Annotated in this window: 48 protein-coding genes and 2 pseudogenes; 10 read left to right on the top strand and 40 right to left on the bottom strand. The window is 35.0% G+C overall.

Annotation, left to right across the window (positions count from 1 at the left end; translation table 11 throughout):
- Positions 1-116: 116 nt before the first annotated feature.
- The 5 genes from H8B04_RS11705 to tnpA (H8B04_RS11685) all read right to left on the bottom strand — a co-directional run bounded on the left by H8B04_RS11705 (position 117) and on the right by tnpA (H8B04_RS11685) (position 8,741).
- Positions 117-1,796 carry a DUF4998 domain-containing protein gene (locus H8B04_RS11705; protein ID WP_223815401.1) on the bottom strand — a complete coding sequence of 560 codons (1,680 nt, stop codon included), beginning with the start codon at positions 1,794-1,796 and terminating at the stop codon, positions 117-119.
- Positions 1,797-1,805: 9 nt separating this feature from the next.
- Entirely contained in the window at positions 1,806-3,080 is a 1,275-nt protein-coding gene (locus tag H8B04_RS11700; protein ID WP_190302470.1) for a DUF4959 domain-containing protein, read from the bottom strand.
- Positions 3,081-3,109: 29 nt separating this feature from the next.
- Positions 3,110-5,065, bottom strand: coding sequence for a RagB/SusD family nutrient uptake outer membrane protein (locus H8B04_RS11695; protein WP_190302469.1), 1,956 nt, complete (start codon positions 5,063-5,065; stop codon positions 3,110-3,112).
- Positions 5,066-5,082: 17 nt separating this feature from the next.
- Positions 5,083-8,205, bottom strand: coding sequence for a SusC/RagA family TonB-linked outer membrane protein (locus tag H8B04_RS11690; protein WP_190302468.1), 3,123 nt, complete (start codon positions 8,203-8,205; stop codon positions 5,083-5,085).
- A 155-nt stretch (positions 8,206-8,360) separates the two neighbouring features.
- Positions 8,361-8,741 (bottom strand): IS200/IS605 family transposase, encoded by a 381-nt coding sequence (tnpA, locus tag H8B04_RS11685; RefSeq protein ID WP_317170658.1) that lies wholly within the window; start codon positions 8,739-8,741, stop codon positions 8,361-8,363.
- Positions 8,742-8,894: 153 nt separating this feature from the next.
- Here tnpA (H8B04_RS11685) and H8B04_RS11680 point away from each other — a divergent pair, with 153 nt between their 5' ends.
- On the top strand, positions 8,895-9,056 hold the full coding sequence (locus tag H8B04_RS11680; RefSeq protein ID WP_190302467.1) for a hypothetical protein: 162 nt from the start codon (positions 8,895-8,897) through the stop codon (positions 9,054-9,056).
- A gap of 221 nt (positions 9,057-9,277) precedes the next feature.
- Positions 9,278-10,876 carry a M20/M25/M40 family metallo-hydrolase gene (locus H8B04_RS11675; RefSeq protein ID WP_190302466.1) on the top strand — a complete coding sequence of 533 codons (1,599 nt, stop codon included), beginning with the start codon at positions 9,278-9,280 and terminating at the stop codon, positions 10,874-10,876.
- Positions 10,877-10,955: 79 nt separating this feature from the next.
- Here the strand turns inward: H8B04_RS11675 and H8B04_RS11670 are convergent, their stop codons facing one another.
- From H8B04_RS11670 to H8B04_RS11560, 23 genes are all read right to left on the bottom strand, one after another.
- Positions 10,956-11,765: a DUF4099 domain-containing protein gene (locus H8B04_RS11670; RefSeq protein WP_190302465.1), complete on the bottom strand. Its 810-nt coding sequence runs from the start codon at positions 11,763-11,765 to the stop codon at positions 10,956-10,958.
- 21 nt (positions 11,766-11,786) lie between these two features.
- A complete protein-coding gene (locus H8B04_RS11665; protein WP_165291320.1) occupies positions 11,787-13,007 on the bottom strand; it encodes an ArdC family protein in 1,221 nt (406 codons plus the stop codon).
- Positions 12,997-13,155: a hypothetical protein gene (locus H8B04_RS11660; RefSeq protein ID WP_165291321.1), complete on the bottom strand. Its 159-nt coding sequence runs from the start codon at positions 13,153-13,155 to the stop codon at positions 12,997-12,999. Before H8B04_RS11660 ends, H8B04_RS11665 begins: the two co-directional genes overlap by 11 nt.
- 23 nt (positions 13,156-13,178) lie before the next feature.
- Positions 13,179-13,688, bottom strand: a complete 510-nt coding sequence (locus H8B04_RS11655; protein ID WP_190302464.1) for a M23 family metallopeptidase — start codon at positions 13,686-13,688, stop codon at positions 13,179-13,181.
- Positions 13,689-13,722: 34 nt separating this feature from the next.
- Positions 13,723-15,693, bottom strand: coding sequence for a type IV secretory system conjugative DNA transfer family protein (locus tag H8B04_RS11650; protein ID WP_190302463.1), 1,971 nt, complete (start codon positions 15,691-15,693; stop codon positions 13,723-13,725).
- A gap of 46 nt (positions 15,694-15,739) precedes the next feature.
- Complete coding sequence (traN, locus tag H8B04_RS11645) at positions 15,740-16,591, bottom strand: conjugative transposon protein TraN (RefSeq protein WP_190302462.1); 852 nt, start codon at positions 16,589-16,591, stop codon at positions 15,740-15,742.
- Positions 16,592-16,689: 98 nt separating this feature from the next.
- Entirely contained in the window at positions 16,690-17,853 is a 1,164-nt protein-coding gene (locus tag H8B04_RS11640) for a conjugative transposon protein TraM (protein WP_190302461.1), read from the bottom strand.
- Between the two features lie 6 nt (positions 17,854-17,859).
- Entirely contained in the window at positions 17,860-18,309 is a 450-nt protein-coding gene (locus tag H8B04_RS11635; protein ID WP_190302460.1) for a hypothetical protein, read from the bottom strand.
- The gene (gene traK / locus H8B04_RS11630) at positions 18,287-18,907 is read right to left on the bottom strand and encodes a conjugative transposon protein TraK (RefSeq protein ID WP_190302459.1); all 621 of its coding nucleotides are present in this window, start codon (positions 18,905-18,907) and stop codon (positions 18,287-18,289) included. The genes H8B04_RS11635 and traK overlap by 23 nt, the downstream gene beginning before the upstream one ends.
- Before the next feature lie 19 nt (positions 18,908-18,926).
- Positions 18,927-20,066: a plasmid transfer protein gene (locus H8B04_RS11625; RefSeq protein ID WP_223815400.1), complete on the bottom strand. Its 1,140-nt coding sequence runs from the start codon at positions 20,064-20,066 to the stop codon at positions 18,927-18,929.
- A gap of 12 nt (positions 20,067-20,078) precedes the next feature.
- Positions 20,079-20,879 (bottom strand): hypothetical protein, encoded by an 801-nt coding sequence (locus H8B04_RS11620; protein WP_190302458.1) that lies wholly within the window; start codon positions 20,877-20,879, stop codon positions 20,079-20,081.
- 41 nt (positions 20,880-20,920) lie between these two features.
- Complete coding sequence (locus H8B04_RS11615) at positions 20,921-21,592, bottom strand: hypothetical protein (protein WP_190302457.1); 672 nt, start codon at positions 21,590-21,592, stop codon at positions 20,921-20,923.
- Entirely contained in the window at positions 21,589-22,248 is a 660-nt protein-coding gene (locus H8B04_RS11610) for a hypothetical protein (protein WP_190302456.1), read from the bottom strand. Before H8B04_RS11610 ends, H8B04_RS11615 begins: the two co-directional genes overlap by 4 nt.
- Positions 22,245-22,904, bottom strand: a complete 660-nt coding sequence (locus tag H8B04_RS11605) for a hypothetical protein (protein WP_165291330.1) — start codon at positions 22,902-22,904, stop codon at positions 22,245-22,247. Before H8B04_RS11605 ends, H8B04_RS11610 begins: the two co-directional genes overlap by 4 nt.
- 17 nt (positions 22,905-22,921) lie before the next feature.
- Positions 22,922-25,387, bottom strand: a complete 2,466-nt coding sequence (locus tag H8B04_RS11600; protein WP_190302455.1) for a TraG family conjugative transposon ATPase — start codon at positions 25,385-25,387, stop codon at positions 22,922-22,924.
- A complete protein-coding gene (locus tag H8B04_RS11595; protein WP_190302454.1) occupies positions 25,359-25,670 on the bottom strand; it encodes a DUF4133 domain-containing protein in 312 nt (103 codons plus the stop codon). The genes H8B04_RS11600 and H8B04_RS11595 overlap by 29 nt, the downstream gene beginning before the upstream one ends.
- On the bottom strand, positions 25,667-25,978 hold the full coding sequence (locus tag H8B04_RS11590) for a DUF4134 domain-containing protein (protein ID WP_165291333.1): 312 nt from the start codon (positions 25,976-25,978) through the stop codon (positions 25,667-25,669). Before H8B04_RS11590 ends, H8B04_RS11595 begins: the two co-directional genes overlap by 4 nt.
- A gap of 32 nt (positions 25,979-26,010) precedes the next feature.
- Positions 26,011-26,313, bottom strand: coding sequence for a DUF4134 domain-containing protein (locus tag H8B04_RS11585; protein WP_165291334.1), 303 nt, complete (start codon positions 26,311-26,313; stop codon positions 26,011-26,013).
- Between the two features lie 11 nt (positions 26,314-26,324).
- On the bottom strand, positions 26,325-26,666 hold the full coding sequence (locus tag H8B04_RS11580) for a hypothetical protein (protein ID WP_190302453.1): 342 nt from the start codon (positions 26,664-26,666) through the stop codon (positions 26,325-26,327).
- 32 nt (positions 26,667-26,698) lie between these two features.
- Positions 26,699-27,322 carry a ParA family protein gene (locus H8B04_RS11575; RefSeq protein WP_165291336.1) on the bottom strand — a complete coding sequence of 208 codons (624 nt, stop codon included), beginning with the start codon at positions 27,320-27,322 and terminating at the stop codon, positions 26,699-26,701.
- Between the two features lie 14 nt (positions 27,323-27,336).
- Positions 27,337-28,449 (bottom strand): relaxase/mobilization nuclease domain-containing protein, encoded by a 1,113-nt coding sequence (locus tag H8B04_RS11570; protein WP_190302452.1) that lies wholly within the window; start codon positions 28,447-28,449, stop codon positions 27,337-27,339.
- Positions 28,450-28,451: 2 nt separating this feature from the next.
- On the bottom strand, positions 28,452-28,862 hold the full coding sequence (locus H8B04_RS11565) for a hypothetical protein (protein ID WP_190302451.1): 411 nt from the start codon (positions 28,860-28,862) through the stop codon (positions 28,452-28,454).
- 12 nt (positions 28,863-28,874) lie between these two features.
- Positions 28,875-29,831, bottom strand: coding sequence for a toprim domain-containing protein (locus tag H8B04_RS11560; protein WP_190302450.1), 957 nt, complete (start codon positions 29,829-29,831; stop codon positions 28,875-28,877).
- A 1,053-nt stretch (positions 29,832-30,884) separates the two neighbouring features.
- On the opposite strand from H8B04_RS11560, the gene H8B04_RS11555 reads away from it, so the two are divergent.
- Complete coding sequence (locus tag H8B04_RS11555) at positions 30,885-32,342, top strand: glyceraldehyde-3-phosphate dehydrogenase (protein ID WP_190302449.1); 1,458 nt, start codon at positions 30,885-30,887, stop codon at positions 32,340-32,342.
- 3 nt (positions 32,343-32,345) lie between these two features.
- Positions 32,346-33,359 (top strand): class 1 fructose-bisphosphatase, encoded by a 1,014-nt coding sequence (locus H8B04_RS11550; protein ID WP_190302448.1) that lies wholly within the window; start codon positions 32,346-32,348, stop codon positions 33,357-33,359.
- An 849-nt stretch (positions 33,360-34,208) separates the two neighbouring features.
- Here H8B04_RS11550 and H8B04_RS11545 read toward each other — a convergent pair.
- Positions 34,209-34,400 (bottom strand): hypothetical protein, encoded by a 192-nt coding sequence (locus H8B04_RS11545; protein ID WP_165291342.1) that lies wholly within the window; start codon positions 34,398-34,400, stop codon positions 34,209-34,211.
- Between the two features lie 300 nt (positions 34,401-34,700).
- Between H8B04_RS11545 and H8B04_RS11540 the strand changes: the two genes are divergently transcribed.
- Positions 34,701-34,982: a helix-turn-helix domain-containing protein gene (locus H8B04_RS11540; protein WP_190302447.1), complete on the top strand. Its 282-nt coding sequence runs from the start codon at positions 34,701-34,703 to the stop codon at positions 34,980-34,982.
- 259 nt (positions 34,983-35,241) lie between these two features.
- Here H8B04_RS11540 and H8B04_RS11535 read toward each other — a convergent pair whose 3' ends face one another.
- The 9 genes from H8B04_RS11535 to H8B04_RS11495 form a co-directional block, all read right to left on the bottom strand.
- A complete protein-coding gene (locus H8B04_RS11535) occupies positions 35,242-38,331 on the bottom strand; it encodes an efflux RND transporter permease subunit (protein WP_190302446.1) in 3,090 nt (1,029 codons plus the stop codon).
- Positions 38,332-38,335: 4 nt separating this feature from the next.
- Positions 38,336-39,433: an efflux RND transporter periplasmic adaptor subunit gene (locus H8B04_RS11530; RefSeq protein WP_149913430.1), complete on the bottom strand. Its 1,098-nt coding sequence runs from the start codon at positions 39,431-39,433 to the stop codon at positions 38,336-38,338.
- Between the two features lie 4 nt (positions 39,434-39,437).
- Complete coding sequence (locus tag H8B04_RS11525; protein ID WP_190302445.1) at positions 39,438-40,691, bottom strand: TolC family protein; 1,254 nt, start codon at positions 40,689-40,691, stop codon at positions 39,438-39,440.
- Positions 40,692-40,772: 81 nt separating this feature from the next.
- Complete coding sequence (locus H8B04_RS11520) at positions 40,773-42,011, bottom strand: sensor histidine kinase (RefSeq protein WP_223815398.1); 1,239 nt, start codon at positions 42,009-42,011, stop codon at positions 40,773-40,775.
- Between the two features lie 102 nt (positions 42,012-42,113).
- A complete protein-coding gene (locus H8B04_RS11515; protein WP_190302443.1) occupies positions 42,114-42,791 on the bottom strand; it encodes a response regulator transcription factor in 678 nt (225 codons plus the stop codon).
- 276 nt (positions 42,792-43,067) lie between these two features.
- Positions 43,068-43,964, bottom strand: coding sequence for a BT_3044 domain-containing protein (locus tag H8B04_RS11510; protein WP_190302442.1), 897 nt, complete (start codon positions 43,962-43,964; stop codon positions 43,068-43,070).
- 24 nt (positions 43,965-43,988) lie between these two features.
- Positions 43,989-46,010, bottom strand: a complete 2,022-nt coding sequence (locus H8B04_RS11505; RefSeq protein ID WP_190302441.1) for a RagB/SusD family nutrient uptake outer membrane protein — start codon at positions 46,008-46,010, stop codon at positions 43,989-43,991.
- Between the two features lie 23 nt (positions 46,011-46,033).
- Positions 46,034-49,141, bottom strand: a complete 3,108-nt coding sequence (locus tag H8B04_RS11500) for a SusC/RagA family TonB-linked outer membrane protein (protein WP_190302440.1) — start codon at positions 49,139-49,141, stop codon at positions 46,034-46,036.
- Between the two features lie 19 nt (positions 49,142-49,160).
- Positions 49,161-50,513: an IPT/TIG domain-containing protein gene (locus H8B04_RS11495; RefSeq protein ID WP_165290957.1), complete on the bottom strand. Its 1,353-nt coding sequence runs from the start codon at positions 50,511-50,513 to the stop codon at positions 49,161-49,163.
- Between the two features lie 525 nt (positions 50,514-51,038).
- Between H8B04_RS11495 and H8B04_RS17515 the strand changes: the two genes are divergently transcribed.
- Positions 51,039-51,134, top strand: coding sequence for a hypothetical protein (locus tag H8B04_RS17515; protein ID WP_449449428.1), 96 nt, complete (start codon positions 51,039-51,041; stop codon positions 51,132-51,134).
- 765 nt (positions 51,135-51,899) lie between these two features.
- Here H8B04_RS17515 and H8B04_RS11490 read toward each other — a convergent pair.
- A complete protein-coding gene (locus tag H8B04_RS11490) occupies positions 51,900-53,465 on the bottom strand; it encodes a calcineurin-like phosphoesterase C-terminal domain-containing protein (RefSeq protein ID WP_190302439.1) in 1,566 nt (521 codons plus the stop codon).
- A gap of 168 nt (positions 53,466-53,633) precedes the next feature.
- Here H8B04_RS11490 and tnpA (H8B04_RS11485) point away from each other — a divergent pair, with 168 nt between their 5' ends.
- On the top strand, positions 53,634-53,918 hold the full coding sequence (tnpA, locus tag H8B04_RS11485) for an IS66 family insertion sequence element accessory protein TnpA (RefSeq protein WP_190302438.1): 285 nt from the start codon (positions 53,634-53,636) through the stop codon (positions 53,916-53,918).
- 82 nt (positions 53,919-54,000) lie between these two features.
- Positions 54,001-54,156, top strand: a pseudogene (gene tnpB / locus H8B04_RS17510) (IS66 family insertion sequence element accessory protein TnpB); the annotation flags it as partial.
- Positions 54,157-54,189: 33 nt separating this feature from the next.
- Here the strand turns inward: tnpB and H8B04_RS11475 are convergent.
- Positions 54,190-54,710 (bottom strand): annotated as a pseudogene (locus H8B04_RS11475) (IS1634 family transposase); the annotation flags it as partial.
- Positions 54,711-55,004: 294 nt separating this feature from the next.
- On the opposite strand from H8B04_RS11475, the gene H8B04_RS11470 reads away from it, so the two are divergent.
- Both H8B04_RS11470 and H8B04_RS11465 read left to right on the top strand, forming a co-directional pair.
- Positions 55,005-55,772, top strand: a complete 768-nt coding sequence (locus H8B04_RS11470) for a DUF3050 domain-containing protein (RefSeq protein WP_165290953.1) — start codon at positions 55,005-55,007, stop codon at positions 55,770-55,772.
- A 557-nt stretch (positions 55,773-56,329) separates the two neighbouring features.
- The gene (locus H8B04_RS11465) at positions 56,330-57,136 is read left to right on the top strand and encodes a TerC family protein (RefSeq protein ID WP_190302435.1); all 807 of its coding nucleotides are present in this window, start codon (positions 56,330-56,332) and stop codon (positions 57,134-57,136) included.
- Positions 57,137-57,671 lie beyond the last annotated feature (535 nt).

The raw sequence follows: 57,671 nt of genomic DNA, 5'->3' as shown, positions 1-57,671 counted from the left end.
TGTCTTTAGCAAATGGGTAGTTCACACCCGAAAGCTAATAAACACTTATTTCATAGGACGGATATATACAAGCAGGTTGGAATTAGCTCAAACCTGCTTGTACTATTATTTATCTTTTATTTTGAAAATCTGAAATTAGCAAAATAATATACCATATCTACAGTAGGAGCAAATGTCAGACTTGGTTCGCCACCAATATTTATAGCAATAACTCTATTGTGAGTATTCACTCTAGACTGCAAATCAACAGTTACATCTGTCCATTGCTGTAATTGATTATCTGGTATTCTATAATCATTTGCATTAAATGAAGAACCCTCCTGGCCAAATGTACTTTCTGATGAAAATGCCCAAAGGTAATTCATTATCCTTGGCCAAAGTCTTTGATAGGGCTCATAGGTGCCGCTAATAACAGATTTAGCCGGCATGTAAACTTTGAATTTAAGGTATCTGTACTCTGGAATATTAAATCTGTATTCCTTTGGGATTACAAATACAAATGTTCCATTTTTACCTCTCATAGTTGCTTTAAAAACATTTTGTAAGGTGATTCCAGCAGGAGCTGCAGGTGGAGATGTAGCAAGGATTTGTAGATCCAATGCCCAGGCTGTCGCATCTTGTATTTTTCCGTCTAAGAAGAAATTCATAGGAATTAAGGACTCATTTGGGGTGGTCACATATTCAATGACACCTGAGTTTTCAAAGGGCTTCAATAGATGATCAATACCTAATGAATTCGGTATATATTTTATCTTTTTAATGATACCTAATCTCAGCAGGTCTACCATAGTTTGTGCATTGGCATCTGTAATAGGAGATACCTTACGAATGAATGGTAAATAGCTTCCCCCACCTATGGTTTTGACTACACCATTTCTATTGTAATCTAATGTTTTGAGTTGGAATAAATTGCCCCCAGTTAAATCCAATTCTTCAACATTCGCAAAGTAAAATAAATCTTGTAATGTATTGGTATGTACTGGATAGGTTAGCTTTTTGTAACTAGCCACAGCATCTGCTGTGAATGTAGTAATACCATTTGCTTCAAGTATTTCTCGCTCAGCAGGATTAAATGTACTAGATCCCGTTGGCATATTTATAGCTAATGGTGTATTTAACTCTACAGAATCCAATATTGGTACGCCATTGACCTTTGGTACAACATTGTATTTAAGAAGGAGGTTGAATGGCTGTCCAGCATTTAAGTTCGCTGCAAATATTCGAGGACTATTCGTTTGTTTTCCTGTTATCTTCGTACCATTCTTGTCTGTGTATTGGTATTCTAAGCTTTTATAGTTTAGCAGAATATTGGTTAGTGAAGTAGGCCAATCTAATACAGCTGCACTAGGAGAGGTTAATACACGAGGAGAAGAGACTACCAGATTATCCACATCGGCTTGTGTATATGGTATTACAGCAATCACTTGTGGTACTGATTTGTTATCAAACTCATCAATTGTATATACTCGAATTCTGTAAAGTTTAGATTGTTTAAGATTTGTGACATTGACCCATGAGACTAAGGAGTCTATCACAATCTTTTCACTATCGTATTCAATAATAGTTTTTTTTGATTTACCCATTGATATTTGACTCGAAGGAATGCGACCTACTTTCATCAAATCTATTTCTACACGCTCAAATCCTACTTTACTTACAATAGTGTCGTATTTTGCAGGGTATACCACTTCGTTAGAATAGGGTTGTACATTGTCATACATTCCCTTACAAGAATATATCATTGCTAATACCCATATTAAAAATAGGTATTTGCTGTTTCTTTTAATAACTTTCATATTTCAAGATTAGTTACTTTTTCTACCATAAAGAGTAATCTCCGAAAGACAATTGGCATCTTCCAGGGTATAGTTTCCATTAAAACTTTTGACAGCTTCATATCTAAACCAGCGTGTTTTCTTTGTGTAGGCCGGTTCATCAGGATACATATATGCCATATCACCCGCTTCACCTTTTTTCACAAACTCTAATTCACTCAATCCTAAAGGAACTTCTATTTTGCTTTGAGAAACAAATTCCCAAGAATTAGTAGCATCATCCCAGATGTACATATTATACACACCAACATTTTCATTTCTATAGTATTGGCCTCGTGATATATTAGCTAAGCCACCGGAGTGACGCTGTACAGTGACTATGCGGCTAAGTTCGTAATATCCACCTAAGTCGATTATAAAATTCCAAGGCATATTCCCATCAGCTGAACGCCCCGTCTTTCCGCGTCCACTGGTATGCATAAAATTCAAATTATCACCTCTATCAATGATATCATCAATTACGTATCTATTTCTACCCTCTAGACCATTACCGAATACCATAGGAACTCCGCCAACTGAATCGTTTGGGTTGGGTAAAATCCATGATTGTTTTGGGATTTTAATATCTTCATACAGTGATATTTGTCCTTTGGATATAGGTTCTGTGATATTACCATATATGTCTTCTACTCTGATTTTTACGTCCACTTTTTCCGAGGGAGAAAGTACAAGGTCATTGATAAAGCGTCTATCCTTTTCAAGATTTGACGAAAAAACAGAAGTTATAGATCTAGTTTCCCCATTTTGATTGAAGGAGAAATCAACATATACATTGATGTTTTGCTTTAATTCATTTGACCAATCTATAAAGAAAGAGCTAAATCCTGGTTTTACCACCATCGAGTTTGCTACTCTACTAAATGCAGGTTCTAAAGGTCTAACTTTTACATTTAATGGTTCTGATTTATTACCTGCTCTATCTACAGCATACAATTGAATAGTATATTCTTCGGTGTCTGGTAAACCGTATACGTCCAAAGAGTCCACAAAGTAAGAAGCTGCGAAAGTGAATTTTTTACCATTTTTATTCGTGTAAATAGCCTCCACACTCATCAAATCCTCATCGTCTGGAAATGAATAGAAAAATCTAGCCCCACCGTATAATGCCTCATAACTTTTTAAAGTGATTTTTCCTGGAGCTTGGGTGTCATCACTATTGGGTTTGAATCTATCTTTCTCTTTACAAGCGGATATAATGCATAAACTTACCAGACAGTAAATGAATCCTAAATATATTGTTTTCATAATAATTGCAATTTAAAATCTTCAAATAATTACCATCCTGGGTTCTGAATCAATTGTCCATTGGTATTCATCTCATTAAGACTAATAGGCCATAAACAGTCTGTGATAGTAAATCTTCGCTGTTGTTTTACCTCTAATACAAAGAAAGTGTTACCTGTTGTCCCTGTGTGGGTCCATCCCCATACCGGTGATGAGAAGGCAGAAGTCGCTCTTTTGTGACGCCACATATCCCAAAAATGAATACCTTCAAACGCAAATTCAATCGCGCGTTCTTGAAGTATTATATCCCTTAGCCCTTCTTTGGTTTTGTGTTTATTTACTGTTTTTGCTAGTGTAGGATCAGCCCAAACAACTTCTATTTTAGGTACACCAGCACGGTCTCTTACTTTGTTGATTTCATCGTAAACAGATTGTGAAGGTCCAAGATGTTCGTTCATCGCTTCTGCTTTCATCAAATATAAATCTGCCATACGTACTATTGGGTATGGAAATTTTATAGTACGTTGCCAAGCGTTGGATTGCGATTCAGGATGTATCATTTTTTGAGTGCCAATACCTGTTGCTAAAAAGTCGGTAGTATGTTGAGAGGAATTATACCCTCCATGTGAGTTACCGTACATCATGGTGTTAATGCGTACCGCATGTGCTCTCCAATAGCCGGCGGTAATACCCAAATTTGCATAGAATCTAGGTTCTCTATTCATGTAAAGCTTAATGGTCTCCGCTCCTGGTTGCATATAGCCATTCCAATGCGTGTATGCTGGATCTGCAGCGCCAGGGGTTCTGATGATCTCATGTCTATTATTATAATCATAAGTAAGATCCTCTTCAATTGGTAAACCATTTTCAGTATAATAGCGTTCGGCCATTGCATAGGTAGCTGCCATCCATTGCCAAGAGTACGCCGCTGTATTTACTACCCCGTCGCCATAGCCTTCTGGTAATCTGATGTTTGTCGAGTGTGCTAGCTCACCTTGGTTATAGTAGTCAAGATTAGAATTTCCCCATACTAATTCTTTGTTCCAAGGATCTACAATTAGCATACGCAAATCATACAACTTTTTCATTCTTTCTGTGTTCTCTTGAAAGGCTGGTCTATCGTATATGAAAGGCTCTTTTTCGAATTTATATAATCCTAATCCATTTGCTTCCGCTGTAGCAATTGCATCATTTATTGCTACTAATGCTTCTTGCCATTTTTCGTTATTCGCTTGCATTGGGAAAAATGGTTGACCATCTCTATCCATAAAGTCACCGAAATACTCTTGGTTCCCGTTGAAAAATGGACTTGCTCTAAAAAATAGGACCCGCGCTTTAATTGCTTTTGCTGCTACCTGATCAATTTGACCCAGGTTGTTCGAAGTCGCTCTCTCATTCAGTTTTGGAATCGCTTGATTCATTAAATCCAAGATATAAGTAAAGCATTCTTCAACTTTTTTTCTAGGTAAGAATAACTCTTCTTTGGTAGATTCAGGCGAGGCTGTAGTTTCGGGAATAACAATGGGGCCATATTGCTGCACAAGTAAAAATGCGAAATATGCTTTTAAGAACATCACTTGTGCTTTCCAATCGGCAATCTCCATTTCCGACATGTCTTTTACTTTGTCAATGTTTGCTAAAAATACATCCGCTTGGCGAATAGCTATATATAATGGTTTTCCACCTTCAGATCCAGACCAGAAGCCCAATTGCGGGTTTGTCTGAGACTGTAAACCACGCATAATACGTATAGCTCTAAGATTGCTGGTTGTATTGTTCAAATCCAATCTACCTACGTATTCATCGCCTAATGTCCATGTGGTTACGTGGGTTCTCTCGTCGTTAGGCAAATAACTGTATACTTTAGCTAGTGCGTTGTATGCGTCTTCTTTAAGTGTGAATATATCTTCTAACTTTAAGGTGTTATCCGGAACTACATCTAGATACTTCGTACAAGAACCCAGACTTATGGCAGTTGCTACTACTAAATATTTTAATGATTTCATTTTATTAGTTCTTTAAATTAATACACTAACTGAATCCCAATGTTAAATCTCTTGTTTGGAGGATATCCCAATCCATTTCTTCCCATCTCTGGGTCCCAAAGTTTGAATGGACTAGTCACAAATAAATTTTCACCACTGAAATAGATTCGGCTGCCTTTATTTATTCCAAAACGTTTTAAACTTTTAGGGCTGTATCCAATCTCTACAGATTTTAAGCGCAAGAAAGATCCATCACGCATCCACCATGATGATTGTTGTAGATTATTGTTGACAGGTTCGGTAGATAACCGAGGCCAAAAGGCGTGAATATTTGGATTTGTTTCACTCCAATAATCTTCCGCAATGATGGCCAAGGCATTTCTTCTGTTAGCAAATGGAGCAATACCATAAGCTCCTGAGGAAAGATTAGATTCTGCCGAGGAATTGATAAAGAAAGATACATTGGCATTACCCTGTAAGAAAAAGGATAAGTCCACGGACTTGTATCCCATCGACATACCAAAACCATATTGTATTTCTGGTACTGTAGGGAAGCCCATAGCGATACGGTCATTACTGTTGACGATTCCATCACCGTTTATGTCTTTGTATTTGATATCTCCAGCCATATATTCGCCGAAATCTTGTTTTGGAGAGTTTTGTATTTCTTCCTCATCTACAAACAAGCGCTCAGCGAGTAAGCCCCATTGTTGGTTGATGTTTTGTCCTCTTCTTTTTAAATATGAATCGGGGTAATCTCTTTCATCCAATTCGTCTAATTTGTTAACAGCATATGTAAAATTTGCGCGTCCTGATAACCAAAAGTCTTGATTTATGTTTTTCATATAGTCCAATGAACCATCGAAACCTTGCGAGCTTACCTGTCCAACATTTCCACTTACACTAGCTTCAAGACCTGCTGAGGCTGGGAAGTTTTCACGATTCATGTAAATCTTGCTACGCACATCTCTGAAGAAATCAGCTGTAAATTTTAGGGATTCATTCATGAAATTAATTTCTGCTCCTAGATTCCATTTTTCGGATTGCTCCCAAGTAATGTCAGGGTTAGCATATCTGTTTACAGAATACCCATCATAAGCGTTCATGAATGAGGTTCCCCAGCGATATTCCCCACCACCCATAGCGATATCAGAAAGGTAAAAGAAACGACCGGATCTACTGGATATAGCATCGTTACCTACTAAACCCCAAGTACCACGCAGTTTCAAGGAGCTAACGATAGGTTTTAATGGTTCAAAAAAACTTTCGTTGGACATCAACCAACTTACCCCAAATGAAGGAAAAAATCCATAACGCTTTTCGCCAGTAAATTTCTCTGATCCATTGTAGCCATAACTCGCCTCAGCGAAATATTTATTATCATAATCGTAGGTTAGACGACCTGAATTACCCATGTTTTTTTCGGGTAATGTTTCGTAAATCGAAGTACTATTGCCCGCGGTCAATAGTTTTTCTTCCATCATACCAACAGTCATAGCACCAATATTGTGCAAACCAAATGAGCGATTCCAATTTAATCTGGCTTCGAAATAATAATGTCCATTGGCATCACGTCCTGGAATTACGTTTCCAAGGTATGATTGCCCCGAAGTAGGGTTGAGTGGGTACAGTTTGAACTCACCGGTGATTTGATTGTAGCTTTCTAAATCATAATAGAAAGGATTGTATGTTCGGCGACTAGAGTATTTTCCCCAAGTACTTACCGAGGCTTTTCCCTGAATCTTTAGCCCTTCTGTAAGGAAACCTAAGTCTTGGGATAATGTTGCTTGTGCGATGATGCTACTTTCATTGCGGTCTTCAAATCCCCTTACCATCTCCGCATATGGATTTGATTTTAGTGAACCGGTAACAAATGAATTTCCGAATAGAACATGCTCTGTAAATTCATTCGCAGCATCAGGCTTGTATACAGCAGGAAAATCTACTGGGTTACTATTCATTGTCATACGGAAAATATTGGAGGCAGATTCATATGGACCAGTATAACGCTCAAATCTACCTTGAATACGGGTGTCTAAGGTGGTTGTTTTCGTTAATTTAAAAATAACATTAGACCGTATAAATAATCGATTGATATCAATATTGTTATTGAAGTTGTTTCGATTATCAACTTTCAAAAGCCCTGTTTCTTTATCAAATCCTGTTGATACATAATATGTTGCAACTTGGCCGCCTCCGGACAAATTCACATTTGCCTTAGTATTGGTAGTAGACTTATTGAATAATGTATTGTACCAATTAATATTTGGGTAGATCATAGCATCTTCCCCATTTTGGGTAGATTGGATTTTTTGTTCGGAATAGTATGATCCTAAAATAGGTTGGCGGGTCAATTGTGCTTGATTGTACAATCGCATATAGGTAACCCCGTCTATCATATCAATCATTTTGGTCGGCATGGCAGTATTTACATCCACACGCGCGTTCATGGATACGGGGCCTTCTCGTCCAGATTTCGTAGTCACCATGATAATACCGTTCGCACCGCGAGCACCATACAATACAGTTGCTGAAGCATCTTTTAATATCGAGAAGCTTTCTATATCATCTGGTTGCAATCTGGCGAGGTTGTCTGTGGTAGCTTCAAATCCATCAATTAAGATTAATGGAGAGGTTTGATAACCAAATGTTGTCACACCACGAATAAAAAACTGCGCATTGTCCGCTCCGGGTTCCCCAGATGTTTGGTAGGAAATGACACCAGGAATTCTACCTGCAAATGATCCCGTTAAGTTGGATGCTGGGATTTTTAAATCTGAAGCTTTGACCGTCGTAATAGCGCCCACGACACTAGATTTTTTTTGTGTACCGAATGCGACCACTGTTACCTCATCAATGGTACTGCCGTCCTCGTACAGCAAAATTTCAAGAATGTTTTTTTGATCGACGGCAATACTCAGTGTTTTCATTCCCACATACGTAAAGGTAAGGCTATCACCCACGTTAGCAGTTAATTGAAATTCACCATTTGCATTGGTCTGAGTTGAAGTTATTTTATTCTTCAGAACACTAACACCTCCGATTGCATCCCCATTTGAGCCGTTTTTAACAACACCTGTAATTTGCTTTTGGGAAAATGCGAAAATAGGAATAGCTAGTAAGAATAAAAGACTCAACAGTTTTTGTTGAACTTTTTTCATAAAATAGAATTTAATTGGCTAAATCGATTAATTTTATAATAAATCTACAGATAGAATTTAAAAAAAACAAGAATTAAAACGTGAAACTATCGAATCAAAATTTTATAAAACGGAGCGTAAAACCCACAGGTGTTTAGCCTGTGGGATGTATGCGACTAACCCTGATTGAGAATATACTCACGAATAGTATCAGGAGATGCTTCACCTATTGAACAAACAAAATAACCATCAGAGCAGAAAGTATGTTCTTTCCAAAAATGTTTAAATAAGAATGACCTGTGTGGTGAACGCCAAATGTAATAAGTAGATTCTTGTTTTAACTTGCGAACAATAGAAGTAATTGAAACACGAGGGATATAACGAATAAGAAAATGGATGTGTTCTAAATCAGATTCAAACACTTCAATTTCAAAATCTGAATTAGAAGTAATGTTTAAGAGAAAAGAACGCATATCATCTTTTAACTGACCGACAAGTAACTTTTTACGATACTTGCAAACGAAGATTAAATGACACTTTAAGTAGTGTTTTAAAATAACTATTAAAGTCTAAAAAATTTGCCACTGTAGGAGTTATAGTGATATGGCACCGAATTTTGTAAAACTTAGGGATCCTATACTGATGAAATTAAAAAGGAGGGGGTATAATGTTTTACGCTCTACCAGTCCTCTTAGCAGTGAGAACCCAACTTGGTTCCGGATAAAATTGATTTACAAAAGTTTTTGGATTTGGATAGTTCAGCTTTAGCTGAATTATCAGTTCCTCTATATGAAATTCATTTTTTAGTAATAGATGATGCTTTAAATAATATTCGCAATGAAGATCTTTTTGGAGATGTTCTTCTAGAATAGTAGGAGCCTATTTAGTTAATAAGAGTTGCATTGTTAATATCAATTTAGACCTTTTACGCATTTAGCTCTTAATTTTTGTTTGTTTTTGAATTATAATCGAAATTGTAATAATAGATGATATTCAAAAAAAAATGAGTATCTAGGTTTTTACGTGAGTTATTGATATAAATCCCTAAATTCGAGGTAAACAAAGTTGAACTAACTACAATCTAACAAAAACTATGAAACAAAGAACCATACGCAGGGGTAAAGCTTGGGTTTACTCAGGGGCATTAATTTTGGGTATTTTCTCATTTGAAAATGCTTTAGCACAAAGAGGTCAAAGACCTGCTCAAACATTAGATCCAATTGTTACAAAAATTGTGGAAGAAGTAAATAAAAATTCCCAATTGGAAGGATTAGCATTTGAGCTGCTTGATGTTGTTGGCCCTCGTTTAGTAGGTACTGCGGGTATGACTAATGCGAATAACTGGGCAGTAAAAAAGTTTGAAAGTTGGGGAATTCCAGCCAAGAATCAACAGTTTGGAGAATGGGAAGGTTGGGAGCGTGGGGTTTCACATATTGACATGGTGTATCCACGAATTAAAACTTTAGCCGGAACGCAGCTAGCATGGAGTCCAAGTACAAAAGGGAAGACTATCGAAGGGGAGGTTATTGCTCTACCGGAGATAAAGGACTCTTTAGATTTCCAGCGCTGGTTACCGAGTGTAAAAGGTAAATATGTAATGATTTCTATGCCTCAACCAACGGGTCGACCTGATCATGATTGGGAGAAATATGGTACTAAAGAATCAATTACAAAGATGAATAAAGAGCGAGATTCTCTTTCTATAGTTTGGGCCAATAAGATTAGAGCAACAGGTTATAATGTAAATTCTATTCCTGGGATATTAGAAAATGCTGGAGCCGTAGGAATACTTACTAGTAATTGGTCAAAAGAATTCGGAGCAAATAAGATCTTTGGGGCACGTTCAAAAAAAGTTCCGACTTTAGATATTTCCCTTGAAGATTATGGGATATTATATCGTCTTGCTCAAGGAGGCATCAAACCTAAAATTGCAGTAAATACATCTTCTAAATCATTAGGACCTGTACCTTCGTTCAATACAATAGCTGAAATTAAGGGAACAGAAAAACCCGATGAATATGTTATTCTTTCTGCGCATTTGGATTCTTGGGAAGGAGGATCTGGCGCTACCGATAATGGTACAGGCACGCTGGCAATGATGGAAGCAGCACGCGTATTAAAGCAGATTCTACCAAATCCCAAACGTACAATTTTAATAGGGCTCTGGGGAAGTGAGGAGCAAGGTTTAAATGGTTCTCGATCATTTGTTCTAGATAATCCTGAAATTGTAGAAAAAACGCAAGCCGTATTTAACTTAGATAATGGAACAGGCCGTGTGGAGACAATCAATGGATCTGGATTTGTGCACGCATATGATTATGTAGGTAGATGGTTAAGTGCGGTTCCTCAGCAAATTACCAAAGACATAAAAACAGAATTTCCTGGTTCGCCAGGCGGCGGAGGCTCCGATCATGCTTCTTTTGTCGCTGCTGGCGTCCCAGCATTTATGCTCAGCTCACTATCCTGGGGATATTTCACCAGCACATGGCACACTAATTTAGATACTTACGACAAGTTAGTATTTGATGATTTGAAATGGAATGTGATCATTGCTGCAACTATGGCTTATAAAGCATCAGAGGAACCTGAGCTTGTAAGTAGAGAAAGACGAGTGATGCCGGCGGGTCCTAATGGCACCCCTCAGCCTTGGCCAGCTATTAGACAGCCGCGTAGAACAGGTGTAGGATATTAATAGATTTTTGAATGATAAAAAAGTGGAGTAAATATATATTGTACTCCACCTTTTTTTGCCCAACTATCTTAAGAGTATTTCATCTAGATGGATATCTGTAAGAATCACTTGGTGTGCTATTATTCATTTGCGCGTGATAATCCTTAACAGTGGTTTGCTTATCTACATTTTCTTTGTTTTCCAAAATTAGTTTAGCAAGCGTTTCATTGTAGTTTTTTGTTAATCCCTCAGACTGATCATGCCGGTTATCCCTTAAGTTTTTTAGCTCTCTGAAAATAAGATAGGACAGTCCTCCATCTATTAATACTGAAAGAATTAATCTTTTTCGATCTGAGAGGATTCCCTGACTATCGGTAGCTGAATGTTGGAGCCTTGTGCCATCTTCTAATTCAATAAGCTTTCCTTTTCTAAAATCTTCTTGTTGTTGAGAGGACAAGGGTATGCCGTTTACTTCAATAATTTGGGGTAGCCGGCTTGGGTCATAGGAAACAAAATCTTTGGTCTGTTTGTCGTATTCGATGTTTATTGAAATGATTTGATCATCTCTGGTTTTATGTATTTTACTCATTACGTTCACTTCTCCAGAGATAAGGGCCTCGGTTTCCTCGTTAGTTAGTAAAGGGTGCTTTTGAGGCTTATTATAAATAGGGTGTATCTGGAGAGTAATGTTGTCTTTTTCATCGCGATATAAAGAAAGTTTTGCATCAAGTTTATCTATTTCAATGCCTTCGATCTGAATTTCTTTTAGACTGACCATATTAGTTCTTCGACCTGAGAGTAGTGACTCAATATCCTGAGGTCTTAATTTTAAGTCACCATCTTTATAAAGACCTAATTTTTCTAATTCCTGTAGAGGAAGGATTTCCATTTTACTTTTTGAGTTTTCCATGATTTTAAGGTTTGAGCGATGTTATCGTTTAATTGATATAATGTTGGTGTGTTCTTCTTTTGGCGATATGTGTTCTGAGTTTTGGTTAATATTAATGGGTATTACCTTGGTAGGTGATTTAGCAGAGATTAATGAATTATACAATACATCGGATTTAGAAAGAATGAAGTTATTTCCCGTTGAGAGATCCTCTACTTTAAAGCGACCTCTTTTAAGCAAACTATGGATTTTATAAGAAGAATTATTGTATTGAATTACATCTCCCATATTTAAGGTTGAATCCAATTTTCTATCCATAGCTTTAGCATTCTCATTTGCATGTCTTGATGAATTGATTTCTCTTTTAATGTCGAATGCCATTATATAGTTTAATATCTTTTCAGCATCAGCTGCTGCAGCGTGTATTTCATAAGGCTTATCTTTTAGGAGTTGAATCCAGCTCTCCACATAGGCTACATGTTGGGAAGGATCATGTCCTATTTTTAGTTCATGCCCTATTAACATCGAAGCTATTTCCGACCTTAATTCTTCGCGGGCATATGCACTTGTTCCATACTTGTTTATTATATCTCTATTAAGACGGTCCTTGTGTGATGTCCAGTGACTCATTTCATGTAGGATGGTGGCGTAATATTTATCCGCCGAATCAAACTGATTACGTTTAGGCATTATAATCTTATCGGTTGCTGAATTATAATAGGCTCTGTTTTCATTGGTATGAGATATATCAGCTTTGGACTCCTTTATAAGATTTTCAACCCTTTGCAAGCCTTCCCAGTTTGAACTTTTTATTTCTCTAATTTTCAATGGCTCGATACCATTTACTTGCTCAGCATTAAAAACCCATGCAGTGGTAATAATGGGTGTTTTAAGTTTTTGAAGCTCTTTGGAAGGTTTTCCATCTTGGGGGTTAATAATTCTGCCCTGCTCATCTCGGGGAGTTAAATAATCATGAGTTTTCACATATTGGATAAGCGTAGCTTTTTCTCCCTTTTTTATACTGTATCCTTTTGATTCTGCCTGTTTGAATGTTAACCATCGGGGATCATTTCTTTCGGCACTTAATAGGGATAATATGTTTATTCCTTTATAACGATTACCGGTGATTGCATTATAGGGGAGAATAAAAGATGCCCCATTACTATTCCAGGGCAGTTGCCAAGGTGCAGTTCCTTCTTCCAGCTTTTTAATGATCGTATTTGCTACTATTTCGTGTAGTGCTTTTGAATTTTTATTGCTCATCTTCGCCTCCTTCCATTAATTCAAATTCATTGAAATTATCGCAATATTCAACTCCATAGAGTAAAGCTTCTTCAGGGGTGAGTTCAACACTCTTGAGCGAGGCTAGTAAGGTTAGTTTTTCCAGTAGGCTTTTATAATGTTTATCCATGTTATTGGGTTTTTAAACGTGTTTTAATTGTGGTTTTGTAGGGCTTTTAGAAATTTAAGGGGGTTGATAAAATAACCATTGATTTTTATAGCTAGGTGCAAATGTTCACCTGTTGCCAGACCCGTATTTCCTGTAATACCTATATTCTCCCCAGCAGATACCATATCCTCAGCCATGACGTAGATGCGGCTTAGATGGGCATACCAAATTTCCAGAGCTCCATGTTTGATGGCTATAAAATTGCCCAATTGTCTATTATAGCCAGCCTGCAATACCTGTCCATCTAGTATACTTTTTATAGTATCAGATTGAGATTTAAGATCTATACCGCTATGGAATTTCTGTACACCAAGAATAGGATGAATACGTTTACCATAGGGGGAGGTTACGATGAGCTTAGGCAAAGGACTGCTGATTTTGAGCTGCTGTGCAAAATGAATTTTAGGTAGAAGTAAAACAGATAGCCAAAAAGCGAGCAGTAAGGATTTAATACCTCTGCCGCAAAGGCAGAAGTTTAATAATAAGGATATCATATTCTTTGAGTTTTTTTAAAGAGAATTCAAGAGATTAATTTGGGATAATCTGATCTACCATTTGGTTAACCTGCTGAATAATTTGGGAATAGTTCTCTAGCAGTATTTCTTCTTGCTTACCTCCAAAGTCATAGTAGGAAGGCATCTCTTTATAATTTGATTCCTCCACTTGCAGTTCAGTCATGTTTAGGTTTATTCTACAATTGATTGCTGTGGTTTGAAATGCCCCTGTAAATTTCTCTATTTTATCACGAGCAAGTATTCCTACCACTTCGCCCGCCGAGAGGGAAGCGATTTTTCCAGCTGGTATTAGCGAATCAAGTTTTTCATTTACCGAAATAGAAGTTTTGGATCTATCAATGCTTAAACTTTCACCTTGTTGCTTTACTTTTCCAAAAAGTTTCTCTAACCATTCCAAAGTGTCTTTGCTACGCACCGCCCCGGATATAATATTCCCCATTATAGACATTATGGTGTCTGCAGCCTCTTTTCCATATTGCTGGCGAAGCATTGGGAGCTCTTGAATACCAAGCACTACGGCCGATAGATTGGACCTGGCTTGAGCGAGTAATACATCAATTTTATGGATGTATACACTTGGGGCTTCATCCACCACAAGGCCAACAGGAAGATTGCCCTTGGTATTGATAAGTTTAGTAACTCTGTTAAGGACAATGGATAGACAAGTTGAGTTTATACTCTGCGTGCTGGGGTCATTGGCCAGTACTAAAATGGAGGGACATTTTGGTGAAGAGATGTGAAGATCAAAATCATCCCCAGAAAAAACCCAAAATGTTTCCTTTGTAGCCATTCTGGAAATAAAAATTTTTAATGTTCCTACTTGTCCTTCTAATTGGTCGAAGGCTTTAGCTTTATATGCAGACATAAAGGGTGAAAGTAGTGAGGCAAGCTCACTATTACTGAATAGTACGGTGAAAATCTGATCATATGATAAATTTAAGAAAGCAAGTACATGCGGTAGGGAGGAGTACTTTCCTGCCTTATGCTTACTGAAAAAATATATACACGCCGCTAGAAAATTTATGGCAGACTGGGTAAAAAACTGATCGCTCCCAGCTGATTTATCGCCTTTCTTTAAGGCTTCCACTAACGCTTCGGCAGTTTCTGAAGCATCAGCTAAGGTTTTTATATATTCACTTTTGAATGGGTTTACTCTACGACTTTTATGAGGCTGATTAAGATTGATAACATGAAAATTGTGATCATAACCCTGCATAAGCATTTTTGAGTAATGATAATACGCTATTTTACCCAGATCTGGATATTTCAGATCATATAGGCACATGGTAAATGACTTATTTATCATCTGACGTATGATTGGCATTATCACACCAAAACTTTTTCCGCTACCTGGTACCCCGCAAACCAAAAGACCTCTAAATAAATTCTCCAGAGTGATATATCCTTGATTTACTTTTCTTTTATAATAAAAAAGCATAGGTATGTTGACCGAGTATGGGGAGATTGAAGCTTTTGTCTGCTGAGCAAAAGATTCCTGTTCGATATTCCAGCGGTCTTTTCCCAGGTTAGAATGGATGATTTTGGAGATGTTACTTAAAGCGACATGAAGAAGTAAGGTGCCGATTATACTGCATATAGCATAGATTATATCTATGGTTGGAAATCCAAAAAGGGAGCCTCTGCTATGAATTTTATAATATACCCAAATGGAAATACTCAAGAGGAATGTCCCCAAAATAAGTGGGTAAAGTATGTGTTTTTGAGTGCTTAGGTCGACTTTCTTTTTTGATAAAGTTCCTATTGCAACTAAGGCTACAAGGCTAAGAGTAAATAATTTACTTGTAATTGGACTGGAATAAATGGGTAAGCTTAGAATTTTGTATGTCAGATTTATAACCAGTACGTACTTTGGGACAAGCAACTCTTTAGCAAATATAAACAAGTATATTTCCAGCAAAACAGAAAGATAAATTGCAAATTGAAGTAACCTATATAGACTTTTTTGTTCTTTAGTTTCTTCCATAATTTCTCTTATCTAGGATTGTAATATTATAAGAGCGGGATATACTTTATATGCTTTGGGCATTTAATATGTCTTTAAAATCGACCTTTACATCGATCATACGCCCAGAGATCTGTTTTTCGCTGAGGCTGATTTTAAGCACCTTGTTATTTGGAAAAATAACTTTTTTAATGACATAGATATTTCTTTGTTTGGATTTTATACTGCTGATTTCCTTGAATTTCCATATGGGTGTAATTTCAAGACTTTGAAAGTTGCTGGTTTTAAGTATTTTTTTATCCTCAATAAAAATTCTGAATTCATCTATGTCATAACTTAGTTTGGTGGCATTGGAGAAGCTGATATCCAAAAACATATAATCGCCTACTGAATAAATCTGATTTACAGAAACACTTATTCCAAAATCCTTCTTTTGTACTATGGGTTTGTAATTTCTTTTAGATAAGATATTTATTGAGATCTCTTTTTTATTCATCTCGGATAAAATATCACCAGAAGTATTTAAAGGCTGGCATAGCAAGGGATCGATTTCTATTAGTGATGGCAAATTTTCTTGAAATAAATCAAGATAACATAACCTGTACTGGGCAATAAAATCTTCTGCTACAATGGTTAGTGTACCTAGTTCATTATCAGCAGGTTTCGTTCCTGTTGAATCATTTTGAAATTTTATTCGAAGCATATTTTCTAGCGGCAAATCTCCATGGACCTGATGAGTAGATATATCTACATATTTAATCGGTTGGGGCGAAAGAAAATGTACGGAATTGTCCGAGTGGAGATATATTACAGGTAACTGCTGCATTAGTGTAAGTCCACTTGATGGTTTTTGACCATATAGCCCAGTTAGAGATAGAAGGGATACTATTACGGAAAATATATATTTTATGTTTTTCATAGTGTTATAATTATGAGGGTGATAAATTTTATATAATGATTCACGGTTAATAAATTTGGTTTGTGCTGGATAGAATTAAGGTGAGAACGAAATGGATTTTACCTTCCTGTATTCTTGGTGCTAGAGTCTATTAAATAGACATGTGTATTGTATTTTATTTTTGCTTTATTCTTTCTTATATGTTTATTGATGGCTGTGGTTGTCGATTGAAACATACGCTGAAGCGTGCTCATTAATAATTGCGCATTATTTTCTGCTTGTTGGTTGATATTAATTCCTTGCGCTGAGTTACTGCTAATCTCTCTGCCAAATTCTCTAAACTGAGATTCCGGGACATATAATCCAGCCTGTCCATCTTGATCATATATTTCCAATTTAACGGGCAATATTTGGTCCTTATGCATTATTGAATATATTGTTAACTGGACTCTCTGAGCAGAAAACCCAGATACATTTGCATATAGAAAAGTACCTTTGTCAATTTTGTGTTCTGCTACTTTAAGATCTTCCACAAGACGTAGCCGGAGTCGCGAATCAGCATATGATGTTCTGTTCTCATCGATAATTGCCTTAATTAAGCTTATTTGCTCTCCGCTTTTTATGGTATTAAAGACTTTTTCGTTGGTAATGAACTTTTGAACCTTTAGGCTGGCAGATTGTGCCTGCCCTGCTGGATTGGGTTGCTCTACAACTGCTTTATTTTCTTGCTCCATATATTGTGGATCATTGGCTTTAGCAAAACTATCGGCAAGGGCCATCTGCCTTCTAAAAAGATCTAAAGGATCTATTTGTTTTGTCTGATTATTTTCTTTGGTAGCAGTACTGTTGTTATAAGTTAAATTATTAAGGATGTTCTGCAGCTCCATATCCTCTTTTTTTGTAGCGGATGTATTGCTTGGGTTGTAAGATAAATGTAGTGATGATAATGATTTTTCAATTGAATCTAATTTTTGCTTTTCCTTTTCATTATATAAATCATCAAACTTAAAATCCGCCTGCTGATCCTGCTGTATTTCACTTATTGCTGTATATCCATCTGCAGATTTGTATTGGTTTTTATAGGCCGCGAGCTTATCGGCAAGTTCACGTTTTTTTATTTCATCAGATACATCGGCAATACTTTCCTGCAAAGAGCCTGAATGCTCACCTTCAGTATTCTGCTTGAGCTGAAAGAAGTCGTTAAATACATAATAAAATATACATAAAAACGGAAGTGCAATTAAAGGGATAATATACCGTGGTTTTTTGAAATTAACTTTCATAATAATCTATTTGTGGGTTAGAGAATCGGGTATTTTAGGTTTGATGATGCTATTTTCAATTTGATGCATTCTTTCAAAAACATATAATACCATCATACTATCTTGTTGAGTTAATGAATCTTTATTAACTATATTTTCTAGTATACTCTGCAGTTCCAGTATTTCTTTAGCTGCCCCTGCGCTGGAGGCTATGCTGCCAATTGAGGAGCTTACGCTGTTGATCATACTTGCTGAAGTTAGTGGAGTGTTCTGTTGTGGTATTTTAGGGAAATAAAAAAAGCATACTAAAGAGATTAGAATGCTTGTTATCATGACAGTGTATATAGCTCTGGGGTAGTTAATAAGAATAGCTGTTATTTTAATGCTTAAAAAATTAATTTGATCCTCCCAGCGGTTATAGATCTCCTGCCAGAGCGTTGGTTTATCTACCTGGTTAGATGTTGTTTTTCTGAACATTGCTTATATCTTTATTTTCTATTGTTTTCCATTTCGTAATTAGCACGCCATGGCCATTGTTCTCGGTTCGTAGCTTCAAATCATGCAAGTAGCCCTCTGTGATAATTGTTCTAATCACTGTGGAGCTTCTTCTATCAATAGTTTGCTTACCGTAGTAACGGAAGTATTTTTTTTCTGGGTCTACATATATAGAATCTGTTTGTATAGTTAGCACAGCGCTAGAGGATAATATAGAATTAAAGAATCCTTTTTCCCGTAAGTTGTTGTATTGTAATGCACCTGTTTCATCAATTAGATACATTGCTTTTTTCATTTGGTACTCAATGAATTTTTCATCGGGAGCAAGTGTGAAAAATAGCATGTGAAATAAATTCACATGGGTGCGGTATTCAAGAGGCCTATTAACGCTTAGATCAAGCTGATTTGCTTGGTAAGGCGTAGAATTCTGATCTAATATATATACTGATTTTCTTGCTTGGAGTATCTGCTTATAAGCCAGAATACTTACACCTAAAGAAATAATTATACAGACTATCATGCTGGAGATTGCAACCCAAGAGGCTAATCTTATTTTGCTCTCAATATTTTTAATTATCATGCTCAAAGGATTTTGGAAGTTAAACTTTGGTTACTATTTTACTAGCTGCGCGTAATGCGGTAGAAGAATTTCTGGCCACTGTACTTACTGCTGAGGTAATACCACTTGTAGATACAATCCACGTACTGATGCTAGGCACTGTTAACATGGTTAGTCCCCCTATTAAAAACGAGATGATAACAATCCCGAAACTTAATATACCATTGGAGGCAAACCAGCCCATTTTCTCTAAGGTATTCTCTGCGTTGGACAGAAGCTGTTCATATCGAGTAATTTCAGCTTCTAGGGCATATTGTTGAAATAAACCTGATATATGCATTACTAGGTAAGCAATCCCGGAGTACAGGTTTACACTAACAAATCGGGCTATCCAACTGGCAAAAGAATCTCTAAAAGCCGGCAATATACTTGTGGAAACTGAAAACGGTCCTAGTATGATTAGAATTGTAGAATAAATAATTTGAATCATAAAAATTATATAAACACAAATTCTTAAAACCCACAGGGCGAGCGTTTCTAGAGTATAGGTTAGTAGTAACTGTAAGTTCACCTGCATTCTGTTTTTAAGCTGCGTTACAGTATTCCAGACATTAGTAAATCCTTCTTTTACAGTGGAGGTGACAGACTCCCAAGCTTTAGCATACCATGAGTCGGCCTCTTTTTGAGCCACTTCGGTTTCTGCCTGAATAGTTGTTAGCTGGTCGGCAATTTTAATCATTAAATCTGCTCGCTTTATTCGTAATGCATTAATCTGCATTTGACCATTATCAAATAACGACTCGGTTTTAGCAGCCACAATATCAGTAGGGTATGATATAACTTTGGTAAAGGCGCTCCACCAAATGATAACCATTACTAAAGCGAAAGGGCGTAAGAGAGGCATTATTTCTAGCTTCTTATCTCCGGCCATCATTTCATAGGATCGCATACCGAAAGATATTAGCATAAATATAGCTGCTAAGGCTTGGGCATCAGCAATAAACACGTCAAAATGCGTCCACATGGTGTTTTTCATGCCTTGCAAGAAGTGCATCACACCTTGTTCGTAAAGGCCATCTCCCTGCAAAAAATTAAAAGTATCTTTAAAGGATTCTGGAACGTTTGAGCTTAATAAAATGAGGTTATTATCAAAATGACCTAAAAAATCAAAAGTATTCATAGCAGTAAAGGATTATTTGGCGTACGCGCGCGTTAAAATTTTGTTCGCTATTTCTATATCGGTCTGAGATTTGGGAAATTCTGGAAGTTTGAAACTTATGGAGGTATCACTCACCTGTATCTTTTTCTTGAGCAGTAGGTATTTTGCTTGATACTGAACTTTTGCTTTCCAGTTATTCTCTAGCAAGCGGAATTCTTCAAGGATGCGGTGATAGCCTAGAATTCTGCTTCCTCTATCAAGATATGTTTCTCTTGTGGCCGAAAGCCTTTGCTGCAGACTTTGATACTCTTGTAAATACCAGTTAACGACTCCTTTATCTAGTAAACTGTTTTTTAAGTCCACAGGAAGATCTTTTAGTGGATCAGATTGCTGCTGCAAAAGTGGAGCCAGCTCATTTTTATAATATAGGTTCCAAAGTGGATCTATAGAAGTCGCTTGGGGGGCGTAGTTATATATTTGAGTAAGTGCTGTAGATGACAGTGTATCGCTATGAAGTTTATAATTATCTGTAGATTCCTTCATTGCCAATAGCATACCCATACGTAAAGTCTGTGGGCCACCAGCAGCTAGTGGACGTCTATCGGTTTTGGGATAATTGGGATGTAGACCCCATGTTATCCAGTATTGAGGATTTAAACTTAAAAAGCCTTTTTTCGGGGTAAATTTATTTTTATCCCATTGTTTAAATACCATTCTTTCTTGTTGATAAACAATATTCTTATCATTTATTTTTAATACACCCTGCCCTTTGAGCATTTGGGAGTATAATAATATGGGGAATAGTATTAGATATAATACTTTGGATTTTTCCATAATTTTAGATTTTGGGGTGATTTAATAGGTAGATAATAGGATTACTTTAGCAGGTAATAGTATCTGAGTATTTCATCTGCTTTTTGCTTATCCATATTTATGAAGCTCGCATACGGATTTACGGATTTGATAAAACCGTTTATTTTAGCCCAGTAGATAGCTCTGTGCATTGAAAATACTAATGCTCTTATTACTTTAAGCTCTAGCGTTATCTTAGTAAGTAAATAATCTCGTTTTTGGTAATCCATAAGAATGTTTGCTCCTTCCTTTAATACGAACTCCGAGACCTCTAGAGCCAGTTTAACACTTCTGTCCTTAAAATTCTTGGAAGCTTGTTCGGCAAAAAGCAGGAGATAGGGCTCTTTTGATGCTTGCTGTAACAGCTCAGCGCTTTCTTTATAGATCTCTTCTACTAATCTAGCTATACCTATTACTTGAATAGAGGATTTCAAACTCTCATCAATATGGGTTAAAGACTGGTGAATTATATTTTTCACCAATACAACCGCGCTTAAATTTGTATTGATATTCTCTACCTGAGTATTTATTTGGCTTAATAGGGATTTATGATAACTTTCTGCTGATAAGCGTACGGCGGCATTTTCATTAATAATACGCAAGTGATTAGCATCATGAATTACCGTAACTCCACTTTGAGCCTCAAGTTTTTTTACGGCGGTGAGCAATAAAATAATCAAAATTGGTATTTTCATGGTGCGAGGATTTTTATTTTAGATAGGATACTTTCTACTATACGTTTATCTTGATTGACGAAATCAGAAAATGCCCCTTGCTCTTTAACCTTGTTAATCACACTGGAGTAATACATGGAATTGGCTAGCGTTCTGGATATGCTTAATATAATTCTCAGCTCAGTAATTACATGGGCATATAATATTCTCCGATCACTTTGCTTCATCTGATTTATTTCGCCCAGGCTAAGCATTAGTCCCAGAATATATTTTGCTAAATGTTGAGCTCTTGTAATTAATTCGCTCTGAGCATTTAAAGCGAGTAGTGTCTTGCTTGGGTCATCTTGCACATGCTGCAGTATTCTAGTCTGTTCCTGTATAATTTGGTCTACAAGCTCAGAGGATTCTAAAGAAGTGCTTAGGGTAAGTAGCACAGTTCCTAGAACCCCAAACCGCTGAGTAATCTCTCTATAGCGGCTTTTTAAAGAAGACGTTTGCTGACTGTTTACTTGCTGGTTTGTTGTGGTTATAGCCTGTGAGTTGCGAAGAGTTTGCTGTTTATCATACTCTTGTTTACTATGTTCTACCAGTTGATGTAGAAGTTCAACATTCAGTTGTGCTTTTAATGGATTTTTCAGACAAAGGCTAAAGGTGAAAATAAGCACAATAGTTTTCATTTCTTAACAAGTCTAGAGTTCCTAATTATATCATCGGCTATACTTTTGTCTATATTAATAAAAGTGCTATAAGGGTTTAAAGATTGTAGTATGCCACGTTGCTGTGCCCAAAACATGCTTCTTTGCATTCCGAATGCTATACCTCGAAGAATATTTAATTCTATACGTATAAAGTTTAACAGTTTGGCACGTTCTCCGGCATCTAGCAGATTATCTTTACCCCCTTTAAGAACAAAGGTTCCTACTTCTAAAGATAAATTAGTAGCCCTAGTTTTAAATTCCCGGGCTCCCTGTTCGGCAAAAAGAAGTAATATGGGGTTTGTTTTTGCAATTAGTAATGCCTTGTTTACATTTTCAACAATGTCTATAGATACTTCACTGATATCTTTTACCGCCAGTAGCGATCGCATCACGGCTGACACTTCTGTAAGTCCTCTATAAATTTGATTTTGCAATTCATTTGCAATGGTGAGTTGGCCGGTTATAGCAAGCTGCCCTCGTTGAATCAATGTAAGATTATTGTTTACATCACTTAATTGATTGTTTATTACACCTGCATGTGTGGCTGTTGCGGCGGCAACAGTAGGATCAATATAAATTTGGGCATTGGCAAATGTAATACTCAGAGTCATTATTAAAATGGTTAGTGTTTTCATAATGAATGTTCTAGGGTTTATGTTTGTGAGATTAGTAATGGTTCACCACGTAAGTTTACCTCACTTACAAAATCTTTAAGACTCATCTTCGAGCTATTGAAGTCTTCTACCAGGCGACTTAGAGCTAATGGATATGTATTATAATGGCAAACGTATATTTCAACAGCATTTTTCTCAGGTTTTTCTGTTGTAAAGGCCATATGGTGAAATAGGCTTACCTCTACTCCATAAACTTCTCCCGAATTTCCTCTTCTGATATAGAATTCATTGAATCGTGATCGATTTTGCTTGTTGTCAAGTTTATTTATTGTGCTAATTTTTAGCTGTTCAATAGGACTTATATTTAGAAGCTCTGCGACTTTTTTTAAATCGGCCTCTTTTTGCTGCAAAAGTATTACTGTATCCGAGTTATTGATGATACTATCTTTAATAATAGGGTTTCCGATAATATCGTTTATTTCTTGAGTCACCTCGATTATTTCTCCATAAAACTTGCGCACTGTTTTATTTAAATACAAAAGGAAATTAGCCATAATAGGTGAGGAGATTGCTCTCCAAGCTTCCTCTAGGATTAACGTCTTTCTTCTGTTTTTTCTGTGTCTCATCTTTTGGATAAACATATCCATGATAATAAGGGTGACTATAGGCAGAAGGATTTTGTTGGATTGAATATTGTCGATTTCATATACTACAAACTGCTCATCGAAAAGTGATTTGTCAGCAGGTTCGTTTAATATCTGCTCATATTCACCTCTCTTATAAAACTTCTTTAATACAAAACAGAATTCATCCACATCAAAGGGTATGTTTTCCTCTTTCATAACCTGAGGTATGTGGTTCTTAGCAAATGTATAAAAGCTGTTAAAATTCAGTTCTGAAACTTCCTTTACTTGGTTATTAGAGAAATAGATTATATAGTAGTCTGAAATTGTTTTTGCAATTACATCACGCTCTAAGGTAGTTGTTTCACCCTCAGATCCTTTCCATAGAAGACATATTAGGGTTATTAAAAAATCCTTTTTTTCAATATTATATTCTTCTTTTGTGATAGCAAAGGGATTCATAGTTATAGGTTTGTGATCACTATATGTTATGTATTTACCATTGTATGTGCTGCACAACCCTGAGTAGGAATGCCCAACATCAACAATTACAACATCCATATTATATTGTAAATATTGCTGCACAATAGCATTGATAGCATAACTTTTCCCTGTACCAGAGGAGCCTAAAACAAAACGGTTGCGATTTTTTATCCTTCCACTTTGCATAGGTAAGTCCGATGGATCAATCGCTACGGGTATACCCTGCCTATCGGTAAAATAAAGTAAAAAGTCAGATGGTTCATCTGTAAGTAAGCGCTCTTTGAAAAATAAGCATAGAGCAGCTTCGCAGGTTGTAAGAAACCAATCGAATTTTTTAAGCTCTATTGCATTTGCCGGAAGAGCAGCACGAAAGAGTTCTAGTTGATTAAAAGCATTGCGTGAGGCTATGATGCCTTGTTGAAACAGCGCAGATTCTATATAATTGGTTGCCTTATCAATATTTCTGGAATCCGTAGCTATCAAAATGCAGCAATGGGTATGGACCAAAAGTTGGTTTTCACGTGCAACATCTACTAGAAGACGGTCTATATCTTCCACACATAAAGTGTTTGCAGGATCTGGAATTCCGGCGTGCCTATTTCTTTTCACTTCCAATTTGCTTACAAGCTGCCTTTGAGCGGGTATTTCGATTAATTGATTGTAAACAATGAGCTGGTAGTCGGGCACATTATATAGAAAGAAGAAATTATCAATAGGGAAATTCTGAGCTCCAGCATCATTTCGTATGCTATAGGGGCTAACCATTTCTGGAAGATCTATACTTTCCGTGTTTATTAACGTGATGGCCCTTACTGCTTTACTCCCCATTATTAATTCAGAGTTTTGAGGTCGAATGTTATCTAAATAAATATGTTCGTCTTTAAAATTCATCGACATAATCTTTTTAACATAACCATCTATTTCGGCTTTTTTCAGTATTCTTGGCTTAAGACCTGCCTGAAGAAATAAGTCATAGATTTTCTGAATGTTAACAACAAAAGCTGAAAGCTGTGTGGAATCATAGGAGTAGAAGGCCCCTTTTTTAACCTGTCTTGAGATAGTTAAATAGGTTTGTATTTCAGTATACTGTCTGCCTGAGAAATGCTCTTGATATTTCTGCTCTAGAAATTCTTGTTTTTGTGTGGATTTATACTCTTTGCGAATAAAGATATCTTGCTTTTGCAGGATATGACCCTCGCCCAGTATCTTAACAACATTTAATAAAACCTGATGATACTGTACATAAAGTTCCCTATCTGCAGAGTATTGCATTACTGGATTACTAATATTCAATATTGCCGAATAATCACCATGAACGTTGTAAAGAATATCCATACCCTGGTAATGGTCTATTCCAACATAGGGTATGTCAAATAGGTTCTTGTTTTCTTTTCTCATAGTATATTGATAATTTAGTTTGATGGACAAAAATGCCGGAATAGATATTCCTGTTGTAAAGCCCTTTATTTTGTTTATAAAGAATAAAAGCAATACAGCTACCCATAGAAGCAAGCGCGCTAAGTCCCGCAATAATCATGTTTGTTAATGCGGCCGCTACTGCCCCCACTAATAATCCTAAGATTAAAGAACCTAAAGCCCAATAAATGTATTTACCTTTAAAACCTTTATAAGTAAGGGGCTTTTGGAGCCCCTTGTATATAGGATAACTTTTAGGTGTCATACGCCAAAAAAAGCTTTTATTACCACACTCACTAATACAAGAAATAAGCAGGAACCTCCCCAGCTCATTAACTCTTTGTTTATATCCTGATCCCCGCTATTCCATTTGATATATACGCGGATTCCCCCAATAAGTCCTACAACAGCACCTATGGCTAAAATTAAAGTAGAGATGGGGTCTACATACCCTTTTAGTGAGGATGTTGCAGCATTAATTCCCACAGTTCCGCCTTGGCCATATAAAAGGTTTACCGAAAAAATGGCTATTAGGGATGCTGAAAATAGTTTTTTAAAATGTTGTTGTTTCATGATGTTGTTTAGTTAGTTGTTGTGTTAGTTAATTAATGAAATAGCCCTTTGAGTACAGAGCTAAGTATGGTTAGAAATAGACAGGACATAAACCATCCTGAGATCTGCGTATCTATGCGATCTTTGCCCAGCTGCCAATTGTTGTAAATGCGTAATCCTCCAATTAGTCCACAAATGGCTCCGATAGCTAGCGCGAGATCCGAAAAGTTGAAATAATAGCGGTTCACCTCATTTGTAAGGCTATAAAATTCATTTATTCCAGGTTGTGCGTTAAGCGTTTTTACGTTAAGGGAAATAATGAGGTAGAATAAAATAAAACAAGTTGATTTTTGCATAACAGCTGGGGTTAATAGGGGATAGCCTTGGTGTACTCTATAACTTGGCTCTGCATAAGTGAGAAAAGTTCATTCATACTTACTCCCCCTGTTGATTCAAGTTGAGCAGACTTAAGAACCGTGGATGATTGATCTGCCGGATACTGATCGCTAGGAATCTTAGAGGATACTTTAATTTCGCTACTAGCTAAGGAGACTTTTACTGGAGTGGCAGGTCTAGGGATTATTATCTCATGCGAGTCGCTTTGGCTAGTTGGTTTGGGGGAACTTAAGTATAAGTCGTAGAGAATGTTTAGAACATAATAAATGGCGTAGCCTATTGCAAGGCTTAATAAAAAGTTAAACCAGTTCATAGTTAAGAATTAATAATAAATGTTAGAAATAATTATTTGTATAGATACTGATGATACAGACTATCGAACACGGGCATTATCAGGCTTAAAAGGGTCGTGGGAGTGTGAATATTTGTTAGCTTTTGAAAGTCTATTCTATCATTGATAATAGAAGTAATGGTACCAAAGTTTGCTAAAGCCTTTTCTATTTCAGCTTTTGCATCTATAATAGGACCAGATTTAATTCTATTAGGAATATAACATATAGGTACTCTAGGATTAATTTTGGATATAACTAAACTAAATAGCAATGTAGCATGGGTAGTATATTGATCATAGCAAAAAGGACATATAATAAGATCGGCTAATGAAAAATAGTTTTTAAGAGTACTTTCCTGAATATTGCTAGGTGTATCAACAAGCACAATTTTATTTGGGTGCTCTTTAATTTGCGAAAGTAGATTCATGCTTTCGGCTTGCTCGCAAGAGTAAATACTGTATAAAGCCGGTGTCTGAAGTATTTGCGTATTCTTCTGCATGTTTACTAAAGACTGTTTGAAATCTAAATCTACTATACTAACCCATCTTCTATGTTCTTGCGATAGATAATTTGCCAAGGCAAGTGTTAAGGTGCTTTTTCCAACTCCTCCTTTAATATTTGCAAATAGAATAATCATAATCAGGGTTTAATTTACTGCGAGGTAGTTTTATATTTCCTTCTTTTATTTAATCTCCCTGGATCATATTCTTCAAGGATTTCAATATTAAAATCTCCAATTGATATTCCTGTAGATTCTTTAAATTCATTATCTATATCAGCCTTTAGAATGTTTATGGAAGCTGAGTGTGTTAGATTTTCAGCAAAATTATTGTTCTTAACAGGCCTAATAAACTCCTCAATGGAACATATATCGCTACCTTCAAAAATAGATTTACTACAATGATCAATTATACAATAATGAGTAGGTAACTGCCGGCTTCTGCCATGAAAGATCAGATCAATATTATAGTCTTTTTTAAGCTGTAAAATAAATTCTGAAGTGCAACAAATGGGGTAAGAAGAAAATTTTTGATAACTTAAATAGTGTTTTGTTAGTATTGCTGTATCATACTTTTTTAGACCCTGTAAAAAAATCTCTTTAAGTTGCTGTACTCGTTTTGAAGATTGATCATTGGGAGTTATTTTAGCATAAATTTTACTAAGGGAAATTTCGGACTGTACTCTCCCGTGACGTATAAGCTTTAAATATCCATCTTTTATATCACAGACATATCCCATTGAATAGAGCATCATAATAAATTCCATGCGGGAAGAGAATTTATAACTCAAGGCCTTAATTATATCTTGTTCAGCTTGCTTTGGAGTGTCTATGCCTAAAATTTGATTCAAGACTGAATAGCTGCGTATACCTTCAAAACTGTTATCAATGGCCTTACCTTCACGTGCTACACGAGAAGAGACTATGTGGACATGATTAACTTTGGTATCGTAGTGAAAAAAAATAAGGTAGGGCTGCTTACCGTAGCCCATTCTATCTAGCCACTTTTTTGCAATATCAGTAAGCTCCCATTTATTTTTTATTTCCTCCTTACACGAAATTGCAGTATGTAATTGTGGCTTTTTCATATAACTAGATATTGATATACTCATTAAATAATCCATATAATCTTCTGGCTTTATAATTCTAAGAATACCAAGAGCATGAAAATTTTCTGCGCACATTAATTCAGCTCTGTCGCTACTAACTTTAGATATGTTATATAAAACACCCTTAAATGATTGCTGACTATTAAATATTTTCACTCTCATTTCATCTTCTTGGTTAATTTTAATAGTCCACGAAAGCTTTCTTCAATACGGCTTAGTGTCTTTAAATATTCCTCAATACTTGCTATGGGAACTGAGCTACTTATATTATTTGTATTATCATATTGTCCTTGATGGGTAAAATATTTGTGTATCACAGGTTCTAGTGCACTTCTAATTTGGGCAATTTGACAACCAAGAAAATCCAAAGTTTTTATAAGCTCTACCGTATTATAAAGCATAATATCAGAGTTTTCAATCAGCATTAATCTAACAATCTTAGATTTACTCATTCCTAAGCTCTTAGATAGCGTTACAAACTTAGAGAACTCAGATTGCGTTAGGGAAAGATAATAACGCCGTTTTTGCTCAGTTTTATTTTTAGTATTTAAAGGCTTTTTATAATTCATTGTAAAAGGGTTTTATCGCTTTAAATAATTATTAAAGGAATGATATTTACATCCAAGCTTGTCCACTAGCATTTCATTATAGTCTTTGTATCCTTTGTATTCTCGGGAGTGGTCCCTAGCCTGAGCAAGTGCATTTAATATATGTGTTGTGGCCTGTCTTCCTGCCTTATCATTGTCCAGAAAAAGATCTATTCGTTTAAAGCATTTAAATCTGTCTATAGTTTTATTTAACTGCGCAATAGAATTAAGTACATAAATTGTAGGAGAGATAGTGTTATGGTTTGTGTGTTTTAGCCAGCTTAAATAATCCATGTAGCCTTCAAAAACTGCAGCATGGTCTTTATCTGATCCAGGAACAATAGATATTCCTTTTGCTCCTATACTACTTTTAAAACCTTTAATAGTACTAAACTCATAATTCTTATGTTCATTTTGCCAACCTACTGCATAATAACTGGTTTGTGAATCTTTATTTAAATGGTTCTTGTAATACACTTCCAGGAGATGTCCTTGGGCAACATCAAAGATTCCTCTTGATTCTAAGTATTTGGTAAGCAAAAAGTTTGTGCCTAGCGGTTTTGTTTTAACTAGGTCAAATGCATACTCTGTTGACTTTGAGGAAATTGAATGTAAATTTTGAGCACTCTTGTATGAATCGGTGGATTGCATATTCAGTGTTTTTCGCATTTCAAGCAAAACTTCTTTAAATGAAAGTTCAGGCCAGTAGGCAAGTGCTAGTTGAATTATTCCCCCTCCATATATGCCCGAGTGGTTGGCCCCGCCTCTATCTATCCATTTGCCTCCTTCATCCCATACACTGAAAGATGGAGTAGAGCGAGTGGTCTGACGAAGCATGCTGTGATAAAATAGTTCTTTACCGGATTTCTTTACAGGATAATGTCCTAAGGCGGCAAGGAAATCTGAAATCCGAATATTTTGGAATTCATCAATATTAACATAAGTTGACATTTTATAATTGTTTGTAAGTAAAACATATTTGTTTATCAATGGGGAAGCTCCTGATCTTGAGATTTGTTTAATAAATCTCCCGCAGAAGATTACTCGTTAAAGCTCTATTGAGTAATGCTTTAAATGAGCTTTTGTTGATTGAATATCAGTTAGATTCCTTTGTAATAGGACTTAACTCTATTTATAATATAAGTGTCGGAACTACTCACGTCAGTCCCTACGGACCGGGTATTTACCTGCCAATGTGCTTTCAGTATATTGAATAGAAATCCTATTCTCACTTTCACAAAATTTCCTTTTTATTTAAGGATAATGCTTCGTTCCTGTCTGTCAAAGAACTTATTCAAATCATTCTCGCAATGATTTTCTGTATTGTAAAGCTTGAGCTGTAATGCTGATAGCTTAAATGTTGTTTTATTATACATTATGAAATAGGCCTCTGGAATTAATTAATTAGAGCTAAAGCTGATTAAATGGAAAAACTGTTTATTTTCTTTATATATTTCATAAGTCGATTTATAAATGAATCTCTAAAAGCATATTTTTTAATTTTTATCAAATCAATAAATTATAACCTTTTATTAACAGTGTGTATGGGTGAATAATTATATTTCACTTTAAGTTTTGTCTTGTGTTAAAAACCTGTTATTCAGCGTGTTGTGATTTTTTTTGTGTGCGAAATAAAATATGATTTAATATAGAGGGTTGATTAAAAATCAGTGCTGCTGGGGAGCAGGAGGTGGAAAATAAACTTATAGAAGAATTATTCAATAGGATTTTCGGTGAAATTCTTTTAATTAAGTATGGTTCTTAAATATTGAGTATAATAATTAGATAGCCCATCTAATTAATAGATAAATAATTGTAGATTATAAAACTGTTAAATTATCAAAATCATAATAAAACATTCTTATGTATTCAAATAATTGTAATATTCAAAAATATGACTGTTAAAAATTATTAAATCATTAAATATTGGTTTTGTAATTAAGACTATTGAGATAGCTTTGCATCATTAACTCAATTATAATGACTAGCAATTTATCTACTAGTATGATTCAGTATAAGAATCAACAGCAAGAATGTTTAACAGTAAATCTTTTAGCCAATATGTTATGGAAAGACCGTAATGTACTTTGTCTATATCATGGTTATAGTCTCGTGAATGAAAAGATCGATTTTCTTCTAAATTTTCATAGAGATCCAATTTATCCTGCAAAGAGTTATAACTTAAATGCTATACTAGATATACTGAAGGATTTGATTCAACTGCCTGAACTACCCGGGGTAATTGATATCGGTGAACTTAAAGAAAGTTTCCCTAAAGAGCAGGCTATTACAAAAGAATCTCTTATTTCAAAATTATGGTACTTGCATCTAAATAATAATAAAGAGGCTAAAGATGTTATTTTATATGGCTTTGGACGTATAGGTAGATTACTTGCTCGAGAGTTATGTACAGATCCCGCCCTTAAAATTAAACTTAATTTACGTGCCGTGGTAACCCGAGATCCTATAGATATAAAGTATCTCAAGAAGCGTGCTTCATTATTGCAAAAGGATTCTATTCATGGATCATTCCGAGGGGTTATAGATATTGATGAGCAATCCCATAGTATAATAGTGAATGGTAAACCAATCCGTTTTATTAATGCTAATGATCCACAGGAGATTGATTATAGCATGCTTGATATTAAAGATGCCATTTTGGTTGATAATACCGGTCAGTTCAGAGATCTTAAATCACTTTCGATGCATTTGAGATTAGGGATTGAAAGTGTAATTCTTACTGCGCCGGGCAAGGATATTCCTAATATTGTGTTTGGCATTAACCATAATATAGCCACTGATACTCTATCTCCTATATATTCTACGGCTTCATGTACAACCAATGCAATAAGCCCTGTACTTAATCTAATTCAACAAGAATTTGGCATTATAAAGGGGCATATAGAAACCATACATGCTTATACTAATGATCAAAATTTAGTGGATAATATGCATGCAAAAAATAGAAGGGGGCGTGCTGCTGCACTAAATATGGTCATCACTGAAACGGGGGCAGGTGCTGCAGTTTCGAAAATAATTCCTGTACTAAAAGATAAATTAACGTCAAATGCAATTCGGGTACCGGTATCCAATGGGTCGCTAGCAATTTTGATACTTGAATTAAATAAAAAGACTACTGTGTCAGAGGTGCACAGCTTGATAATGCGTTCAGCCGCCACACCCTCCAAACATAAACAAATAGATTTATCTTTTGATGAGGATCTTGTATCCTCGGATATCGTAGGTCTTTCTCCTTCAGGTATTGTGGATGGTTGTGCAACGCATATTTCTCATGATGGTCACACACTTACCCTATATGTATGGTACGATAATGAATATGGCTATTCAATGCAGGTACTCGGATTTGCATGTTGGTTAAGCACTAGCTCTATCCAAAGACCGCTTTTAGGAGATAATGAAGTAATAAAACAAGGCGTATCACAAGAAACGGTTACTTTCTAAAGTATGAAATTTAAAAATTTACATCAATTTCTAAGACAAGAGGTTAACCGTGGTGAGCTGGGTACTGAATTAGCGAAATTAATTGTTGATATTTCTATATCTGGTAAGTTATTAGACGCTCAAATTAAGAAGTACGCTTTTAGTAAATCTATTATTAATTCAAGTACAAATGTCCACGGCGAAAAGCAACATCAGCTTGACATTATGGCGCATGATATTTTTTTAAATACTCTTAAAGATGGGAGGGTATGCTCTTACCTGATATCTGAAGAGTATAAAGAGATTTTAGAGCTAGATCCAATTCCAAACCAATCTATTTTTACTGTGTGTATTGACCCACTTGACGGATCATCCAACATTGATGTGAATGTATCCGTTGGGTCAATATTTTCAATTTATGTTCAAGATAAACCAGCGTCAAAGAACAGCTTGTCATTAAAATCGGGACGTAATCAATGCTGCGGTGGCTATTTAATATATGGACCAGTGACAATGTTTATTTTTACCTATGGAAAACAGGTTTTTGGTTTTACTTTAAATTCTGAATTAGGAGAGTTTGTCTTAACTCATGATAATATAAAATTATCCAAGGAGGGTTATACATATTCAGTAAATGAAGGAAATTTAAATGAGTTTCCTGGACAGGTAAAAGAGTATCTGAAATTTTGTAAACATCATGACCAAGAAAATATGCTCCCCTATAAGTCTAGGTATATTGGATCTATGGTAGCCGATATTCATAGAACATTGTTTCATGGTGGTATTTTTCTTTATCCATCTACGGCGCTTTTTCCAAATGGAAAGTTGCGATTAATATATGAATGTAACCCAATAGCTCTTATTATTGAAAGGGCTGGAGGATTAGCTATAGACGGAATGAGACCTGTTCTAGATATTCCTATTATGAGTAGTCATCAAAAAGTACCCTTTATTGCAGGTAGTTATAATATGGTCAAAAAGGTTTTACACCTTTATAAAAATGCAAGTATTGACAATCATTTGTTTTATAGTTGTTAGATTAGTGTTGTGTGCAAAGGCCCATTTATGGGCCTTTTTCTATTTTATGAAATTTAATTAATTACCGGTCCATTCTTTTTGTTGAGTAATTTTTATCTATATAATATTAAATTTTTGCACGAATATATTACTGCAGAAGAAAATATTGTTGGGGTCAATTCAGTCCTAAATGTTCTGAAATTTTGCGTATCGAATTACCTTCTCGATACATTTTGTGAACCTCCTGATAGGTCATAAGTTTATTTAAATAATAGTTCATAATTACTTTGTCTTATTGCTATGACAAAGCTTGTTTTTTCTTTTGGAACTCTATGTTCCAAAAGATGAACTATGTATTTATTATTGCCAATTATGCTGCACTCTTTATTGCCAAAAACGCTGCACCATTCTTGCCATTTCTGCTGCACTCATAATTACCAAAAATTGTGTATTCTGAATTACCGATTACAATTGTTCATAATAAATGAAAATGAATACATGATTTGAAATAATTATTCGCTAAATTCGGTCTCAATCGTGTAATTGCTAGAGGTGTCCTGCTATGCTGTGATCATATGGTTATACAACAGCAACTTAAGCAGTTTAATTGAAAGTGTCCCAACGTCCTCCGATATAATTGGCAAATTAAACCTAATCAACTGGCCCATTGACCTCCGTTATAGACAATATAAAAGGGATAATTTCATTAAAGAGAAAGTATGTTTTTCTTAAATATAGCTTTAAGGTTATAAGTGCAAGGGTGTAGGAAGTATACTACTCACATTAAAAATAAATTGCGATTTGGCTACTGCAAGAGATTTTTATTTCTGAAGAACAGAATGTTTCTTTTATAAAAAACGTTTTTATTATTTATTTGAGAATGAGAATTTCTAGTTCTTTTCTGCTTAGTTTAAGTAAATCAGCTATTTTATATACTGATGGATCTTTAACGTCTTGACTTTTTATAAAATCCTGAATACTACCTTCAATTTTCAAAGGTTCACGGTTTAATAACACATTATAACCCTCATCAAATAACTCTTGTGATAAAGATTTAATCATAATTTAAAATTACAAATTTGAGCTAATAAGAGTTCTGAAGCAGTCTAAGAAGTATGGATAGGTAGAATTTTAGCTTCATATGACTTTTGAATATTCCATACCATACTCTTTATTTAATACCTTCCTATGTAACTACTTTTTTGACGTCTTAAACCATGACAATATCTTGCAAATATATAAAGTTTGTAGATAAGGTGTAGGTAAATAGTTTGCTCTTATTTTATTTTGTCATTCAGTATCATTTTTATGTATGTTATTTCATCCATAGTTTGTATTTTTGTTTGAAATAACAATCACATTATGCGAAAACAGGTTGTTCTTCCAAAGTTTCAGATACTTTTAGAACAAATGGGGGAAAATATAAAACTTGCTCGAAAACGTCGAAAGCTGACAGCGATACAAGTTGCAGAGCGTGCCGGCATTGCTCGTTCAACATTGTATCTTATAGAAAAGGGAAATCCGAGCGTTGCTATGGGAGCCTATTTTAATGTATTACGTGTCTTAGGTTTACAAGAAGATGTTTTAAAATTAGCATCAGATGATATTTTGGGTCGTAAGCTTCAAGATCTAGAATTATTATAATATGTCGGTTAATAAAACAGATATTTACGTTTATGCAGATTGGCAAGGACTAGTCCAGCCAACTTTAGTCGGTATATTGTCAGCACATCAAGCTAAGGGACGAAAAGCCTTTAGCTTTGTGGGAACAGTTAATTTTCAGCAATTCCTTTTGGACTGCTGAAAACACTGTACAGATTATATATAAATTTTTATGGTACTTGACTTTTGTGGTGTTATGTTATACCAAAAAATAAGTTAGTTAGGTAAAACCTATAAGTCACTATAACTTATTCTTGCGATACGCGTAATAAAAGACTGTAGGCAATACCGTAAAAGATAAAACCAAGCAAATCATTAATCCACCTACAATCATAATGGCTAACGGTTTTTGGATTTCAGAACCCATTCCAGTAGATAAGGCTGCTGGTAATAAACCCAATGAGCCCATTAGAGCAATCATTAAGATGGAACGGATACGGTCTTTCACGCCTAATTTAATAGCTTTTATCAATGGATATTCTTTTAGATTATCTTTCATTACAGCTATTAGGATAATCCCATTGATGGTATTAACTCCAAACAAAATGATTAATCCAATTCCTGCGGAAATTCCAAAGATAGTATTGGTGATCCATAAGGATAGAAATCCTCCAATAAAAGCAAATGGAATTGTGATTGCTGCCAATGCCGCATCTTTCATATTTCCGAAATTACTATACAATAACAACAGAATTAGGACTAAAGAAATTGGAATTACTGTCATTAATTGTTTTGAAGCACGTTCTTTACTTTCGAACTCACCTGCCCATTCCATATAGTTATCTTTTGGAAGTTCCACTTCTTTAGCTACCACTTCTTTTGCTTCCGAAATCGTTGAACCTAAATCACGCCCATCTATACTAAAACCAACACCAATGTAACGGCTGTTTCCTTCACGGTAAATAAAAGCAGGACCTGTTTTGTAGCCAATCGTTGCTATTTCTTGTAGCGGTACATTTTGTCCGTTACTTGTTGGAATTAGAATATTACCAATCTTTTCAGGAGAGTCACGGTATTCTTTCTCGAAACGTAGAATTACATCAAACTGTCGATCATTCTCATAGAATTTAGTAGCTGCTTGACCTCCAATTGTCATTTCAATTACGGCTTGAACATCGGCCGTACTGATACCATAACGTGCCATTTTGGTATCGTGTAATTGAATTTTCAATTCAGGTAAACCAATATTTTTGTATACATTAATGTCGGTAATACCTTTTACTTTTCCAATGGATGTAGATACTTTATTAGCATAATTTTCTAAATCGTATAAATCGTCACCAAAAATTTTAATTACCAAAGAACTTTTTACCCCCGCCACATATTCTTCGACATTATCCTGAATAGGTTGTGAGAATCCAAAGGTAATTCCTGGATAATTAGCCAATTTATTACGCATATCTTGGATGATTTCATCTTTCGAAATAGTACGCGTCCAATCGGATTCGTCTTTTAGCTGGATATTAAATTCGATATTAAAAAACCCTGTTGGATCGGTACCATCGTTTGGCCTTCCTGTTTGCGTTAAGATAAAGTCTATTTCCTCAGTATCTTTCAATAGCAGTGTTTTCATATCTTTGGTTAATCGAGTTGATTCTTTCAGATTGATACTATTGGGTAAAGTGGCACGCACGTAAATTGATCCCTCATTCAATTGTGGTAAAAACTCCGAACCGTAATTCATAAATTTCACTGAACAAATCGCCAAGAGTCCAACAAATACAGCTGTTGTTAAAGTTTTGGCTTTGAATGAGATATTGAATAATTTGTAAATTGAATTGATACAAAATTTTGAAATGAAATTCTCTTTTTCTTCGATATTTTTAGTGAATAACAATTTACACATTGCTGGAACATATGTTAAACTCAAGATTAGCGAACCTAACAAAGCATAACCCAATGTAAAAGCTAATGGTGTAAACATTTTTCCTTCTACTTTTTGGAAAGAGAAAATGGGTAATAAGGCTACAATAAGAATTATTAATGCAAAGAAGATATAAGATGCTACACTTCCCGCACTTTTCTTAATCACGCCCATTTTGCTCATTTTTGCAAAACGCTCCGACCCAACTTTGTGCTGCATGGTGGCTAAAGCGACAAAAACCGTTTCTACAATCACGAGCGTCCCTTCGAGTAATAATCCAAAATCTAAAGCTCCCATTGAAATTAAATTCGCTGGTAAACCTTGAATTTTGAGCATAATAATGGCAAATAAAAAAGCCAATGGAATTACCGATGCAACGATGAAGGTTGACTTCCAATTGTACAAGAAAATAAATACAATTAGTGATACCAATAATATACCTTCAACCATATTCTTTGCGACCGTTTTCACTGTATTGTCGACCAATTTGGTACGATCGACTACCGTTTCTATTTTGACATTATCTGGTAAAGTACGTTCGTTAAGCTCTTCAATTTTTTGTTTCAAGTTGCCAATAACTTCTGATGGATTTTGACCACGAAGCATAATCACAATACCTTCGACCAAATCATCATGTTCATTGTAGCCGACCTGTCCTAAACGTGGTTTACTTGAAACAATTACTTCAGCAACATTCTTAATTAAAATGGGTGTAGAACCATTCAGTTTGACCGTAATATTACCGATGTCTTCAATTTTATCCAGCAAACCCACGCCACGTACTACATACGCTTGATCTCCTTGTTGAATAACATCTCCACCTACATTTACATTGGATTTAGAAACGGCTTCGTATACATCCAATGGTGATAAATCGTAATTCTTTAGTTCAGTTGGATTGATTTTTATCTCATAGATTTTTTCTTCACCACCAAAGCTCACCACATCCGCTACACCTGGTACAGAAAGCAATTCACGTTCGATCACCCAATCTTGAATGGCGGTGACTTCTTTAATTGGCAAGTCACTTTTAATAACATAACGGAAAATTTCCCCAGTAGCCCCCGAGGGCGGTTCGATCGATGCGTCGGCTCCTTGTGGTAAATCGACACCGTTTAATTTGTTAGACACATATTGTTGCGCATAAAAATCATCAATTCCGTCTTCAAATTGTACTGTTACGACGGATAATCCAAATAATGAAATCGAACGAATATTGGATTTATGCGGAATACTATTCATCACTTTAGAAACAGGTAAAGTCACTAACTTTTCCATTTCTTCTGCACTACGACCAGTCCATTGTGTAATAATACGTGCACGGGTATTGGTTACATCCGGAAATGCTTCAATAGGTGTCTTTTTTAAGGAGAAAATTCCACCAAAAAGCAATGCTAAAGTAGCGAAAATAACAAATGTGGTATTGCGCAACGAGAAGGTTACGACTGCTTGTACTAACTTCTGCATCGGATTATTTGTTTAATTCTTCCACTAAAAGCAAAGCATTCGAACTGATAACCTTCTCGTTCTTTGCAAATTTTTCTTCTACATACGTATATTCAGCATTGGATGCGATAGCCGTAATTTTTCGAACTTCCATTGAGCAATCGTCTTTATAAACGACAACATATTCTTTATTATTCTCAAATACTTTGGCTGAATTAGGAATTGCAAAAGCAGTCCCAATCACATTTTTTTTGTCGATGATGATATCCGCACTTAAACCAGGCATTAGGTTTAAATCTTGATTTTCTAATACTACTCGGGCTTTAATAACGTGTTCGTTATCATCGAATATGTTATATATTTTATCAATTTTACCCGCATACATTCTGTCAGGAAACGCTACCGTTTTTACTTTTACGTGATCGCCTTGTTTAATGTATTTTAAATTACTCGCGTAAATATTCACCATTACCCACACTTGTTTTAAGTTAGAAATTGAAAACAAAGCTTCGTCTGCATCATTAGATATAGATTGACCAGAACTGATATTTTTCTGAACAATGTATCCGTTTTTAGGCGCCAAAATTTGGAACTGCTCGTCACCTATTGCACGATACATTTTTAAAGTTGAATTGATTTTATCCCATTCAATTTGAGCTGCTTGTAGTTCATGCTCTAATGCTAAAACCTCAGGTTGTGAACTCATACCATCTTTTAATAATTCATTTTTTGATTGTATTTGTTTGCGTAATAAATCAATCTGATTTTGGTAATAACGACGTTCTTGTGTTATCCCCTGAACTTCGGCAGATTTTACAACGGCTAATACTTGCCCTTGACGGACATAATCGCCCAATTCGAAATTGACACTATTAACGACCCCTTGTAGTAAACTTTTATGAGCTACTAAATCATTCTCATTATATTCAACCTTACCTGTAAGCGTTAGCTGCTCGTGAATAGGTTGTTCAGAAATTGTAGAAATAGTTGTTGACTTTTTCAATTGATCATTTAAACAGAAGGTTTCATTTTTATTTACTTCAACTGTTTTTTTTTCTTCTTTGTTGGCACAACTGTTTAAAACAAACAATAATGCGGCTAAAATGTATATAGATTTGTTCATACGATTAAAAATCTTTTCCTACGATATATTGTAATTCTTCGAAAGTATTTTGATAAGTCTGTTGCAATTGGAAATACGCTTGATTGGCTTCACGATAAGCCTGAGTAAAATCAATAAATTCCAATAAAGTCACTTGATTATTTTGGAAGTGCTTTTTGTAATTATCGAGCATTTGTTTTTGATTTTTGAGGTGATCAACTGGCCAATTTTGAAGCGATTTTTCTATTCTAATCAATTGATTTCGTAATTGATGAATGGACTGAATAAGATTATTCTCCACGGTTAGTTGATTGGATTGCTCTTGTATAATACCAATTTCAGCTGCTTTGATATTGCCTTTATTTCTGTTAAAAACAGGTAAATCGAAACTAACCCCTAGACCAATAAAATCACTCATAATATTTCCACCACGATCGTAATTCATTTGTACGGTAAGATCCGGCTTCTTTTCTGCCTTTTCTAAAATCAATAGTTGTTGCGCTTTTGCTTTTTCATTTAATTGACGTTTCAATCCAATATTCTGTTGTTTGGCAATTTCAACAAGATTGATCGGTAATATTTGGGATTTGATGTTTGCGGATGTTTCAAATTTGATTTGTGTAACATCTAAACTGTGATTATGCGTCAAAATTCGAAGTTTGCTTAACGCTTCAAATTGTTCATTTTCTATTTCAATTTGCTGTTTTTGCAAACCAATTAATTCCGTTTGAATACGGTAAAAATCAGCCGTAGACACATTCTTCAGCTCAGATTGACGTTGATATTGAGCATACATTTGCGTGTACAATTCAACAATTACATTCAAGTGCTTAACTTCTTGCTGAATGCGTTGTAGATCATAATAGGTTAATCTTAACTCTTTTCGCAATTCACGGAGCAATTCTTCATACTCAAAAGTTGCTGATTTTTGGTCTAATTGTTTTAACGCTACACGTTTTTTACGTTTGCCAGCAGTTTCAATCATCTGCTCCAAATCAACAGATATTTGTTGATTTTGCCCATACTTACCAAACAGATAAGGTTGCTTTTCAATATTGTACGTTTTCCAAAGGTTAACTTCAGAAATTGAAAGCGTAGGATTTGGCCATAATTTCTCCTGTATGATTTCGGCTTGGGCCTTATCAATGTTAAATTTTGAAGCAAGGAGCTGCGAATTGCTTTGTATAAACTGATTTTCGAGATCGGTTAATGTGGTGGTTTGTGCCTGTATAGTAGGCGCAGCACAGATTAACGCAATAGGAAATAAAAGATGTTTCATTTCTAGAAATTTGAAATCTCAAAACTAGGAATCAAACATTAAAGAGATTTTTGAGTTAGATTAGAATTTGATTAGAATTACTTAAAATGTTAATCGCATAATGGTTCCTTTGGGCTGATTGGATAATATCTCTAATTCAATACGATGAATTTTGAAAATAATATCCGCAATAGATAGTCCAATTCCTTTACCTTGATAAGAAGATGTGTTTTTTCCACGGTAGAAATTTTGGCGAATTTGAGGTAATTCGTCAATTTTGATTCCAATTCCGGTATCGATAATTTGAAGAATTAATCGTTCTTGAATGGTTAGAAATTGTATCTGGATTTGCTGATTATTAGAATATTTAATCGCATTAGAAATGAGGTTTCCTATGGCTAAATTAAGTAATTGATTATTCCCGTTGATCGTCAATAGTTGATCATTTTCCACATCCAAATCTACTTTAATATCTGCTTGATGATAGACAATTTGGTTTTCTACCAATTCCCAAATCACTTCATCAATACGAATAGGCGATAATTCAAAATTGGTTTTCGCCCCTGAAAGCAACATCATTTGATCGATTGCTTCTTGTAGATCTATCGTATATTGCTGTAATTGTTGCAACGCTTCTTGATATTCCTCAGTGGTTCTATCCTTTTGTTTTGTAACTTCCAAAGTGCCCATTAAAGCGGTAATCGGCGTACGTAATTCGTGAGAAACATAGTCTATGAAATTCTTTTGTACCGAAAATGTTTCTGAAATTTGATTAATGAAACGGTTATAAGTCGTCGATAATTCTTTAATTTCAGTATAAGAATGTTCTAGAACAATCGGCTCTTTAAAATTGATTCCGTTTCTGTTTTTTATCTGAGAAATAAAATGTGTGATGGGTTGATAAGCTATAAATCCTAAATATTGCGACAACAGGTAGATGATGGCTAAACCAACTATGGAAGCAATAAGTAAAATTTGGAGCAACGAATTCATTTGATCGTTAAAAACTACTTTAGATTCACGAACTACAACCACAAAATCACCTTGATTATCTGTATAAAAAATTCCTTTGTAAAAGTAGTCCTCCGTGTGAAAAATACCATTATTATGTTTTCTAACCTCTTGTAGAAAGTCTTCAGAAATATTCATATCATTTGTCATTTCACCATTCACCTTATCGCTGTTATTGTTGTAAACGGCAATATTTTTGCGAGAAATGGTTTTTAACAATTGGCTTTTAATATTCTCATACTCGGAAGAAGAAAGTTCATCTTGTTCTAGATAATAAATAGCCGCCAAGAGTGATTTACTTTCGAGTGCTTTTATTTCCTTTTTTTCCATAGTAGAGTAAAAGGAAAAATAAATTATGGACGAAACTGTCAAAATTATAACGCTGAATATTAAGACAGAATAAATGGATAAACGATCTCTTAACTTCATATTTTAATCCGCCTTTAGCATATATCCAATTCCTTTAATAGTGTAAATATATTTTTGATTTTTCTCAATCTTATTTCTCAAATAAGATATATAAACATCCACAACATTGGTGTGATTATCAAAAGTTATACCCCAAACAGCATTTAAAATTTGAATTCGAGAAACCGCCTTGTTATTATTTTCGATTAAATAATTTAAAAGCTTGAATTCACGCGGCGATAAAATAACTTCTTCTCCTGCAATTTTCACAGTATACTGATTCAAATCGACCAGCATATCTCCAATTGCAAACGTATTGGATCTTTCTTCTTTTTGTGTATACTGATGTCTACGAGTCAAAGCATTTATTCGCGATAGCAATTCATCAAAATGAAAGGGTTTCGTCATATAATCATCAGCTCCAAAATCTAAAGCAGAGACTTTATCTTGTACAGAATTTAAAGCCGTTAACATCAATACTGGAGTGTATATTTTTTTATAACGAATGGTTTGAACTAATTGCATACCATCAATACCAGGAAGCATAATGTCGCAAATAATTAAATCAAAAGATAATTGTAGGTAATGATTTAAGAAATCTTCTGCAGATTTATATAGGGTTACAAAATGTGTATTTTCTTCTAATCCTTTTAGAATAAAATCACTAATTCGTTTATCATCTTCAATAAGAATAATTTGCATAACATGTTGTTCACAAAAATAGAAAAACATAAACCTCTAAAAAAATAACCATTCCTTTCTAGTGAAATTTTAATATATAACATTACATATATAAATTTTTAAAAAATGGGGAAGTCTATTCTTTTAGAATCATAAAAATGTAATTCTCAGATTATATTTCCTGACGGGAGCAAGATTTTTCGGTAAAAATCATGTTGAAATCAGGAGCATTTGGTTGTATGATAAAGGGAGTAACACTTTCTTTGTTACTCCCTAATGGACTTTTTATGGAAGAAATTACTCAGTTATTTCCATTCTTAATTCCTCATGCATACGTTTGGTTATATTTCCAATTTGGTAATCATAACATAAAGTAAAAACGTTGAATTTTCGACCATAAGATTCTTCGATTGTAAACTTATTAGGATAACGAGAATCATTATCTATTTGATGCACCACGAGGTTTTTATAAGGCTTTATAGTAACTTTATTATCTGGACCAACTTCCAGTATCATTGATGTTTTTGCTATACTTTGCTCATTACTAGCAAAAGATTCTATACCAGCAGTAACACGAACACTATTTTTAGAAATAGGAAATAATTTTTTACTGCCTGCTGTTATTGCTCCATCTTGTAATCCTGTCATACTATAGAAAGAATTTTTCGCCTGAGAGGCATATTGATTATAAATCATTACTTTGTATAGTACATTACTTTTATTGGGATTTATTTCTACGCCCTCTTCAGGTAAAGCTTTTAAACTAATGAAATATGTGGAATCAGGAGATAATCCATCAGGACGTAATTTAACTAATGCACGGCCCGTACGTTCACCTGCTTTTATAACAATTTTAGCTTCAGGAATGTTGTAGCTTGCTTTTGTTAATAATTTAGCATATAATTTAGTGTCAGCATCATATAAAGACCAGTTGTATTTATCGAATAGTGTATTATCTTCAATAAGATTAACAGTCAGATCTCGGTCTGGAGCATATGATCCGCCCACTGAGGCTGTGATATATCCAGTCACTTCTTCATCATTTAAAGGAACAACTTCTTCAAAATTATTATGATATGAACTACTTATTAAGGCAACTACATTTTTATACATTTCCTGTTCAAAGACATCATTATCATTACATGAAATTAAAAAATATTGTAAGATAAATAATGCTATAAGTCTACTTTTCATATTATTTTTATTACAGTTTAACATTTAGTAACCAGGGTTTTGTGATACCGAAGGCAATCTTCGTAATTCTGCTCTTGGAATAGGAAGCCATACTAATCTTTTACTTACTTCTCGCTTTAAGAAGGATGACGAACCGGGAATTACCCGACGATAGTAAGTTTCTGCGGTAGCTCCATCAGGATTCATACCGCTCATAGGCTCCCTTTCTGTCTCTTCATAAATGCCCCATCTTCTGACATCATAATAACGAAGATTTTCCCATAAGAGTTCTACCATTCTTTCTCTTTCGATTAGCTTCTGCACTAAATCCGCATTATTTAATTGAGCGTGTGAAAGTCCTGGGAGACCTGCTCGATAACGAACTTGATTAAATGATTTTTTTATCTCTTCTTCATCCCGATATATGACATAGTCTTGGTTGCCTATGGTCACAGTATGGCTTGCTTTTAGATTATTTAATGCTTCTGCGTAAATTAATAAAATTTCTGCATAGCGAATTATTGAATAAGCCTTATCAATTCTACGTGCTCCTGTTCCAGTTAAAGCATCCATAGGATGGTTGTATTTTTTAATTACATAACCTGTAATAGGATAATTAGGAGAGGAAGCGGTAACGCCTCCACGACCATCAGCGCCTTGAAAGAAGTAGTCTGCGGTATGATTTGTTTTCGAAACTACACTTAAATTTTGCCAAACAGCACCATTAAAGCCCACGGAAGCATAAAAGCGCATTTCTCGATTAGCATACATATTATAGATGCCTGAATTTAATGGATATCCTGAAAAACGTTTAGCTTGTGTAGTAAAACCTTTTTCAGAATAATACCCGTCAGAAGAAGCCTCTTCCTTAGTACGACCATCGTCCATTAGGTAGGCGTCAACCACCTTCTGTGTTACACAGAATCTACCCCATCCGCCCAAAGAAGGAGGAAACGCACCTTGGTTAATAGTAGTATTTAAGTATTGCGTGTTTCTAGCCCATATAAACTCGGGATTTATCGCTGGGTAAGCCTCTCCAGTAAAAATGTCTGAGTAGGAACGGAAAGCATCTATCCCTCCAGCGCCATTTGGAAATGTGTTGTAAAAGTTAGGGTCTGATGTTATGCCTTGTGGCAACTTGGCTGTTTGATCATCTGCCTGTACCGTGTATAGTCGGTACTTGCCCATGTCCATTACCCGTTTAGCAGCAGCAGCGGCAATAGCCCATCTCTTTTCATCAATCTTTTGGGAAACATAATGTACTCCATCTGATTTACGTATCCATGATCCAAAATACGAATTTGCAACTGCGCCTCCGTTATATAATGGACTTGCATGTATTAATCTCAACCTAGCAATTAAAGCATACGCCGCGCCACGTGTAGGCTTGCCAAAATCTAAAATTCCTACTTCATCAGGCATTAATAATGCGGCTGATTCAAATTCATTACAGATGTATTCCATCGCTTCATCAAACGTAGCGCGTTCTCTGTCGTAATATGCTAACTCCTCATTAGTGTTAACCAATTCATCTCCTAATAAGATCGGAGGACCATAATCTAACAAAAGATAATAATATGCATATGCTCTAATAAATTTAGTGTAGCCTTCAATTCTTGCCCTATTTGCATTGTTCAAGTCTTCGGGCACATCTAAATTTTGCAAAATCATATTACACTTTCTAATTATTTTGTAATAATTTCCCCATTGATTTAAGTTGGTAGCACCTTCCCCATAAAAATCTGGTGTGATACGTCCTGTTGCAAAATCCATCCCGTGGTATATGTTTCCAGTACCATTTGCGTTTGTTAAGCCATTAAAGCCTTCGTCAGTAGCCATAGGGCCTGGCGTGAAATTGTTGCGGATAGTTTGTGATTCATCTTTAAACATAGCTGCGGCGCCCCACATATATGCTTCCATATTTCGTGTGCTGCTGAATGCAGAGTCTATCTTAAATTCATCATCAAAATAACTATCTATATTTAAATAATCTTTACACGATGTGGTAGATAAAGCAATTATGAATACTGATACTCCCACTATTCTTTTTAAAACTGAATTTTTCATTTACTTGATTTGTTCTTTCTCACTTAAAAATTAATATATATTTGAACCGAATACGTGGAAGGTATTGGGTATTTACGGCCATTGAATCTTGCTTGTTCTGGGTCAAATATTTTTACAGTATCCCAAGTATATAAGTTGTTACCAACAAACTGTAGATCCATAGACTTTATGCCTGCTTTTCTCAAGAAAGAAGGATTTAAGTTGTAATTTATTGTTACTTCTTGTAGTCGTATATACTTTGCATCACTTTGCCAAAATGTTGATGTCTGATTATTGTTTGTGCTCCCTCCATAGGATAAACGAGGAAATTTCGCATTAGGATTCTCTGATAGGTTAGGGTCAATACCATTTAATATAGCGTATTCCTTCGGAATCCAACGATTCGACGGGTCCGCAACGATATCTAAGACGTTACCTATTGCTCCTTCATAAAATGGTCTATATCCAATTCCTCCATAAAAGAATGGACTACTTCCCGTTCCTTTAAATAGAACGCCTAAAGAAATCTTTTTGTAACTAACTTGACCTCCAAATCCATACATAATCAATGGAATTTCATCATTTTGTGCTAAGGGTACTTTATCTAAATTGTCAATGATTCCATCTCCATTGATATCTTTGTATTTGATATCACCAGGCATTACAGCTCCAAATGTTTGCTGAGGGCTATAATTAATATCATCTTGGTCTTTGAATAAACCTAAGGCTTGCAAGCCGCGGATTGATTTGTGCGGAAAATTATTGTACTCTAAGTAGGGGTATTCTAGGTAAGCTTGCTCCCAATTCTTAACCATATTTTTAGCGTAAGTAAAGTTACCGCGTAAGGTGAAATTTATATCCTTTGTTATATTTCCTTTATATGATATATTTCCATCCATCCCTGAACTTTGCATACGTCCAACATTTGCAAATGGGTTATTTAGAACTCCTACATAGTCAGGCACTTGCACACGTTGTTGAAATATTCCATTACGTTCATCTTTGAAAATGTCAAATACAAAATCTAATTTATTGTTGAATATTTTTCCTTCAAAACCAATGTTTGATTTAATTGCTCGTTCCCAAGCCAAATTGTCAGCGCCTATACGTGTTTCGCCTATTGTCTCTACTCCTCCTATTCCCCAAAGATCATTATCAGAATTCAATTGCGTGGTTCCCTGGTTTACTTTTGTCAAGTAAGGGAATCTTGTGTTGGAAATACGGTCATTACCAACAGATCCATATGATGCTCTTATTTTAAAATAATTTAACCATGGTGCGGACTCCTGCACAAATCTATAACTTGATGGTACCCAGCCTAATGCTACTGATGGGAAAAATCCGTATTGACGCCCTGGTTGAAAGTTTTCAGATCCTGTGTATCCAAAGTTTACATCTAATAAATAAGTATCTTTATACCCATAAGTGACACGACTTGACACACCTTGGTAGCGTAAAGGAATGGATTCAAGATTTGATATGGCGTCTTTCGTATCTTTTGAGTCACTTAAATAATAGTATATTAATGCGGATGTTCGGTGATCATTATTAAACACCTTATCATAATTAATTACTGTTTCTAAGAAATATTTTCGGAATTGTCTTGTTTCTTTTTTATAACTAGCCTTTTCCTCAGGTACAGTAAGAATGGTGATTAATGAGCCATCCGCTGCTCTACCAATACCATTATATAATGCAGGTTGTACCCGTCGACGCTCATTAAAGTAACTATAAATGTCATAGGCTCCTTGAACTCGAAATTTCAAACCATCTAATACTGACGATAGATCTTGGTTTAACGATAGTGTGGTTTTACCTCTATATTCTTCATCAGCAGCTTTGCCTGTTCTATTGATCATTACATACGGAGAGGATTGATCTGATTTACCTCGCCCAGGTAATAATCCATTGGTAAATTGAGTAGGTATAGTCAAAGGTGTTAAGCTAGACTGTGCTCCCCAGATATAATCCGTATTGGCAATCCCTGGTTGTGTCAAGATTGATAAAAAGCCATCTGAACCTAAGAAAACTTTTGTCGATTTGGTAAGATTAACGTCCAAATTAATTCGGTAACTGTATGAATTGAACCCAACATTTGAACTATAAGGAGAATTCTTATCTACTTTATAAGCAGCAGTTTGACTTTTTCCTCCCAAACTTAAAAAATAACGTGCGACCTCACTGCCACCTCTACCACTTACATAGTAGCTATTAGACCAAAAGTTTTTATTTAATATTTCATCCTGCCAATTTACATTCGGATATAAATCAGGATCTAATCCATCTTTTATAATCCCCAACTCCACTTGGTTGTAAATTGGAGTATTTCCTCTAATTACACTAGCCTCGTTTGCTAACAATGCATAATTATAAGCATCTACATATTTGGGTAACCTATTTAGAGTAGATAATGTAGTATTCACTCTAGCAGTTAATTGGATACGATCTACCAAACCTCTTTTAGTTGTTACTAAAACAACCCCGTTAGCACCGCGAACACCGTATACAGCTGTTGCAGATGCGTCTTTCAAAATGGAGAAACTTTCGATGTCTGCAGGATCAATTGTATTTAAATTCCCCTCTAAACCATCAATTAATACTAATGCGCTATTATTAGCACCGAAAGTGCCAATGCCACGTACCCAAAATTCAGCGATATTTTTGCCAGGTTCCCCGCTTGCTTGCATGGAGATAACACCAGCTGCACGTCCTCCTAATAGATTTGTTATAGAGGGTGCAGGTGATTGCAAGTCTTTTGGATCTACTGTAGAAATTGCACCTACTGAACTTATTTTTCTTTGAACATTCCCTAAGCCTACAACAACGACTTCATCAATTGATGAATTGTCTTGAATTAGAGTAATCAACAAATCATCTTTATCATTAATACTTAAGTGTTCTACTGTTTCAAAACCTACATAGCTAAATACTATTTTGTCTCCGTAAAGTACTTTTAGATTGAATCTTCCTTTATCATCTGTAGAGGATCCTATGGATGGTTTATCTTTTACGTAGATTGATACATTAGGCAATGGATTCTTGTTTATGTCTACAATAGTTCCTGCTATGGATAATTCTTTTCCTTGCTGAGCAAATGTGGGTATCGTGTATACGATGATTAACAACAAGACTATAAATTGAGAAATTTTCATTTTAATAATAAGAGGTTAATTATTCTATAACTAATTTTCGGATTCTAGCATTGGACCAATCAGCAATGTATATGTGTCCAAGTTCATTTACAGCGACTCCCCAAGGTTCATTAAACAAAGATTCAGTTGGTCCTCCGTCTTTGTAGCCAGATTTACCTGGTTGTCCGGCCACTGTAGTTACTACACCTTCGGGAGAGACCATACGAATACAGTGGTTGCCATAATCAGCAACAAACATATTTCCATCGTTATCAAACTTTATATCTTTTGGATAATTGAACAATGCGTCCTCAATAGGACCATCTTTAAAGGCTGAGCCGCCCGGAGCATTTAATCTTTTAAATCCGCCTGTTCCATTAGGATCTCTAAGGTCTAACACCATTATGCCCTGTCTGAATTCTACTGGACTAGCATTTGAGTGCAGAGTGATATATAATTCCCAAGGTTTGGCGGGATTAATAGCTTGACCGTATTGCGAACCATAGGGGCCTTGATGGATAATTTTGGCTTCCAGTGTTTGAGGATTGATACGAGCAACTTTACCATCTCTATATCTTGTATATAAATTTCCATCCCAAGGTGAAAATGTGATAAAATTTTTATATCTATCACCTACTACAATCGAAGCATAGTCACTGGTAGAATATTTCATGTTACGTTGGCGAGGGTACCAAGCTTCCTTTGGGTCAAAGGTAAACATCACCTCTTGAACTGACTCGTGCGCTGCAGTAAGAATGCCTGTTGAGCGGTCAACTGTAAGCCCATTTGCATACAAAACACGTGTATCAGCGGTAGCTTGAATTAGCGGAGTGACAATATTCTGGGACTCATTGATTCGCGCAACTCCAAAAGTGGCTGTAGAACTTCCTGCTGTGTTACCATCACGCCACGACATGAAAATGTTACCTTCGCGATCTAATTCTAAATATTTGCCATACACAGTAGCTTCTGACAATGTGCCCGGTGTAAAAGTTTTCACTCCGTTACCAGTAACGGTACTTACTAATGCTTGAGTGCGATAAGTAAAATTATTTTTATAAACTACAGAATCGGCTCCTACTACAACAGATATGGTAGGATTTTCCCCTGGCAATCTTGGCACTAGTGCATATATGCGCTCTCCACTACTTGATATAACTTTAGCTTGTGTTTTATTAAAATAGACTTTAATTTTTGAGGGGTTTGTCCCAAAGTTTTCGCCATCTAAAAGAATTTTGTCTCTTGCTCCTCCCTCCAGTGGGTAAAAAGATGTTAAAACAACATCCTTTGTGGGATCATACTCTGTAGATGAAGAAAGAGAACTTTCATTTTTACAACTTGCAAAACTTATTAAGGTGCTGATAAAGCAGGCCTTTAATAGGTAGTGATTCATAGAATTATAGATTAATTTAATGTGCTTTTGTTGATGCAAGAATAGAAATAGGAAATCAATAAGATATTAAATGGAGATTAATATAATATTATCAATTCGAAGGGTGTTTATAAAATTAACGTTGTTGTATAATTGGATGGGGAAGACGAAATTGTGTCTAGCGATAAAGACTTATTTCTAAACACAGTATAATCAATGGCGAGAAATTTTATTTTGATAGATTCAAAGGAAACGTTGAAAAGGCTTTTACCAAAGCAAATAGATGGGGAGACAAATGGGGCGCTATGTTAACGCATTTATTAGAATCAATGTTAGAAGATGAGTTAGAAAATCATCTTTTTTAAGAAAAAGGCTTCAGGTAAGTTTACTCGTAAAGAATGGTAAAACTAATATAACTGTTAGAAGTTTACAATCGGGAAGTTTTGAGCTTGAAAGTGGTCGAAATTGTAATAATAGTTTCGAGCCAAAACAGTAACAAAAGGTCAACATATTGTTAACCAGGAAGTGGCAGATAATGTTATCTATATGTATGCTCAAGGCATGAGTACACGTAATATCAAGATCTATATTAGAGAGATGTATGCTATGGAAATGGCAGCTATAGCGGTCACTTATCTCTGATAATGTCATTCCTGCGATGATTGAGTAACGAAATAGGCCATTTGAGACGCTTTATCCATTTATTTTCCTTGATTGCAAGCACTTCAAGGTTAAGGGTAGGTGGAGTATTCACAGACTTGCTGTGTAAAATACCTCTGCTTTATTACGACGGTGTAAAATAATTATTAGGCGTACACTTATCAGAAGATTAAGGAGTTAAATTTTGGGTCTGGGTGCAATGTGATCTAAAATAGCGCGGAGTGTAAGATAAACTGGTCGATTATATGGTTTAAAATTTTTCTCGAAGCCCTAGAAGCAGTAATACTTTAGGAATAGAGTTATCAAGAGCTTATAGAATTTGAGGAAAATGGGTAACAGGGTTCTATTAGCGGTAAGTGGTGGGTTGATAATTTATCTACCTACTTTGAGTATAATTTGTAAATAAGAAGAGCTATTTACACCGTTAATGCAATTGAAACGATCCATGGTCAAATTAGAGTAATTACTAAAACAGGGAGAATTACTTCGGATCTATCCTTTTTAAAGTTAATTTATCTAGCACTACAAAATATAAGCAATAAATGGGCTAAGCCAATTCGTAATCCTTGGTAGTATAGGCTTGATAATACAACGGCTGCACCTTAAATTTGTTGATAGAATTAACCTCTTCGGCGGAGCTATATTTTTTGACTTACATACACAGTTAGTTATAAGTTCCCTTGGGAACATAAAACTAAAAAGGATGAGTTAATCCCCACCCTCTTAAGTCTGTAATTGAATTGCTAATTATTTTACAATTTCGATAGCCACTGTTTGCGTGTGTAATTTACCATACATATCGATAGCTTTCACCTGCAAATCATGCTTTCCTACTGGCAACTTATTGGGAAATTTAGCTTCCCATAAATGGGTTGAATTCACAGCATTTGATGGACGTCTTCCTTCTATAAATTTTTCTGCGGTATCAAATTTTAATAATTCATATTGATACGCTGGATCAGGTTGTTCTACATACGTCATATTTTGCCATTGATCATTGCCGAATCTGTATTGCACCTTATCACCTTTCTTACCCATAAAAAAATTGACTGAAATTTTATAAAGACGAGCGTATTTTTCACTCAATACACTAGGAACAATAATATTCATTTGATAATTTTTTGGTTTACCAGCAACTTTATATTCAAATGAATACGAATTGTTATCTATAGTTAGAATGGCATAGCCTTTAGGCGTACCATCTCGCATTGTAGAACTCGGAATGCCATACTCATTGCGAGTTCCTGAATACCAGTCTCCTGAGGTCGTACCCACATTATATTCATGATGAACACCTTGTTGTTTCCATCCGTCTTGCAGACCATAGAAAATTTGTTCCTGCCAGTGGGTATGTGCAGACATTGAAAGAGTATGTTTAAATGGGGCTAAAATCTTGAACAATCTATCTCTATCACTATGTCTAAACGAATCTGAATTTATATTTCCTAACGGAATGTGATAATTTAATATTATTAATTTGTCTTTTGGTACGTATTTTAAACTGTTTTCCACGAAATCCAATTGATCTTTTCTAAATCCACCTAAATATCCCTTTCCTGTGTTTGGATTCGGATATAAAATATTATCTAACACAATAAAATATGCATTTCCATAATGAAACGCATAGTTATTAGGTCCAAAGTTATATTCAAATGTCTCATCAGATAATGAATCCACTTTAACATCATAATTCATGTCATGATTACCCATTACATTATACCAAGGTTTTCCAATATGTTGAATTGCGTCCTGATAAGGTTTATGCAGTTCTAAATCATCACCTACTAAATCACCTAAGCTAATGCCAAACTTGATAGTACCATCTGCATTGATATCCTCTATTATTCCTTTTTTGAAATAAGCAATTTCATCCATATTATACGCTTGCGGATCACCAAATATTAAGGCTTTAAACTTTATATCTTCTTGTTGTGCATATAATGGAAAATCCAATGATTTTGGAATCTCTCCAGTAGGACTAACCGTTGAATATTTTAATTTAGGAGAACCATTTGGTTTATGTATGTAGTAAAACTCAGGAAGATTTTTGTCATTTAAAGGGAAAGAATAATTCGTAGGCTTTATTACAAAAATAATATTGTCTTTACCAACAGGCAATTTATACTCTCCCCGTTCATTCGTTAATACCACATCTATTCCATTACTTACAGATACATTTATTAGGCCTGTTTCGGTCTTCTCCTTTTTGCCATTCTTGTTGGTATCCTCATAAACAATACCTTTTACAAAATCCTGAGCATGTACAACACCCAGACTTAACATACTTGCAGCTAATAATAATTTGAATTTCATAGTTTGTTGTTTGCTCAAAAGTACTTTCTTCAAACAAATATTATATTAAGTAATTGTTAACTTTTGATTAATGATAACTACTCAGGTTATACAGTTGTTACGGTGTGAAAGTATTCGCCCGACCAAATACATATTTCATAAGCGGGTTATATTTTTGAACTTTGCTTCATGAGTTCACATGAAAAAAGAGAAAGAATGCTGTCGCTGGTTGTTGATTGGAAAACGAGCGGTCTAACGCAAAAAGCTTTTTGCAAACTGCATTGTATTAATGTGGTGACCTTAGGATACTGGGTTTCCAAAGTCAGTGAACAAGAGTCTGACAGTAGAGGCTTTATTGAAATGACTTCGGCACCTACCTTAAAGAGTAATGAGGTAGAGATTATTTATCCCTCCGGCATCAGACTTAAAGTATCAGATGATCTTTCCCTGATATCTCAACTTATCCGATTTTAGCAGCATGTTTTCATTAGGATCTTCTCATCGTTTTTATCTTTACGATTGGCATTGCGACATGCGGAAATGATTTGATGGACTTTGTGGCCTTATCATTTCGGTGATGCAGCGTCAGCCGACCAGCGGTGAAGTGTTTGTTTTCTTGAATCGAAACCGTACCCATATCAAACTACTGCACTGGGAACATGGGGGGGACTACAAAGGGCTAGAGAGTGGTCCTTTTGTATCCGTCCTATGAAGTACAGGCGCTTTGCTTTTCTACTATTTTCTTGAAGTCGCCTTCCATTTTAGTTAGTGATAATAGCCAGTCTCTTTCTGGTTTACTGACATTTTTTATGCGTGCTCCTATGAGGTATTTATATCCCTGAGTATTTAAAAAATCAATGTTTCTTTTGTTAATCAATCCAGAATCAGCGACCAATACAAATCTTTGAGATTAAAGCGGGTTATAAAATCTTCCACAATCGGAATCATCGTGTGACCTTCATATTGCGTGCCGTTAAACATCGAATAAGACAATGGGTATCCATTATCACTTACCAGAAGACCTAAAACTATTTGAGGCTGACTATGTTTGCCATCTTTGGAAAAGCCGGGCTCCCTAAATCCATCGCCATAATCTGACTCAAAATAAAGTGTGGTTACATCATAGAACATCAATCCGATTTTTCCGCCTAATATCTTTCTAGTGTGTTCAACACTGATTTTTTGAATAGATTCCTGTTGACTGTTGTAAATCTTATCCATATACCGATAAATCTTATCTAAATGAAGATCTTCGTCAAAATGTGACTATAGTGGGTCAACATCACCATTCTATCCAGAAAATCAAATAATAGGGATATTTATAATATTCTGGTCTAAAAGCAAAAAAACTGCTTCAATTCAGTAGAATCAAAACTATTAATTGTAGCGGTAATTTCCCTTATGAGAATGCTATTTCTATTAGCAAGTGAAATCGGTAATTCCGAATTACTCATTAAATAAACCTATTAATGTGTCATATATATTTCATATCCTTTAAAAATCTTTATCTTACTTAGTAAGCTATCTATAATATCGACGTCTATAGGTTAACTTTGTTAAATGAAAGAATTTGAGAACATACAGGCTTTTATTGAGGAAGAAAAAGATTTACTAAATAATCATCCACTTTATAGCAAGATTAAAACATTAGAACATTTACAAAAATTCACACAAGTACATGTTTTTGCGGTTTGGGATTTCATGTCTCTTCTAAAAGCATTACAAATTGAACTCACTTGTGTCACTATTCCTTGGTTTGCATCTGAATATCCAAACACTCGTTATTTGATTAATGAGATTGTTTTGGCAGAGGAATCAGATACATTTATAGATGGCAGAAGATTAAGCCATTTTGAAATGTACATGGATTCTATGGAATCTATGGGATCTAATACAAGCTATATTAAGGATTTTTTGACTAATGTTAAAAAATCAAATGATATATTCCAAAGTATTGAAAATTTAGATATAGATATTAGGATTAAAGAGTTTCTAAAGTTCACCTTCCAAATAATTGAAACAAAAGAGCCTCACAAAATAGCAGCTGCCTTTACTTTTGGAAGAGAAGACTTGATCCCTCATATGTTCTCATCTATATTAAAGGAAATTCAAATAAACTTCCCCGAATCTGATTTAGCGAAGTTTATTTACTATTTCCAAAGACATATAGAATTGGATGGTGATGAACATGGACCATTGGCATTGAAAATGATTGAAGAGTTAGCACAAGATGATGCTCAAAAATGGGAAGAAATCCAAATAGTTTCAAAACAAGCACTTAAAAAAAGACTTGATCTTTGGGATTCAATTAATGATAGCATATCATAGATAAATATCATTAGATTAAGCAATCATAATAGTTAAAGTTATTGACTTTTATGATTGCTTACAATAATTAGAGGGTGTAAACGGAACTCTGTAGGGTGTAAATTGAACTGTCGTCAATAAATAAATACTTATTTTTAGACACAGTTCGGTTTACACCCTCGCATTTCTACTTTGAGCCAATAGGTGCTTACTGGAATATCTAAGTTAAACTTCCATTTACATCTGTTTTTGAATCATTGGTGTGTTTTGATATTATTTTTCGGTTGCAGAAGCAATTGGTTGCTAGTAAAATAAATTTTGTTCATCTACCACTTCTTATTCGAACTGTTTTTATTTTTGAAAACAAAATTGCAATTGTCTTGTTCATTATAAGATTTTTTTAATTGACAGATTTAAAGAAAGTAAATAAAATATTATAATTATGATCACCGTTCAACCTAGCGCAAAGTGTTGCACTTTTACTACTATACAAGAGGGTAATAGTAATTATATTAAAAATATATTTTAGTTTTAATTAACTTAGTGAAATAAATAGAACTTCTTCAGATAATAATTTTATGGATTTTAGTGTTTTCTTACAACCAGACGCATTAATTGCTTTATTAACTTTAACAATGCTAGAAATTGTTTTAGGTATAGATAATATTGTTTTCATTTCTATTTTAGCAGGAAAACTACCTGCACATCAACAAAAGAAAGCTCAGCAATTAGGTCTGTTTTTAGCTATGTTTACACGTGTGTTGCTTTTGTTTTCATTAAGTTGGGTAATGGGTTTAACGTCTCCACTATTTAATATAGGGGAATTCATCGGAGTTAATGATTTAGAGTGGATGGATAAATTAGCTATTTCTGGTCGTGATCTGATTTTACTTATTGGAGGCTTGTTTTTAATTTATAAATCTACTGTAGAAATCCATCACAAGATTGAAGGTGTGGTTGAAGAAGAAGGAAAAGTTAAAGTTCATTCTTTTGTAAGTACAATTATTCAAATTTTAATATTAGACATTGTATTTTCTTTAGATTCTGTAATCACTGCTGTTGGAATGGCTGACCAAATAGAAGTTATGATTGCAGCAGTTATAATCGCAGTTGGTGTAATGATGATTTCGGCCTCTACTGTATCAAAATTTGTAAACGAACATCCTACAGTGAAGATGCTAGCATTATCTTTTTTATTGCTTATAGGAGTTTCTTTATTAGCAGAAGGTTTCGATCAACATATATCTAAAGGTTACATATATTTTGCAATGGGTTTTTCTGTAATGGTGGAGTTTTTAAACCTTAAAATGAAAAAGAAAAACAGCAATCCTGGTGTTATAAGAAATATTGTAGGCGAATCAGAAAAGCAGAATGAAAATTTGTAATTAATCAGCAAGGATTTAAATTATACGATCTCAATTTTGTAAGGATAGAGTGAATTAGTATATTTTTTATTAATTATTTTCCAATGATAATTTTATGTTACCTGCTGTTAATGGAAAATTCAAATGCCTCAAAATGGTAATTTGGAATGCAGAATATTTAACAATACCATGTTCAGAACAATCGAGCTACTGACTTGAGGCTCTATATTATAGCTGTAGATTTCAAATTCTGCAAAGCAGAAGATATAGTTCAACAAAAAATAAATTAATTAACTATTTTTGAAAGTGAATTCTATTTCTGATATACTTATTTTAAGTAAATCTTCGACTAAATATACGGTTACTTCATATAACTCGTTAGTATTTATAAATTCCTGTTTTTTATCATTAATTTTCGAAGATTCAAGGTTTTATAAAACGGAGCGTAAACCCCACAGGTCTTTAGCCTGTGGGATGTAAGCGACTAACCCTGATTGAGAATATACTCACGAATAGTATCAGGAGATGCTTCACCTATTGAACAAACAAAATAACC

Origin of the sequence: Sphingobacterium litopenaei (assembly GCF_014692495.1) — a bacterium.
In the GTDB taxonomy this organism is placed as follows: domain Bacteria; phylum Bacteroidota; class Bacteroidia; order Sphingobacteriales; family Sphingobacteriaceae; genus Sphingobacterium; species Sphingobacterium litopenaei.
This window is presented reverse-complemented; position numbering and strand designations above follow the sequence as displayed.

What these genes read in the sequence shown, in the direction of transcription:
- H8B04_RS11705 (WP_223815401.1), bottom strand. Translation starts at nt 1,796, where the DNA reads ATGAAAGTTATTAAAAGAAACAGCAAATACCTATTTTTAATATGGGTA.
- H8B04_RS11700 (WP_190302470.1), bottom strand. Translation starts at nt 3,080, where the DNA reads ATGAAAACAATATATTTAGGATTCATTTACTGTCTGGTAAGTTTATGC.
- H8B04_RS11695 (WP_190302469.1), bottom strand. Translation starts at nt 5,065, where the DNA reads ATGAAATCATTAAAATATTTAGTAGTAGCAACTGCCATAAGTCTGGGT.
- H8B04_RS11690 (WP_190302468.1), bottom strand. Translation starts at nt 8,205, where the DNA reads ATGAAAAAAGTTCAACAAAAACTGTTGAGTCTTTTATTCTTACTAGCT.
- H8B04_RS11675 (WP_190302466.1), top strand. Translation starts at nt 9,278, where the DNA reads ATGAAACAAAGAACCATACGCAGGGGTAAAGCTTGGGTTTACTCAGGG.
- H8B04_RS11670 (WP_190302465.1), bottom strand. Translation starts at nt 11,765, where the DNA reads ATGGAAAACTCAAAAAGTAAAATGGAAATCCTTCCTCTACAGGAATTA.
- H8B04_RS11665 (WP_165291320.1), bottom strand. Translation starts at nt 13,007, where the DNA reads ATGAGCAATAAAAATTCAAAAGCACTACACGAAATAGTAGCAAATACG.
- H8B04_RS11660 (WP_165291321.1), bottom strand. Translation starts at nt 13,155, where the DNA reads ATGGATAAACATTATAAAAGCCTACTGGAAAAACTAACCTTACTAGCC.
- H8B04_RS11655 (WP_190302464.1), bottom strand. Translation starts at nt 13,688, where the DNA reads ATGATATCCTTATTATTAAACTTCTGCCTTTGCGGCAGAGGTATTAAA.
- H8B04_RS11650 (WP_190302463.1), bottom strand. Translation starts at nt 15,693, where the DNA reads ATGGAAGAAACTAAAGAACAAAAAAGTCTATATAGGTTACTTCAATTT.
- traN (WP_190302462.1), bottom strand. Translation starts at nt 16,591, where the DNA reads ATGAAAAACATAAAATATATATTTTCCGTAATAGTATCCCTTCTATCT.
- H8B04_RS11640 (WP_190302461.1), bottom strand. Translation starts at nt 17,853, where the DNA reads ATGAAAGTTAATTTCAAAAAACCACGGTATATTATCCCTTTAATTGCA.
- H8B04_RS11635 (WP_190302460.1), bottom strand. Translation starts at nt 18,309, where the DNA reads ATGTTCAGAAAAACAACATCTAACCAGGTAGATAAACCAACGCTCTGG.
- traK (WP_190302459.1), bottom strand. Translation starts at nt 18,907, where the DNA reads ATGATAATTAAAAATATTGAGAGCAAAATAAGATTAGCCTCTTGGGTT.
- H8B04_RS11625 (WP_223815400.1), bottom strand. Translation starts at nt 20,066, where the DNA reads ATGAATACTTTTGATTTTTTAGGTCATTTTGATAATAACCTCATTTTA.
- H8B04_RS11620 (WP_190302458.1), bottom strand. Translation starts at nt 20,879, where the DNA reads ATGGAAAAATCCAAAGTATTATATCTAATACTATTCCCCATATTATTA.
- H8B04_RS11615 (WP_190302457.1), bottom strand. Translation starts at nt 21,592, where the DNA reads ATGAAAATACCAATTTTGATTATTTTATTGCTCACCGCCGTAAAAAAA.
- H8B04_RS11610 (WP_190302456.1), bottom strand. Translation starts at nt 22,248, where the DNA reads ATGAAAACTATTGTGCTTATTTTCACCTTTAGCCTTTGTCTGAAAAAT.
- H8B04_RS11605 (WP_165291330.1), bottom strand. Translation starts at nt 22,904, where the DNA reads ATGAAAACACTAACCATTTTAATAATGACTCTGAGTATTACATTTGCC.
- H8B04_RS11600 (WP_190302455.1), bottom strand. Translation starts at nt 25,387, where the DNA reads ATGAGAAAAGAAAACAAGAACCTATTTGACATACCCTATGTTGGAATA.
- H8B04_RS11595 (WP_190302454.1), bottom strand. Translation starts at nt 25,670, where the DNA reads ATGACACCTAAAAGTTATCCTATATACAAGGGGCTCCAAAAGCCCCTT.
- H8B04_RS11590 (WP_165291333.1), bottom strand. Translation starts at nt 25,978, where the DNA reads ATGAAACAACAACATTTTAAAAAACTATTTTCAGCATCCCTAATAGCC.
- H8B04_RS11585 (WP_165291334.1), bottom strand. Translation starts at nt 26,313, where the DNA reads ATGCAAAAATCAACTTGTTTTATTTTATTCTACCTCATTATTTCCCTT.
- H8B04_RS11580 (WP_190302453.1), bottom strand. Translation starts at nt 26,666, where the DNA reads ATGAACTGGTTTAACTTTTTATTAAGCCTTGCAATAGGCTACGCCATT.
- H8B04_RS11575 (WP_165291336.1), bottom strand. Translation starts at nt 27,322, where the DNA reads ATGATTATTCTATTTGCAAATATTAAAGGAGGAGTTGGAAAAAGCACC.
- H8B04_RS11565 (WP_190302451.1), bottom strand. Translation starts at nt 28,862, where the DNA reads ATGAATTATAAAAAGCCTTTAAATACTAAAAATAAAACTGAGCAAAAA.
- H8B04_RS11560 (WP_190302450.1), bottom strand. Translation starts at nt 29,831, where the DNA reads ATGTCAACTTATGTTAATATTGATGAATTCCAAAATATTCGGATTTCA.
- H8B04_RS11555 (WP_190302449.1), top strand. Translation starts at nt 30,885, where the DNA reads ATGATTCAGTATAAGAATCAACAGCAAGAATGTTTAACAGTAAATCTT.
- H8B04_RS11550 (WP_190302448.1), top strand. Translation starts at nt 32,346, where the DNA reads ATGAAATTTAAAAATTTACATCAATTTCTAAGACAAGAGGTTAACCGT.
- H8B04_RS11545 (WP_165291342.1), bottom strand. Translation starts at nt 34,400, where the DNA reads ATGATTAAATCTTTATCACAAGAGTTATTTGATGAGGGTTATAATGTG.
- H8B04_RS11540 (WP_190302447.1), top strand. Translation starts at nt 34,701, where the DNA reads ATGCGAAAACAGGTTGTTCTTCCAAAGTTTCAGATACTTTTAGAACAA.
- H8B04_RS11535 (WP_190302446.1), bottom strand. Translation starts at nt 38,331, where the DNA reads ATGCAGAAGTTAGTACAAGCAGTCGTAACCTTCTCGTTGCGCAATACC.
- H8B04_RS11530 (WP_149913430.1), bottom strand. Translation starts at nt 39,433, where the DNA reads ATGAACAAATCTATATACATTTTAGCCGCATTATTGTTTGTTTTAAAC.
- H8B04_RS11525 (WP_190302445.1), bottom strand. Translation starts at nt 40,691, where the DNA reads ATGAAACATCTTTTATTTCCTATTGCGTTAATCTGTGCTGCGCCTACT.
- H8B04_RS11520 (WP_223815398.1), bottom strand. Translation starts at nt 42,011, where the DNA reads ATGGAAAAAAAGGAAATAAAAGCACTCGAAAGTAAATCACTCTTGGCG.
- H8B04_RS11515 (WP_190302443.1), bottom strand. Translation starts at nt 42,791, where the DNA reads ATGCAAATTATTCTTATTGAAGATGATAAACGAATTAGTGATTTTATT.
- H8B04_RS11510 (WP_190302442.1), bottom strand. Translation starts at nt 43,964, where the DNA reads ATGAAAAGTAGACTTATAGCATTATTTATCTTACAATATTTTTTAATT.
- H8B04_RS11505 (WP_190302441.1), bottom strand. Translation starts at nt 46,010, where the DNA reads ATGAAAAATTCAGTTTTAAAAAGAATAGTGGGAGTATCAGTATTCATA.
- H8B04_RS11500 (WP_190302440.1), bottom strand. Translation starts at nt 49,141, where the DNA reads ATGAAAATTTCTCAATTTATAGTCTTGTTGTTAATCATCGTATACACG.
- H8B04_RS11495 (WP_165290957.1), bottom strand. Translation starts at nt 50,513, where the DNA reads ATGAATCACTACCTATTAAAGGCCTGCTTTATCAGCACCTTAATAAGT.
- H8B04_RS17515 (WP_449449428.1), top strand. Translation starts at nt 51,039, where the DNA reads ATGTATGCTCAAGGCATGAGTACACGTAATATCAAGATCTATATTAGA.
- H8B04_RS11490 (WP_190302439.1), bottom strand. Translation starts at nt 53,465, where the DNA reads ATGAAATTCAAATTATTATTAGCTGCAAGTATGTTAAGTCTGGGTGTT.
- tnpA (WP_190302438.1), top strand. Translation starts at nt 53,634, where the DNA reads ATGAGTTCACATGAAAAAAGAGAAAGAATGCTGTCGCTGGTTGTTGAT.
- H8B04_RS11470 (WP_165290953.1), top strand. Translation starts at nt 55,005, where the DNA reads ATGAAAGAATTTGAGAACATACAGGCTTTTATTGAGGAAGAAAAAGAT.
- H8B04_RS11465 (WP_190302435.1), top strand. Translation starts at nt 56,330, where the DNA reads ATGGATTTTAGTGTTTTCTTACAACCAGACGCATTAATTGCTTTATTA.